Origin of the sequence: Rhodococcus sp. WWJCD1 (assembly GCF_002258735.1) — a bacterium.
GTDB lineage: Bacteria > Actinomycetota > Actinomycetes > Mycobacteriales > Mycobacteriaceae > Rhodococcoides.
In genome coordinates this window covers 1-50,239 of the sequence record NZ_NOXY01000002.1, presented here as the reverse complement: position 1 = coordinate 50,239, position 50,239 = coordinate 1, and the positions used below count along the sequence as shown (strand labels likewise).

Below are 50,239 nucleotides of genomic sequence, written 5' to 3'. Positions count from 1 at the left end.
GGCCTCCCACATCTGTGGCTCTACCGGCCAGGACCCACTCCTGTCGGCAACCCACGCTTACATGCGGAGAGGCCCCAGCCAAGACCTCCATACCGTCTACTCGTGCGGAACGACGACCACCGGAACCGGGGCGGCCCGCAGTATCTTGGCCGCACTCGATCCGAGGAAGACCCGCTTGGGGCTCGCCAACCCACTCGATCCGAGGAACAGCACATCGCCCGGCTTCCAGTCGAGGTTGCCCATGGCCTCGTCCAACGAAGACCCGTCGGCGACGATCGACTGCAAGCCGTCGATATCGGGGAGAGTGCGGGCCGCGTGCTCGAGATTCTCCTGCGCGGCCGCGACCTGTCGTCGACGCGTGTCCAGTGAGGTCTCGTCGCTCGGTGCTCCGGTCGGTTCGAGAGACACCAGCGACACCAACCGGACCGGCACGTGCGCCGCGCTGGCAAGAGTGATCGCGAACGGCAACGGATTCGGTGCCGATGCCCGGGTGGGGACAGCGACGGTGAGGTCGGTGATCGGAGCGTCGGAGAGCCGGTAGCCCCGAGGTGCGAGTGCCAGTGGCACTTCGGAGGCGTGCAGAAGCTGACCGGCAACCGACCCGATCGAATGCCGATTCAACAGACCGTCGCCTGCGCCGCCGACGACGATCATGTCGGCATCGTTCTGTACGGCGAAGTCGATGAGGGCCCGGGCGAAAGACTCGTGCGAGAGCACGTGGGTGGTGACCGCGATGCCCGACGGGACCTGGGCAGCGGCGTCGTCCACCCAACCCTTCGCTTTCGCCTCCAGCAGTTTTCGGTACGGTCCGCTGCCTTCCATGACCGGTTCGTCCACGGCCATGACCAGCACGATGTCGATGGAGGCGTCGAGAGCACGAGCGAGGGCGATGGCCAGGGCTACGCCGTCGTCGCCGCTGGGAGTGGCGAGGTAGCCGACGGTGATCTTCATGAGTTTCGGTCCTTCTCTTCTAGTAAGTGTCCGGAACCTTGACTTCGGTGGACGCGGTGAGTGTCTTGCCCTGGAAGAAGTCCTTGTTGCCCACGAAGCACAGCAGCATCAGCGGGATTCCGAGTACCAGCATGCCGACGCCGAGGACGAACACTCCGCCGATCGGTCCGTAGACGGTGTAACCGTAGTCGGGTTTGATCATGTCGATTGCGCTCTGCACGAACGCCCACGTCATCGACAGTCCGCCGAGAAACGGAAAGATGCCGCGCATGAACAGGTTTCGGACGGACGAGAAGAGCGTCCGGCGGAAGTACCAGGTGCACGCATACGCGGTGATGCCGTAGTAGAACGCGACCGCGAGCCCGAGCGAGGCCACCGAATCCTGCAATGCGTTGGCGCTGACGAAGGTGAGCACCAGGTAGAACAGCAGGGCCGCGGCCCCCATCACGAGTGTGCCGAAGCCAGGGGTCATGTACTTGGGGTGCACGCTGGCGAACCGCTTGGGAATGGCCTCGTACACAGCCATCGACAGAGTTCCTCGGGCAGTGGGCAGAATGGTCGTCTGAGTCGAGGACAGCGCCGAGATCGAGACGGTCAGCAACAACAAGGACGCCACGATCGAGCCGGCGACAGGATCTCCGAGAATGGTGAGTACATCGTCGACGTTGTCCGGGTTGTTCAGGCCGATGCCGGTATCGCCGAAGCCGGCGAACGACTGCACGGCGTATCCGACGAGAACGTACGTGGCGACGAGGATCAGCGTGGTGATCACCGCGGCACGTCCCGGCGTCTTCTCCGAATCCTTCGTTTCCTCGCCGACGGCCAGGCAGGCGTCCCATCCCCAATAGATGAAGATGCACAGGATGATGGCCTGGGCCGCGTCGGACATCGTCACCCCGGTGGGAACCAACCAACTCCACTGGGGCGTGATGGCCTGAGGTCCGGCGGTGCCGGTCCCCACCTTGACCAGTGCCGTCACCGACACTCCGATGAGCACACCGAACTGCACGACCAGCAGCACGTTCTGCATGCGTTCGCTGATCAGGATGCCGCGAAAACTGACGTAGGTCATCGAGACGATGAAGAACGAACCGAGTGCGACCTTGGCCGCAGTCGACTCCGCCAAGTCCGACAGACCGAGGAACTCGAACAGATAGATGGCAGCGATCTCGGCAACGTTGGCGAGCACGATGATCGCCGAGACTGCCAGCCCCCATCCCGCCATCCAGCCGACCCACGGGCCGAATGCCTTGGTGCCCCAGGTGAACGACGTTCCGCAGTCCGGGGTGTCGCGTCCCAATTCTCGGTAGGCGAAGGCCGTGAGCAGCATCGGGACGAAAGCGATGAGAAACATCGACGGTGCTTTGTCGCCGACGGCCAGGACGACGTAGCCGAGGGTGGCGGCCAGACTGTATGCCGGCGCCACCGCCGACAGTCCGATGACGATGTTGCCGACCAACCCGAGAGCGCCGGTGTTGAGTCCCTTACCCGGAATGGTGTTCGGCGGTTCCGCAATCGACATAGGTCTCTCCGAGGTTCGAGTCGACCGAGGACGTCGGAAGGAGACCCGACAGAATCGGTCGCGTGTGTTGGATGAACACTACGATTTCCGTCGCCGATTCGCTGTGTATCGACGGAATTGTTTTCATTGGGGTAACAATGCAACGAAATGGGTCGCAGAAGTAGCAGGGTTCGCCGGAATCCGCGGACTCGCCGAGGGGTTCCGGCGGACGCGCGTACGTACGGGCTGCGCGCTACCGTCGACACATGAGCACCACGGAGAACACACAGTCTTCGATCGGTGGCAGCGCGCCACTCGATCTCGCGTCGATCAGGACAGCTCCGAAGGCGTTGCTGCACGATCACCTCGATGGCGGACTTCGACCGCAGACAGTGCTGGAACTGGCCGACGAGTGTGGTTACGACGGGCTTCCCGCCACCGACGGCGCTGCACTGGGCGAATGGTTCCGCGAGTCCGCCGACAGCGGCTCGCTGGTGCGCTACCTCGAAACGTTCGCGCACACGGTGGCCGTGATGCAGACACCCGAGGGACTGTTTCGAGTAGCGCGCGAATGCGCCGAGGATCTCGCCGACGACGGCGTCGTGTATGCCGAGGTGCGCTTCGCCCCGGAGCAGCATCTCGAACGCGGACTGACCCTCGACGAGGTCGTCACCCATACCCTCGCAGGTTTCGAGGCGGGGATCTCCGCAGCCAAGGTACGAGGCAAGAACATCACGATCGGCACCCTGCTCACCGCGATGCGACATGCGGCTCGCTCGCGGGAGATCGCGGAGTTGACGGTTCGATTCCGCGATCGCGGTGTCGTCGGCTTCGACATCGCCGGTGCCGAAGCGGGCTTTCCTCCCAGCCGCCACCTCGATGCCTTCGAGTACATGCGAGCGAGCAACGCGCACTTCACCATTCACGCGGGCGAAGCGTTCGGTCTGCCGTCGATTCAGGAAGCGGTGGCGTTCTGCGGGACCGACAGGCTCGGTCACGGAGTTCGGATCACCGACGACATCACCCGCGAGGCCGACGGCTCGGCCACGCTCGGTTTGCTGGCTGCATACGTTCGTGACACGCGAATGCCGCTCGAACTCTGCCCGAGCTCCAACGTGCAGACCGGGGCGGTCGAGTCCTTGGCGACACACCCGTTCGATCTGCTTGCACGCCTGCGCTTTCGGGTCACCGTGAACACGGACAACCGGTTGATGAGCGACACCTCGATGAGTCGCGAGATGGTCAAGCTCGTCGAGACGTTCGGCTACGGTTGGAGCGATCTCGAGCGGTTCACCATCAATGCGATGAAGTCCGCGTTTCTACCGTTCGACGAGCGGCTGGCGCTGATCGACGACGTCATCAAGCCCGGTTATGCGGTCCTGATCGGCTGACCCTCCGCTCGAGGGCCGGTCGCTATTTCTTGCGGAGCCGGCCCTCGAACTCGCGCTCGAGCGCGCGCCATGCTTCGGCCTCGACGGCGAACGGCGCGCTCGGAGCGAGTCGATCGGGACTAGGTTCGAGGGTGTACGAGACGTACCAGCCCAACGGCGTCGACGTGGCGAGCGCCTCCTCGACGGATGTGTCTTCGGCGAAATCGGCTGCATCGGTGAACAATTCGACGGCCAGATCCAGCTGATCGGCATCGACCGCAGTCGGGCCCTCGGCGAGATCGTCGGCCAGGCCGGGGAGCACGTACACGTTGTCGTCGGTGATTGTGATGTCGAGCGAGCCGTCGATGGCGGCGGTCTGAATGTCCGAGTACGTGCTGACCTGAGCGAGATCGTGGTCGTGATCGTCGGCCAGGTACCGGGCGAGCGAGCGCTCGGAGCCGAACACGCTGATCGCACCGCCGCGGCCGAGGAACACCGGTTTGTCGCCGAGGTAGCAACGCAGGGTGTACAGCGTGTCGTCCGAGGTGATGATGCGAATCGGATCGATGCCGACAGTGGTCCAGAACGTTTCCTCGGCGGCCGCCGCGGCGATCGGATCACGATCGACATCGTCGTCTTCGGAATCGTCGTCTTCGTCTTCGTCGTCGGAATCGGAGTCGATGTCGTCCGTGGCGTCATCGGCGTCGACGGCATTCTCCGCCGCTGCTGTGATCTCGGCTTCTGCTACGGCAACGGCAGCGGAATCGACGTCGGGCGAGGTGACGATGGAGTCGACTGCGTCCAGTACGTCGTCCCAGTGTTTGGCAACCGCCGCTCCGATGCGATCCCACAGTTCGGCTCCCTCACGACCGAGGAAGTTCTCGACGCCTCCGCCGACTGCCCCCACGAACGGATTGGTTCCGAAAAAGCTTGTGACGGGCCGCAATTCGCATACGTCACCGATGGAGGCGACGATGTCGAAGGTTGCCTGCAGTTCGGCGAGGACGTCGGCTTCGGGGTCCGAGGCCACCAGCTCCGGTACGGCCACCAGATCGAAGCGATGCAGATCGTCGGGCTCGAGCTCGTACGCCGCCAGAGCGGAGACCACCGGCCATGACGGATGGTCGGTGAGATCGTTGTCGTCGTCGGATCGGACGAACGCCGCGAGCTCTGCGACGGTCGAGAATCCGTACAGATCTTCCTCGTGTCCGAGGAATGCCTCCCACTCGTCGTCGCCTTCTCGCCACTCCGGTGCCCACAGTGTCGAGAAGTCACCGGCGGTGAGACCGAGTTCGATCGGGATGATGTCTCCAGCCATGGCGCGAAGCCTATCTCAGGAGTCTGTGAACGACGCTTGCAGACTTTGCAGGATGCCTTCGCGGTGGTCGAGTGCCCCAGCGGCGGCCTCGGCAGCCACGGAGGTGATCGTCGACGCGAGTACGCGAGCGGTCACCGATCCGAGGTTCTCGGCGAGTTCGAGTTCGACCATGGCACCAGATCCATCGGCGACGACGGTCACCAGGTTGTCCGGAGAGGTGACTCGAAACCTGACGCGGTCCAGTCGCTCGTGAGTCTCGCGCAGAGTGTCCAGTCGGTGCTGGGCTCCGCCGACCAGAGCGTCGACTTCGGTGGTGTGCGTGTGGGTCATGCCTGCCTCAACCAACTCGCGGGGGCGACATCCTCGGCCGAGTCCTCGTTCGCATCGGCGGCCACTCGGGCGCTCGTGGGTAATCCGAGGCGATCGAGAACGTCGGCAGGAACGCCGTCTTCGGCCAGCAGGGTACGGCGCTGGGCGCGGGCCGCGGCGCTCGCCCGCTCGCTTTGCTGCAGAATCGTCGCCGCCAATGCGCCTCCGCCGTAACGCAGTTCGCGCTCGTCGATGGCAACTGCGATCGGTAGCCCGTGTTCGGTGGAGCGCACTGTCACCGATCCCGATCTGGTTCCCGATACCGCACTGACAACGGTGGTGTCCGAGTCCGTCACTGGCCGGCCCTTCATTCGGTCGGACGGTAGAAGCCCTTGAAGCCCATACCGCTGTTGGTCGTTCGGATCGGTCCGACCTGCACCGGATCTCCGGCTTCGACCAGCTGGCCGTTGCCGATGACCATGGCCACGTGGCCGTCCCAGACCGCAAGGTCGCCGGGCATCACCTCACCCGGTGCCACGGCCGAGCCGATGCCTTGTTCCTGCGCCAGACGGGGGATCTCGACGCCCTGTTGCGAGTACGCCCACTGAGTCAATCCGCTGCAGTCGAGCCCGCTGCCCGGAGTGGTACCGCCCCACGCGTAGGGCACGCCCTGTTGCGTCAATGCACTACGAACGGCACCCGCGGCCTCGGGGTTCGGTGCGGTGACGATACTGCCGTCGGGCAACCGCACTTCGACGCCGCGACCGGCGCTGTCGGTCGACCGGGAAGAATCGGCGGCCGGATCACCCAGATAGTTCAGTGCGCCACCGCCGCCACCACCCGGCAGGTCGGCTCCGGTAGCAGGGGAGGACAACGACTGCGCGAACGTCTTCGCCAATTTCTCACTGGCCTCGATCACCTGCGACGTGGCAGGTGAGGTCATGAGATTCGAGGAAGATCCGGGTGCAGGTACGGGTCCTCCGCCCACAGGTGCGGGCACCGTCGGCGGAGCGGCGAGTGTCCCGACTTTCGCAGTGTGCGCGGCCAATTCGGCTCGAACACGGGCAACCACCACCAGAGCCCGCTCGAGGTGCTCGATGGCTGCCGAGATCAGCATGGTCTGCCCTACCGGCGTAGCGATGATCGGTCCGGCCGAGAGTGCGATGCCCACGAACGACGCCGCGATGGCCTGCAGTTCGAGGAAACCCTGGTTGGTATCGCGGCAGGCCTGATCGACGACGGCAGCGATGTCGTCGGCGTGGTCCGCGAGGGCGATCGCGGACGAGTGTGCGTTCTCGGCGTATCGAATTGCGGCGTCGGCGGCGGCACCGTTCCAATTCGCGGCGAGCTCGGTGATCGCGACCCTGCCGACTCCCTGCGCCGCCTCGATCGCTGCCGAAGACACACGAAGCACATCGGCCGGACCCCCGGTGGGAACCGCTCCGTTGCCGAAGGCACCGAGCAGGTCGACGATCGGACGGGCCAACAGATCGATCATGGCCGTTACCGCGCGTCCGGCGCGATACCGGCCGCCGAGCCCGCGACGGTTGCTCCGGTGCCGGCATCGGTGAGGGCGTACGACACCGCCGATGCCGTGGCCGCGGAACCGATGCTCGCCACCGATCCGGCCAAGCGCACCACGGCGTCGGTGTGCGCAAGATGGGTACCGGTGACAGCACCGAGAAATTCCTGTCCGATCAGGCCGAACACCGGTGCGAGCACGGCTGGACCGCACGCAGCAGCGGCAGCGCCCGCCGCGGCGATCTGTTGGGCCATGGTCGACGCCACCGCACTGTATGCGAGGACCCCCTCGGTGTCGACGACGAGTTCGGCCATCAGTGCCCCCTGAGAAAGCAATCGATTCAGGGCCGCCGAGTGCGACGCCCAACTGGTTCGACGCGGGTGCCCGCCATTCGGTTCCCCTGACTTGCCGTTCGCGTCCGACCACCGAAGTCCTATCCTGGACGGCATGGAAACACACGTGGTCGACCACCCACTGGCCGCAGCCCTGCTCACCACGATGCGGGACGAGCGCAGCGACAATGCCACGTTCCGGACGGCTCTTCGTCAACTCACCCACATGCTGGTCTACGAGGCCACCCGAGACGCCGCCATCGATACCTTCGAAGTGCGCACCCCCGTCGCCGTGACCGAGGGCACCAGGCTGGCACGCCCGCCGTTGCTCGTACCGGTTCTGCGTGCAGGTCTGGGCATGGTGGAGAAGGCCAGCAGTCTGATTCCGCAGTCCCGCGTCGGATTCGTGGGGATGGCCCGGGACGAACAGACGCATCAGCCCGTCCCGTACATGGAGTCCTTGCCCGACGATCTGTCGCAGACGCCGGTATACGTGCTGGACCCCATGCTGGCCACCGGCGGGTCCATGGTGCACACGATCGAACTGCTCGTCGGTCGCGGTGCGGCGGAGGTTACGGCCATCTGCGTCGTGGCCGCTCCCGAAGGTGTTGCCGCGCTGGAAGCCTCGGGCCTGCCGGTCCGATTGGTGGCAGCGAGCATCGACGACGGCCTGAACGAGAACGCGTTCATCGTCCCCGGCCTCGGTGACGCAGGCGATCGTCAGTTCGGTCCGCGCTGACCTCCGCTACCGCCGCCCGCTTGGTCCTCGGGGTCTCCTGGCCCTCGGAGGCGGCACCTGCACCCCGCCCGAGATTACGGGTGCTCGATGTCGACACCGAGCATATCGAGTTTCACGAACTGGTCGGCCGCACATTCGGTTACCGCGCGCCGGGTGCTTCGACCGATCGGTACTGCACCGGGCGCATGGCATTTCGGGCCGACGGCCCGCCGTGCTACGTGCCGTGCCCCGGCCTGGAGCGCGCCGTCGCGTCGGGCCAGTGCGCGACCTGCGCCGACAAGGACAGTTTTCGATTCGTGCACACCGTGCATCGCAGCGGCTTCGTCTCGCGTGATCTGGAAAAGCATGTCATGCAACCGCATTGGCTCTATCTGGCGGCATTCGCGAACGGCACCTTCAAGATCGGGACGGCAGCGGACACACGTAAGTGGGGCCGGCTCGCCGAGCAAGGAGCCATTTGTGCGCGGTACGTCGCCCACGCCGACGACGGGAAAGCTGTTCGGGTGGCCGAGGATCTCGTGACCGAGTCGATGGGGCTTCGGCAAGCAGTGCGATCCGCGGCGAAAGCGGCCTCGCTGTGTCTACCGATCGACGTCGAGAAGCTCGACGCCGCCACCGCTGCCCGGGCCGAGCAGGTCCGCGAGATGCTGACCGGCGCGGGCATCGCAGGGTGCACCCCGATCGACGAACGATGGACGCCACCCGCCGGACGCGAAGCGTTGAGCGAGAACGTCAGTCGCGTCACCTACCCCGCGGATGTCGCGACCGGAGCTCATGGACTCGAAATCAGGACATGCGTCGGGCAGGCGGTGATCGCCACTGTGGACGACGACACCTACGTCGTGGATCTGGCAGCACTCAAAGGTCGGCAAATAGAACTCGGTGCCTTCACCTCGGATCTGCCCGCGGTGCAATCGGCCCTGTTCTGACTCCGGGGGTCCGTCGCGTCTAGAGCTGCTGGGCGAAGGTGGTCAGCTCGGCCAGCAGTTCGGCCGCCGTCGCCCGCGCTCGCGTCAGGTCCTCGGGGCTGTCGACCTGCTCGATCACTTCGAGGTACGCCTTGAGCTTGGGTTCGGTACCGGACGGCCGCACGATCACCCGCAGTCCCGATCCGCTGATTTCGACTGCGTCGGTGCGCAACTCATCGTCACGGTCACTGTAGTCCAGTACGGCGACAGGGCGGCCGGCCAGTGTCGTCGGCGGTTCGCTACGCAACCTGCGCATCATGTTCCCGATCTCGGCGAGGTCCTGCACCCGCCGCGAGACCTGCGCACCCAGGTGTACGCCGAACTCGACCGCAAGGTCGTCGAGCACGTCGAGCAGGGTGCGCCGGTCCTGTTTCAGGCCGGCGGCCAGATCTGCGAGCACCACCGCTGCCGAGATACCGTCCTTGTCGCGCACCACATTCGGATCGACGCAGTGCCCGATTGCCTCCTCGTAGGCGTACACGAGACCCTCGCCCGCGCGGACGAGCCATTTGAATCCGGTCAGGGTGCGGGCATAGCGGGCACCACGCGCCGGAGCGAGCGCGGAGAGCAGTTGCGACGAGACGATGGTGTTGGCCACCAACGGGTCGGCGGGCGCATCGGCGAGGAGATGGTTCGCGAGCAGTGCTCCGGTCTCGTCGCCGGTCAGCATGCGCCACCCGCCGTCCGTGGGCACCCCGACCGCACAGCGATCGGCATCGGGGTCGAGGGCTATCGCGACATCGGCGTCGATCGCAGCCGCGAGAGCGAGCACCGCATCGGCGGCGCCCGGCTCCTCGGGGTTGGGGAACGTGACGGTGGGGAACGCAGGGTCGGGCTCGAATTGTTCCTCGACCACCTGGACGTCGCGGAACCCTGCTCCACGCAGCGCCGCTGTGGCCAGCTCGCCGCCGACGCCGTGCAGCGCCGTGAGGGCGATGCGGATATCTCGGCGCGTCGAACGAGGCAGTGCAACAACCGAATCGAGGTAACGCGCAGCGATGTCGGTACCGCTGGGTTCGACGATCGAACGGGGAACGTCGACCGCGTCGCCGGTGGCGGCGATCAGCGTCTCGATCTCCGCGTCACTCGGCGGGATCAGTTGCGAGCCGCCGCGGAGGTACACCTTGTAGCCGTTGTCCGCCGCGGGGTTGTGTGAGGCGGTGATCTGCACGCCGAGCTCGGCGTCGAGGGCGCGTACCGCGAAGGCTACGACGGGAGTCGGGAGCGGTCGAGGCAGCAAGACCACCGAAAATCCCTGGGCGGACAGGGTTTCCGCGGCCGCGAAGGCGAACTGTTCGGAGCCGGTTCTGGCGTCGCGGCCGACGACGACGGTCGACCCGCCGAGGCCCTTCTCGATCAACCATGCTGCGATTCCGGCGGTGGTCTTCACCACTACCGCCTCGTTCATCCCGTTGGGTCCCGCGCGTACCGGTCCTCTCAAGCCCGCCGTGCCGAACGTCAGTGGGCCACTGAACCGATCGGTGAGTTCGGCATCGGACAGGCTGCGCAGTTCGTCACGGGTAGTGGGGTCCGGATCGCCTGCGATCCAGCGCTGCACGCGTTCGGAAAGCTCCTCGGTCACAGCCGAGTGACCAATTCGTGAAGCAAGGCACCCATCCGGGCAGCGGAATCCTTACCGGCAGCGAGTACTTCGGTGTGGTTGAGGTGCTCGCCGGTCATTCCGGCCGCAAGGTTGGTGACCAGCGAGATGCCGAGGACTCGAGCGCCCTTCGCCCGTGCGGCGATCGTCTCGTGCACCGTCGACATACCCACGAGGTCTGCTCCGAGAGTGCGCAGCATCCGGATCTCGGCAGGCGTCTCGTAGTGGGGGCCGGGCAGACCGGCGTAGACGCCGTCTTCGAGAGACGGATCGATCTGGGCCGCAAGAGCGCGAAGTTCGGGGGAGTACGCGTCGACCAGATCGACGAACTCGGCACCGACGAGAGGCGAACGTGCGGTGAGGTTGAGGTGGTCGGAAATCAGGACGGGCTGCCCGACGCTCATGCCATCGCGAATTCCGCCTGCGGCATTGGTCAGCACGACGGTCGTCGCGCCTGCGGCGATCGCGGTGCGCACTGGGTGCACGACGCGTCGCAGGTCGTGACCTTCGTAGGCGTGGGTGCGGCCCTGCAGCAGCAGGGTGTGGGTACCGCCGACGTCCACCGAGGTGATGGTGCCCGAGTGACCCGACGCCGACGGCGGCGCGAAGCCGGGCAGGTCGGCCATGCGCACGGTCGCGGTGGGAGAGCCGAAGACATCGGCTGCTGCCTGCCAGCCGGAGCCGAGGACGATGGCCACGGAATGGGTGTCGACTCCGGTCGCCGCGGCGAGAGCGTCGGCGGCGGTGCGCGCGGCCCCCTCGGGGTCGGTCACGGGGTCGGTCTCATGTGCGTCGGTGGTTGCCACGATGAACAACAGTAGGAGATCGACGCGATGGATGTGCGACCGATGGAGGTTGCCACCAGCAAGTTACCCCCGAGTAGTATCCGCTGCATGCCTTATCTCGAACGCGACGGCGACGTCCACATCCTGTTCCTCGGTGCCCAGGACGGCGCGGACAATCCGGAGAATCGGTTCCACCCGGACTGGATCGACGCCACCCACGCGTTGCTCGACGAGGTCGAGGCGTCGACCGGTCCGGCGGCACTGGTCACCACGTCGGCGGGCAAGTTCTACAGCAACGGTCTCGACACCGATTGGCTCTTCGCCAACCTGGACAAGATCACCTGGTACCTCGACCGTGTCCACACGCTCTACACCCGGCTCCTGGCGTTTCCGATGGCCACCGTCGCGGCAGTTCAGGGCCATGCGTTCGGAGCAGGCGCGATGTTCGCCACCTCGCACGACTTCCGTATCCAGCGCGCCGACCGAGGCTTCTACTGCCTGCCCGAGGTGAACCTGAACATGCCGTTCACCGTGGGGATGTCCGCGTTGATCAACTCCCGGCTGCCCAAGCAGACGGCCGTCGAGGCAATGACGACCGGTCGCCGCTACGGCGGTGCCGACGCCGTGACCGCCGGAATCGTCGAGGCGACGGCACCGGAGGAGTCTTTGGTGTCCGATGCGGTCGCGAAGGCTGCGGCGCTGACGAGCACCCGGGGTGCAAATCTTGCCGGTATCAAGGCACGTATGCACGTGGATCTGCTCGCCGCGCTGAACACCGCAACCGACGACAGCAACTTCAGCTTCGGAAAGTAGCAAGCCGGTCTCTGCCTGCAAGTCGGCACAGCCGTTCCGACACTCGGCCACGCTAGTGACACACTGTCTCTCGTGACGGACGAATCGAACAGTGCTGCTGTGGCCAATGCCATGGACCGCGCCCTGGCCGCCGCGACCGGCGAACTGGTCGCACTGTCGCACTCGATTCATGCCGAGCCCGAGCTGGCGTTCGAAGAACATCGCAGCGTCGCCAAGATCCTCGAAACGCTCAGAGCCCACGATTTCGAGATCGAGTCGAACGTGGCAGACATGGATACCGCGTTCACCGCGTCGTTCGGCAGCGGGGACCTGGTGATCGGTATCTGTGCGGAGTACGACGCCCTGCCGGAGATCGGTCATGCGTGCGGGCACAACATCATTGCGGCGTCCGCGGTGGGGGCGGCGCTTGCATTGGCTCCGGTCGCCGACGCTCTGGGCATCACCGTCCGAGTGCTCGGCACCCCGGCCGAGGAGACCGGCGGCGGCAAGGTGCTGATGCTCGAGCGCGGAGTGTTCGACGGCATCGGCGCGGCACTGATGGTCCACCCCGGACCCTTCGACATCGTCGGTGCGACGTCGCTGGCTCTGGCCGACGTCGCCGTGCAGTTCACCGGCCGCGCCGCGCATGCCTCGGCCGCTCCGGAATGGGGAATCAACGCAGGCGATGCGGTCACCATCAGCCAGGTGGCGCTCGGTCTGCTGCGTCAGCACCTGGCACCCGGTCAGCAGTTCCACGGCATCGTCAGCGATGGCGGGGCCGCGCCGAACATCGTTCCCGGCCATGCCGAGTTGCTCTATTACCTGCGCGCGAACACCACGGAGTCGCTCGAGGCGCTGACGACGAAGGCGTTCGCGTGTTTCGAGGCCGGGGCACTTGCCACCGGGTGTACTCACGAGATTCGTACGGTGTCACCGACATACGCTGCGTTGACGCCGGATTCGTGGCTGGTCGCGGCTTTTCGTCAGGAGATCGAAGCGTTGGGCCGATCGCCGTTGGCTCCGGATTTGGAAGGATTTCGCCCGTTGGGCAGCACAGACATGGGAAACGTGACGAATGTTCTACCCGGTATCCATCCCGTCGTCGGGCTCGACGCAGGCGGGGCGGTGACGCATCAGCCGGAGTTCGCCGCTGCGTGCGTCACCGAGTCCGCCGACCGAGCATTGCGCGACGGAGCCCTCGGTCTGGCCAGAACTGCCGCGCGTGCTGCAGCCGATCCCAGCACTCGGGCCCGCCTGCTCGACAGCGTGAGCGTCCGATCGGCTGGGCAACAGTGAACACTCGTGAGGCCGCGATCGATCGGTGGATCGAGTCGCACACGGCAGATCTGTCGCTGTGGCGTCGGCACATTCACGCCAACCCGGAACTCGCTCGACGCGAATTCGGCACCACCGCATTCGTGATCGAACAACTGGAAGCAGCGGGCCTGTCACCCAAGCCCCTCCCCGGCGGAACGGGGTTGATCTGCGACATCGGACCCGACGGTCCTCGTGTCGCGTTGCGGGCAGACATGGATGCCCTACCGCTGCAGGAGAACACCGGCGCGGCGTATTCGTCGACTGTGCCAGGGGTATCGCACGCCTGCGGCCACGACGCGCACACCACGGTGCTGCTCGCGACCGGGCTGGCGCTGGCATCGCTGCCGGATCTGCAGTACGGGGTGCGCCTGATCTTTCAGCCCGCCGAGGAGGTCATGCCCGGGGGTGCGCTGGACGCGGTGGCCGCGGGCGCGCTCGACGGTGTCACCAAGATCTTTGCGCTGCACTGTGATCCGCGGCTCGAGGTGGGGCAGGTCGGCGTTCGTGTCGGTGCCATCACCTCCGCCGCCGACACCGTCGAGCTGCGGCTGGACTCACCCGGCGGTCACACGTCGCGGCCACACCTGACGACGGATCTCGTGTACGCGCTCGGCACGGTGATCACCGGCCTGCCCGGGATGCTGAGCAGGCGCATCGATCCTCGGACCAGCACGGTCATGGTGTGGGGAGCGGTGGTGGCGGGCCAGGCCCCCAACGCCATTCCGCAGACCGGCATGCTGACCGGCACCGTCCGCACCGGCGATCACGAGACCTGGGCGTTGCTCGAACCGTTGGTCCGCGAGATCGTCACCGGATTGCTCGCACCCACCGGGGTGCAATTCGAGTTGCACTACCGCCGCGGCGTACCGCCGGTGGTCAACGACCCCTCGTCCACGCACACCTTCGAGAAGGCGATCACACGCGTCGGGGCAACCGCCCTCGCCGATACCGCGCAGTCCGGTGGCGGCGAGGATTTCTCGTGGTACCTCGAAAGGGTGCCGGGGGCGATGGCTCGGCTGGGCGTATGGCCAGGTACCGGCCCCCAACTCGACATCCATCAGCCCACGTTCGATCTCGACGAGCGAGCACTGGCCGTGGGTGTGAAGGTGATGACCGGAATCGCGCTGGATCCGAACTAGGGGCAGGGAACGAGATGGCTTTCGAAGTGTCGCCGATCGGAATCGTTCGATCCGACCGTGCCGAGGTGGTGGACGACAACTGGGGATCCGTCGAGTCCGTCATCGACCTCGACCGGACCGTGCTCGACGTCGACGCGACTCTCGGTCTTGCCGACTTCTCGCACCTCGAGGTCGTCTACGGCTTCCACCGATGTGATCCGGCGGCGACGACCACCGGCTCGCGCCACCCCCGCGGCGACACGACGCTTCCTCGGGTGGGAGTCCTCGCCCAACGCGTCAAGGACCGCCCCAACCATCTCGGAGTGTCGCGGTGCGAGATCGTCGACGTCGACGGACTGCGCATCCGAGTTCGAGGTCTCGACGCTATCGACGGCTCACCGGTCCTCGACGTCAAACCGTTCCTGCAGTCCATGGTTCCGGAGCGTGCGGACGTGACCGAGCCGGCCTGGGTGGCGTCGGTGATGAAGAACTACTTCTGATCTGCCCTTCGAGCTACGAGGCTGTGCCGGGACCGACGTTGCGGCTGTTGCGGGTTCGTAGGTCTCGGACGTATTCGGCTGGGGCACCGGCAATTTCGGCTGCTTCCGCCATCACTCCGAGATAGCGGGCCGACGGCAGGCCACCCTCGTAGGCGTCGAGCACGTACATCCACGCCAGTACCGGCTCACGGCCGGTCTCGATGCGTAGTCGGATCTTGCGGTGAATGCCGAGTTCGGAGCCCTCCCAGCGATCCAGACTTTCCTCGTCCTCGTCCGATACGTCGTAGAGGACGACGAAGACCTGAGAGTCGGGATCCTCGACGATCGTGGCGAGCGCGCCTTCCCAGCCGATGTCGCCGCCGCCGAAGGTCAACCGCCATCCGTGCAGCCACCCGGTTCCCGACAGGGGGGAGTGTGGGCATCGCTGCAACATCTGCTCCGGATGCATGTTCGATCCGTAGGCGGCATAAATTGGCACGTCGGCCAGCCTAAACCGTATCGGTGCCGGTTGACGCGTCGTGGTCCTGTTTCGGTGAGTCGTCGCAGGTCCGGTCGCCTCCCGGGTCACCGAAGCCAGCCCTACCGACGCGCCGGGGCGGCCTCTGCAATACCGTTGAGGAGACAAAGCGAGAGAATTTCGAGCACGCGAGAAGAGGATCAATGACCCGGATTGTGATCATCGGTGGTGGTCCGGCAGGGTACGAAGCAGCATTGGTAGCCGCCCAGCACGGCGGACGGGTGACGCTCGTCGATTCCGACGGTATCGGCGGTGCCTGCGTTCTGTGGGACTGCGTGCCGTCGAAGACGTTCATCGCCTCGACCGGCATTCGCACCGAAATGCGTCGAGCCAGCGACCTGGGTATTTCGCTCGATCCATCGCAGGCCGCCGTTGCGCTTCCGAAGATTCACGACCGAGTCAAGAGTCTCGCGCAGGCTCAGTCGGCCGACATCGCCCACCGCGTCACCTCGGTCGGCGTCGAACTCCTGGCCGGCCGCGCCGAGATGATCGACACCCATGTCGGTATGGCCTCGCATCAGATCAAGGCGGTGTTGGCCGACGGCGAGGAACGCATCCTCGACGCCGACGTCGTCCTCATTGCGACCGGCGCCCGCCCCCGCGTGGTCAAGGGAGCCGAGCCCGACGGCGAACGCATTCTCAACTGGCGTCAGCTCTACGACCTCGAGGCCCTACCCGAGCACTTGGTTGTCGTCGGATCCGGTGTGACCGGTGCCGAGTTCGTCTCGGCCTACACCGAGATGGGCGTCAAGGTCACCGCGGTCTCGAGCCGCGACCGCGTCCTCCCACACGAGGACGAGGATGCCGCTCTGGTCCTCGAGGACGCGTTCAACGAGCGAGGTGTCACCCTCGTCAAGCACGCCCGTGCGGACTCGGTGGTTCGCACCGACGACGGTGTTCTCGTCACGCTGTCGGACGGCCGCACCGTCGAGGGCAGTCACGCGCTGATGACCGTCGGATCGGTTCCCAACACCTCCGGTCTCGGACTCGAGAAGGTCGGCATCGAACTCGACAAGGGTGGATACCTGCGAGTGGACCGCGTATCTCGTACCGCGGTCGCGGGCATCTACGCAGCCGGTGACTGCACCGGTCTGCTGCCGCTGGCCTCGGTCGCGGCGATGCAGGGCCGCATCGCGATGTACCACGCACTGGGACAGGCCGTGAGCCCGATCAAGCTCAAGACCGTGGCCTCCGCGGTGTTCACGCGGCCCGAGATCGCGTCGGTCGGCGTCGCACAGTCCAAGATCGACGCCGGTGACGTACCAGCGCGCGTGGTGATGCTGCCACTGACCACAAATCCGCGAGCGAAGATGAGCGGGCTCAAGCGCGGTTTCGTCAAGATCTTCTGTCGCCCGGCCACCGGCGTCGTCATCGGCGGCGTTGTGGTCGCCCCGAGTGCGTCGGAGCTGATTCTGCCCATCGCGATGGCGGTGCAGAACAACCTCTCGGTCAACGACCTGGCCAACACGTTCTCGGTGTATCCGTCGTTGTCGGGATCGGTCATCGAGGCTGCGCGTCAGCTGATGGCGCACGACGATCTGGACTGATCTCACAATGTGAGAATTGCGTTTCATATTTCGGTAGCACGTGAGACAGTCGAGAGAGCGGACACACCCGTCCGCTCTCTCCTCGACTCAGCGGATCCGCGGGCCGTTCCTTCGTTCCTGCTGCCCCGGAGTCTCCTTCATGCCTACTACTCACCTCCCCGTCGGCTTGGCCCGACGTACCGCATCGTTGTCCAGCTCGGCCATCCGTGATCTTCTTGCCCTCACCGCACGCGACGACGTCATCAGCCTGGCGGGAGGCCTGCCGGCCACGGATCTGATCCCCGTCGACCGCATCGCGGCTGCTGCCGACGCGGTACTGCGGAGCCCCGATGCCGTCCAATACTGCGAGACTGCCGGTCATCGCACGCTGCGCAGCGTGATCGCGGCCAGAGAGAGCGCCGTGCGCGGGGGAGTGACGGTTCCGACGGACACCGTCGTCGTCACGCACGGATCGCAGCAGGCCCTGACGCTGCTCGCGCAGGCGCTGATCGACCCGGGTGCCGTTGTCGTCGTTGACGAGCCCGCGTATACCGGTGCGCTGCAGGTGTTCTCGATCGCCGAGGCACGGATCGAGGCAATCGAAATCGACGACGACGGGATGGACACCGCGGAACTCGAACGACGGTTGACGGCGGGGCTGCGTCCCGCGGTGGTCCACACGGTCGCCAACTTCCACAACCCTCGCGGGGTCACGATGAGCGAGCACCGGCGTCGGCACCTCGCGGCGCTCGCGGATCACTACGGATTCTGGGTGATCGAGGACGACCCGTACGGCGAGATCTGGTTCGCAGCAACAGGCTCTGTGCACGGTACGGGCGCACCGCCGCCGCCGATAGCCTGTTTCGGCGATCGCGTCATCCGGCTGTCGAGTGCGTCGAAGATCCTCGCTCCGACGCTGCGTGTCGGCTGGTTCGTCGCACCACCCGCCGTGTGTGCGGCTGTGGAGCTCCTCAAGCAGGGTGCCGATCTGTGCGGTTCCTCGATGACGCAGCTGATGGCGGCGAGCATGCTCGGCGACACTGCATGGTTGGACGCGCACTTGACGACACTGCGTCGCGAGTATTCTTGCCGTGCAACGGCATTGACGGATGCGCTCGATGCCGAGTTCTCCGCGCGGCTCACGGTCTCGCGCCCGACGGGTGGAATGTTCGCCTGGGCGACGTTCGAGGACGGGACCGATACGAGCGAGTTGCTCGCGGTCGCCCTGGAGCATGGAGTCGCCTTCGTTCCCGGCTCGGCGTTTGCGTCGGCCGAGCAGTACGGCCGCTCGCTCCGGTTGAGCTTCGCGGGATCGACCCCGGCAGAGCTGGCGGAGGCGGTGCGTCGATTGGGCGCTGCACACACGTCCATCCGCACTCGCTGACCTCGCGGAGCCCGGTCGGCAGGTTCTGCGCGTGGCGGACCTGGGGCGGTAACCTGACATGCACGTAGTGCGCGGGGTTTTTCGACGGATAGGGAGCGTCACAGTGAGCAACCGATCGAACACGAAGTTCCTCGGACCCACCCAGCGGGTGGAGGCGTGGGACCAGCTCGGAACCGAGCAGTTCGACGTCGTGGTCGTCGGCGGTGGCGTCGTCGGCTCCGGTGCGGCCCTCGACGCGGCGACGCGGGGTCTGAAGGTGGCTCTGGTCGAGGCGCGTGATTATGCGTCGGGCACCTCGTCTCGCTCGTCGAAGATGTTCCACGGCGGGCTCCGCTATCTCGAGCAGCTCGAGTTCGGGCTCGTACGCGAGGCGCTGCACGAACGAGAACTCTCGTTGTCCACACTCGCACCTCACCTGGTCAAGCCGCTGAAGTTTCTGTTTCCGCTCACTCATCGCCTGTGGGAGCGCCCGTACATCGCCGCGGGCATCTTTCTCTACGACCGGATGGGTGGGGCCAAATCGGTTCCGCAGCAGAAGCATCTGACGCGTTCCGGTGCGTTGCGGATGTCGCCCGGCATCAAACGGAAGTCGCTGATCGGCGGAATTCGGTACTACGACACCGTCGTCGACGATGCCCGGCACACCATGACCGTCGCCAGAACGGCCGCTCACTACGGCGCGGTGGTTCGTACATCCACCCAGGTCGTCGGGTTCCTGCGGGAGGCAGATCGCGTATCCGGTGTGCGAGTGCGCGATTCGGAGACCGGTGCCACCACGGAAGTACGCGCACACGTGGTGATCAACGCCACCGGCGTGTGGACCGACGAGATCCAATCGCTGTCCAACATGCGCGGACGGTTTCGGGTGCGAGCATCGAAGGGTGTGCACATCGTGGTGCCGCGCGACCGAATCGTCAGCGAAGCCGCGATCATTCTGCGCACCGAGAAATCCGTGCTCTTCATCATCCCGTGGGGTGCGCACTGGATCATCGGCACCACCGACACCGACTGGAATCTCGATCTTGCCCATCCGGCCGCGACCAAGGCCGACATCGACTACATCCTGGGTGAGGTCAACGGTGTGCTCGTCACGCCGCTCACCCATGAGGACATCGACGGTGTTTATGCGGGCCTGCGGCCACTGCTGGCAGGCGAGAGCGACGAGACCTCCAAGCTCTCTCGCGAGCACGCGGTCGCTCGCGTGGCACCGGGACTCATCGCCATCGCCGGCGGCAAGTACACGACCTACCGAGTGATGGCCGAGGACGCCGTCGATCTGGCGGCGGAGGACATTCCGGTGCGGGTGGCGTCATCGATCACCGAGAAGGTGCCCCTCGTCGGTGCCGACGGTTACTTCGCTCTGGTCAATCAGGCACCGCATCTGGGCGAGATGTACAACTTGCATCCACATCGGGTGACGCACCTGCTGGACCGATACGGTTCGCTGATCGACGAGGTGTTGGCGATGGCGGACGGGAAACCCGAACTGCTGCAACCACTCACCGATGCACCGTCCTATCTGCAGGTCGAGGTGGTCTATGCGGCGGCGGCGGAGGGCGCGTTGCACCTGGAGGACGTGCTGTCGCGTCGTACCCGGATTTCCATCGAGTACTCGCACCGTGGGATGAACTGCGCGGGTCAGGTGGCAGCGTTGATCGCGCCTGTTCTGGGGTGGGACGAGGCCATGGTCGATCGTGAAGTCGAGACCTACCGCGCCCGGGTGGAGGCCGAGATCGAATCGCAGCGCCAGCCCGACGACGAATCGGCGGACGCTTTGCGGGTCGTCGCTCCTGAGGCCCGACAGGAAATTCTGGAACCGGTTCGCGGGTTCTGAGTCAGCGAGTTCGCACCAGTGTTCTGGGTGCGCGAGCCGCCGTTGCGCCGGAGACGGCCATGACCAGCAGGGTGAGTATCGCCAATGTCAACATGGGATCCATGGTGATCGGCGAAGCTGTGAGCAGGCTTGGTCTCACCTGACAGTGAGCCGTCAGGTTTGGTCCCGGCGGTGCTGATCAGAGTGAGTATGCGAGTCGAGCTGCGCTCGCAGGAACGCCCTTTCGGCCGGCGACGGGTCGAGAGCCAGAGCGGTTGTTCGTGCACTTCTGGCTTCCTCCGCCCGGCCGAGTCGATCCAGCATCACAGCTCGACAGGCATGCCAGAGATAGTGCCCACTCAGAGAGTCGATGGCGTCGAGTGCATCGAGTCCGGCGGCAGGACCCTGACTTTCCCCGACGGCGACACCTCGGTTGAGTGCCACGATCGGTGTGTTCTCCACGACGGCAAGAGCGTCGTACAGCACGACGATCCGAGACCAGTCGGTGTCGGCGTAGGTTGCCGCACCGGAGTGACATGCTGCGATGGCTGCCTGGATGGTGTATCGGCTGGGGTGGGTGTCGTTTCGCCGTAGCGCACTGTCCACCCACTGCATGCCCTCCTCGATGGCCTCTCTGTTCCAGCGAGATCGGTCCTGATCTTCGAGCCTGACCAGGCCGCCCTCCCCGTCCGTTCTCGTGGCCCGGCGCGAATCCGTGAACAGCATCAATGCCAGCAGCCCTCGAAGAGACGGCTCGTCCGGCATGAGGTCGATCATCAGGCGGGCCAACCGAATTGCTTCGTCGCATAACTGAGGCCGCACCAGAGTCTCGCCGCCGAGATGCCCCGCGGTGAACAGCAGGTACACCGTGGTGGACACCGCGTCCAGTCGTTGCGGTAACTCCGCCGAATCCGGTACTCGGTACGGAATGTTGGCAGCGGCGATCTTCTTCTTCGCGCGCGTGAGGCGTTTGGCCATGGTGGCTTCGGGCACGAGCATCAGGCGTGCGACGTCGACAGTGGCCAGCCCGCAGAGGGTGCGCAGGCTCAGTGCCACCTGCGCCTCGACGGAGAGAGTCGGATGGCAGCAGGTGAAGACCAACCGCAGTAGGTCGTCACTGACCGAATCCTGGTCTCCGTCACTCCAATCCTGTTTCAGCAGTGCAAGATTCGCTGCCTCCCGCTCCTTGGCGCTGCGCCCGGCCTCGCGTCTGACGATGTCGAGCGCCTTGTTGCGAGCCACGGTCGTGAGCCAGGCGCGGGGGTTGTCGGGCACACCCGACCGAGGCCAGTGGGCGAGTGCGGCCACCACGGCCTCGGACACCGCGTCTTCGGCGACGGCAAGACTGCCGGTGATCCGCACGAGGGTCGCCAGAACTCGGCGACCCTCGTCACGAACCACGGCCGCCAGGTGCTCGGCCGGTGTGCTCACTGAGCCATCGGGATGATCGGCCGTACTTCGATTGCTCCGTTCCACGCCGCGGGGATCTGTGCTGCCAATGCAATTGCCGCGTCGAGATCCTGTGCCTCGAGGAGGAAGAACCCTGCGAGTACCTCTTTTGCTTCGGCGAACGGACCGTCCGTCGTCAAAACGTCGCCGCCCTTCCCACCCGACACGCGCACCGTGGTGGCGGTCGACGTGGGGTGAAGGACAGCGCCGCCGGTGATCGCGGGTCCGGCCGCGGCCCTGAATGCACCGTATTCGGCCATTTCGTCCGCCACGTCGGGCGAGGTCCAGTCGGCATCATGGGTGTAGACGATGGCTGCGTATGCGGTCATGGTGAGCTCCTGAAGAATCGTCGTGGTCGGCGCCGATCGTCGACCTACAACCGAAGGACGAACGGGGTTCGTCGAAAAGGACACCATGGACCGGACAATCTCGCCAGACCTCAGTTCTGACAGTGCGGGCAATAGTAGATCTGCCGCTCCTCGAGCGGGTTGTCACCGATGAGCCCGAACTCGATGGTGGTTCCGCACCGTCGGCACGGCTTGTTCTCCCGGCCGTACACCCAGAAGTGTCGGCCGGGTCGCCGATCTCCAGTGGTGACGCGCTGATTTCGATCCTTGTTGGCCATGATCAATCGATAGGACAGGTCGATCGTCTTCTTCAGGTCACCGGCGTCGCCGACCGGCGTGCGTGGGTCGACGCCACGGAGAAAGCAGATCTCGTTGCGGTAGACATTGCCGAGGCCGGCGATGTTGCGCTGGTCGAGCAGAGCGAGTCCGACGGGACGAGCCGGATCCGACTCCAGATTGGTGAGGGCGACGTCGGGGTCCCAGTCGGGTCCGAGAAGGTCCGGTCCGAGGTATCCGACGGCCTCCTCTTCGTCCTCGATGATGTCGAGCACTCCGAGTTCGAACCCGATGGCCTGCGCGTTCGCGGTGTTCAAGATGATGCGCGCCTGGAACGCCGGGCGACGCCACCTCGCACCGGGTGCATAGACGTGCCAGGTGCCCTCCATCTTGAGGTGCGAATGAATGGAGTAACCGCCCACCCGAATCAGCAGATGCTTGCCGCGCGACGCGACAGAGTCGACCGTCTTGCCGGTGAAATCTACTGTGGCATAACGTGGTACGCGAATGTCACAGGTGGTGAGTTGCTGTCCCTCCAGCGCCGCCCGCAGAGTGTTGGCCGCGCGCCAGACCGTATCGCCCTCGGGCATCGGTGTCGGTGTCCTCTCTGATGTTCTTCTCGGTCACGGATGATTCAGCGGCGCAAGCGAAGCCCTCGTGGTGTTGCCGAGAAACCTGCTTCGGTCAGTGTCTTGGAGAAGTCCGTGCCGTGGATGTCGTGACCGTTGATCCGTTCGACGAGCAGTTTGTCGACTCCGCCGCGCTTGACTATGCCTGCCAATGCTGTTGCCGCAGAGGCGATGTCCTCGGTATTGTCGCCGAACGTCAGCACCGACTTTCCGCCACGTTCGACGAACATCGTCAATTCGCCTCGGACGAGGACGACCAATGCACCGGCCTTGCGGCCCGGCCGATGCTTCGTCGTTTCGTCCGGCTTCTCGCCGACACCAGCCTCGCCACCACCGGCTTTCGGCCAGGGCAGTGCTCCGCCGTAGGGGTTGGCCGGATCGCACGACGCGAGTACGACGGCGCTGGCGTTCTTCTTCGGTTCGTCGTAACTGCGCAACCGGTCGACCACGTCGGAGGTGGAGAACTGGGCACCGCCGAGCGAATCGACGAAGTAGCCGCGACGGCATCGACCGGAATCCTCGAACCCGGTGAGCACCTTGTACATCGTGGCGAATCCGCCCGGGACCCCTTCGTTCATCACCGAGCCGCGGGTCACCACGCCGTAGCGCTCGAGAAGTACGTCTGCGGTGGCATGAGCGCGAACGGTGAGGTCGGGTTCGAGTTCGGGCAATCGTGACCATCGACCGCCGGCCGTCGGTGGGCCGGTGCGGGTGGGCAGTGACGGCCGCTCGAACTGACGGTAGGAACGCAGGCGCGGTGTGCGACGTGGGGATCGATGACTCGGGGCCGAGCGGGTGGCTGTGGAGTTCAGCAGTGCGCGCAGCGGCGCGAACGTGTCGTTGCTCAGACGCCCTGCCCACACCAACTCCCACAAGGCAGCCTGCAGCGCCGTGTCGTCGGTACTGCCGACGGTGTCGGAGAGTTGCCGAAAGAAGTACGCACCGCCGCCCGCGACGGCGTCCTGAATTCGAATCTGCAACTCCGACAGATCGGATTCGGCTGCGGGTACGAGGGTGAGGGGTGCGGTGTCGGCCATGTGCAGGCTCACCCAGCCGTCCTTGGACGAGATCGCACCGTGCCCCGACCACAACACCTCACCGGTGGAGGTGAGTTCGTCGAGCATCGCCGGGCTGTAATCGGTCACTCGCGACGAGAGCACGAGAGATTCCCAGGCCGATGCCGGAACGGGAACGCCCGCAAGTTGTTCGATGACGGTTGCGACTCCGTCGATGCCACTCAGACGTCGGCTGTCCACGTGCTGCCACGCGGGCAGGAAGCGGCCGAGGGTGGCGGTGGAGACGGGTTCCACCTCCTGCCGAGCCGCAGCGAGCGACCGACGCCGCAATCGCCGGAGAACCTCGCCGTCGCACCATTCGCTGCCCGCGGCACCGGGTCGGAACTCGCCCTCGACGACGCGTTTGTCGACAGCCAATCTGCGCAGGACGTCGCGTACCACGGCGGTGCCGACGCCGAACCGCGCCGCTGCGTCGTCGAGGGTGAACGGTCCGTGGGTTCGTGCGTACCGGCTGATCAGGTCGACCAGCGGGTCGTCGACGGGTTCTATGAATGCGGCCGGGGTGCCGATGGGTAGTGGAACACCGAGTGCGTCGCGCAAGCGAGCCGCGTCCTCGATGGCCGTCCACCAGGTCTGTCCGGCGAACGTGACCTCCATGGCCCTTTTGGCATCGGCGAGTTCGGTGAGCCATTGCGGGAATTCGTCGCCGTTGGTTCGCAGCCCGATTTCGTCCACGGTCAACGGGCCGAGCAGCCGCAACAGATCTGCTACGCCTTCGATGTCCTTGGCATGTCTGTCCTCGGGCAGTCTCTGCAACTCGAGTTCGGTGGTGGTGATGACGCCGGCGTCCAGCAACTCTCGCAGCTCGACGCGTCCGAGCAACTCGGCCAGCAGCGCGGAGTCCAGTGACAGTGCAGCGGCCCGGCGTTCGGCCAGGGGGCTGTCGCCCTCGTACATGAAAGCGCCGACGTAGTTGAACAGCAGCGAATTGGCGAACGGTGACGGCGATGGTGTCTCGACGTCGACGATTCTGATCTGGCGCCGACCGATGCGGGCCAGGATGTCTTCGAGGGCGGGGAGGTCGTAGACGTCCTGGAGGCATTCGCGGACGGTTTCGAGCAGGATCGGGAACGTCGGATACTTGCGTGCCACGTCGAGCAGCTGCGCCGAACGCTGCCGTTGTTGCCACAGCGGTGCCCGCTTGCCCGGGTTGCGGCGGGGCAGAAGTAGTGCGCGAGCGGCACATTCGCGAAATCTGGACGCGAACAATGCCGATCCGCCGACCTGTTCGGTGACGATGTCGGCAATCTCGTCGCGCTCGAACACGAACAGCTCCGCGCCGGGTGGCTGATCGTCGGTATCGGGGAGTCGGACGATGATGCCGTCGTCGGAGGCCGTGGGGGCGGCATCGATGCCGTAGCGCTCGATCAGTCTCGCGCCCACCGCGAGTGCCCACGGCGCGTGTACCTGCTGGCCGTAGGTCGAATGCAGCACCAGTCGCCAGTCGCCCAGTTCGTCGCGGAACCGTTCGACGATCATCGTCTTGTCGGTGGGCAGTTGACCCGTCGCCTCCAGTTGCTCGTCGAGCAACGCGATCAGGTTGTTGACGGCGTTCGCATCGAGGCCGTCGGTGCTCAGTCGTTCGGCCAAGTTGCTGCGATCGGTGGTGCTCCGCAGGAACTCGCCCAGAGCCCGACCCAGTTCCGCCGGCCGACCGAGACCGTCGCCGTGCCAGAACGGGAGCCTTCCCGGTTGGCCGTACGCCGGACTGACCAACACCCGGTCGTGGGTGATCTCCTCGATGCGCCAGCTGGTGGCACCGAGCGCGAAGACGTCACCCACTCGTGACTCGTAGACCATCTCTTCGTCGAGTTCGCCTACTCTGGACTGCTTTTCGCCGACCATGTAGACGGTGAACAATCCGCGGTCGGGGATGGTTCCGCCAGAGGTGACCGCCAATCGCTGCGACCCGGGCCGGCCGGTGAGGGTGTTGGCGTCGCGGTCCCACACGAGCCTCGGTCGGAGTTCGGCGAACTCGTCCGAGGGGTAGCGCCCCGAGAGCAGATCCAGAGTCGATTCGTAGGCCGAACGGGGCAGCGTGGCGAAACTGCCTGTGCGACGGACGGAATCGAACCAGTCCTCGGCGTCGATGGGTTCGAGGGCGCAGGCCGCGACAGTTTGTTGGGCCAGCACGTCGAGCGGATTGGCGGGTACGAACAGTGCCTCGATCTTGCCCGACGTCATGCGTTCGACCGTGACCGCGCAGTGGATCAGGTCGGTGCGGTGTTTGGGGAACAGCACGCCCTTGGAGATCTCGCCTACCTGGTGTCCCGCGCGTCCGACGCGTTGGAGCCCGCTGGCCACCGACGGCGGTGCCTCGACCTGAACGACCAGATCGACCGCGCCCATGTCGATTCCGAGTTCGAGGCTGCTGGTGGCGACGACGCAGCGCAACCGCCCGGTCTTGAGGTCGTCCTCGATCAGTGCGCGTTGGTCCTTGCTGACGCTGCCGTGGTGGGCCCGGGCCAACAACGGATCGGCACCGTGGTTCACGTCGTTGGGAGTGCCGACCTGCGACGGCGGCTTGTGTTGTGTCTCGACGCCGTCGCCGATTCGCTCGGCATACACCTCGTTCAGCCGCGCCGTGAGTCGCTCGGCGAGCCTTCGCGAGTTCGCGAACACGATGCACGAACTGTGCTCGAGGATGAGATCGACCATCTTCTCTTCGACGTGCGGCCAGATCGAGCCCTGCGCCGGGGGAGCGGCGGAGGTATCGGCGTTCGGATCGGTGACACCCAGTTCGGTCATGTCCTCGACGGGTACCTGGACCGTCAGGTCGAACGTTTTGGGGGCAGGCGGGGCGACGATCTCGATGGGAGCAGCTCCGGCCAGGAACCGTCCGACCTCCTCGTGCGGGCGAACCGTCGCGGACAGGCCGATGCGCTGCGCCGGCTTGTCCAGCATGCCGTCGAGCCGTTCGAGCGACACCGCGAGATGTGCGCCGCGTTTGGTGCCGGCCACGGCGTGCACCTCGTCGACGATCACGGTGTCGACCTCGGCGAGAATGTCTCGCGCTGCCGAGGTGAGCATGAGGAACAGCGACTCCGGGGTGGTGATCAGAATGTCCGGGGGAGTCTTGATCATGTTCCGACGGTCGGCGGCGCTGGTGTCGCCGGAGCGCACGCCCACCGAGATCTCGGGTGGATCGAGGCCGAGTCGCTTGGCCGTCTGAGTGATACCGACCAGGGGAGCGCGCAGGTTACGTTCGACGTCGACCGCCAGCGCTTTGAGCGGGGAGATGTAGAGGACCTTCGTCTTGCGCTTGCTGTCCGCACCCAGTTGCGCCAGCTCGTCCAGAGCCCACAGAAAGGCCGAGAGGGTCTTGCCCGATCCGGTCGGTGCGACGACAAGAGTGTGAGCGCCGCTCGAGATCGACGACCAGGCACCCAGCTGCGCGGAGGTGGGGGCCGGAAAAGCGCCGGTGAACCACTCGCGAGTAGGCCGCGACAGCTTCTCCATCACTGACAGCTCGTCCGCTGCTCCTGCGCCGATACCGTGCCTGGCCATCCCACCATCATGCCCCGGGGCGCCGACAGATAATCCCCGTGCAGCTCGGGTTCACCGAGCCCGTGTTGTTTCCCTCGATTCGGGTACCCGGTCGCCATGACCGACGACCAAGAGACCATGCAGAAGATTTCCGCAAAACTCGATGCTCTGCTCGGCAGCAAGACCAACGGCCTGCAGAACGAGGTTCCCCCGGGAGCGAGCATCCAGTCCGACGAGGACGACGCCGAGCAAGGGCCGCTCGGTCGTGACTACCACCTGGCGAGCAAGTACGCACAGGCGCTCGCGATCAACGAGCCCCAGGTCATCGACCGCGACGAATTCGACCGGTTGGTCGCCGAGTACGGCTGATCCGGCTCTGGCATCGACCCCGGCCCGGTAGGGCCGGGGTCTCGTCGTGTCCGGAGAACCTGGCGAACACCGCGGCATCGGATCTACAGTCGATGGGGTGACCGAACGCAAGAAGCCAGGAGTCACGTTCGAGTCCTGGGTGGACAAGCAAATCCGTCAGGCCCAGGACGAGGGTGCCTTCGAGGGGCTCGAGGGGGCCGGTAAGCCGATTCCGTCGGGCGATCCCCGGGACGAGTTGTGGTGGGTTCGCGGCTACCTGAAGCGGGAGAATCTCCCGGCCGACGCGTTGTTGCCCACCGCGCTGCAGCTGCGCAAGGAGATCGAGCGGCTGCCGTCCACGCTGATCGGTGTTCGGCGCGAGGACTCGGCACGAGATGTCCTCGACGAGTTGAACGCTCGCATCGTCGACTGGATTCGGTTTCCGACGCCGCCGATCGTTCCGTTGGGGCCGGTCGATGTCGACGCATGGCTGGAAAAATGGCGAACCAACCGAGCCGAGGTGGACCGGCTCGAGCGTGAGCATCGCTCGCAGTCGGTCGAGCCCCCTGCGGCAGACTCCGATACCTCTCGACGATCGTGGTGGACGCGTGTGCGTCGAACATTCACCTGGCGGCGCTGAGACCCGTTGTGGTCGTACACAAGGCGAGCGCATCGGCGGCTGTCGACACGAACGGAATGCCGGATGTTCCGTCGACCCGAATTCTCGACGGCAGCAGCCCGTCGGAGTGTGACGGTTCTTCCATCGTCTTCCAGCCGGTGGCCCGCCTGAGAAGTCCGCCGACCAGAGTGTCCGCAGCGTGACGGGTTCCGCTGCGTACGGTGATCGGCGCGGTATCGAGCTCGACTCGAGCGAAACGTAGTGCTGCATCCACGGCCTCGGTGGTCTGCGCCGCCGACGATCGACCGCGTGGACCTGTGCTCAAGCCGTGCCCGGGTAGATCGAGGACCACAACATCGACACCTCCGGCAGTGATGTCCGAGGCCAACGGGGTGAGGTACCGCGCATGCAGACCTGCGTCGGCGACGAGCACCACCGACTGCTCGGATTCGATGGACGCTCGATGGATCTCGGCGTGCACGCTTCCGTGCCCGGTATCGAGCTGTCGATGTTCCACCTGCAGTGCGACAACGTCAGCGCGGCTCAGTGCAACGGCCTCCGATGCCGGGCGTAGCGCTGCTTCGCACGCTATGCCCCGCGCCAGGGCGTCCCCACGACGCAACAGTGACTTGCCCTGCAGCAGAATCATCACCGCGGCACTCTCGTGTGCCGTGAGTGTCGGTGCCCAGCCTGTGGCGCGGCCGAGAGCCGAGGAATCGACGATGGGTTCGCCCGGTGTGACCCACTGGCCGGAAAAGGGGGTGAGCCCCAGGCGGAACGCAACGTTCGCAACATGCGTCGCAGCTTTCTGCGGAACGTCGAACATCAACTGGCCCTGCATCGCAGCGAGTTCGCGCACACCGACCCAGTCCACCGGACCCAGGTTGTACGGGCCGACGAGGTCGGTCTTGGCCGCGCGATGGAAGGCGTCGGCCATGTCGTCCTGGTACAGGAATTGATACGACGCCCGATCCGCCTCCGGGAATGCGCCGATCGGCCCGGTGAACTGGTCGATTCCGTCGTTGGCGAAGTCGGGTCCGATGATGTAGGTGCACCGCAACATGGAGATGGTCATCTCGCCGGGGTGCCTACGGAGCCACCACTCCGCATAATGTTCCACCTCGGCCTTGTCGTAGAAGTAGTAGCGATTGGGATCGCCTGCAGGATAACTGTTCTCGGTGAGCGGCTCCGGCGCGATGTCGGCACCGTACGCGTTGATGCTCGACGCGATCACCACTCGAGCCACGCCCGCTCGATAGGCCGAATCGATGACGTTGCGTGAGCCGCGCAGGTTGATGTCGTGGGTTTCGGCCTTGTCTTTGAGCTCTTCGACCACGAATGCCAGGTGCAGCACGACGTCGCATCCAGCGAACGTTTCCTCGAGGTCGGGAGAGCGAATGTCCGAGCGGAGCGAGGTGAACTTCGGGTGCGTGATCCGGGCTGGGCGACGGGCTATCCCGATGACCGTGTCCACCTCGGGATCCTCGAACAGCCTCGGAAGTATCGCGGCCGCGAAGTCACTGGTGGCTCCGGTGACCGCGATACGCAAGCCGCGGGCGTGATCGCTCATCGGGGCAGCTCTGCTACGGCCTCGATGATCTGCTCGGTGGCGGTCGACAGCTGTTGTTCGGTGTGTGTCGCCATCACGCACAGGCGGAGTATCGCACCGGACTTCGGTACGGCGGGATGCAAGGCGGCGCTGGTGAAGATGCCTCGGTCGTAGAGGTTCTTCCACAAGCTCATGGCCACGAGGTCGTCGCCGATGTGCAGGGAGACGATGGGGGCAGCCGTATCTCCGTGCGGGGTCGCGGAGCGGCCTGCTACGTCGAGCCCGGCCGACTGCAATCCGCCGCGCAAGATCTCGGCGTTCTCGAGTACGCGCCGAGCCCGGTCCTTACCCTCGTCGCTACGGATCAGGCGTACGGAAGCCAACGCTGCACCCACTGCAGCAGGCACGCCCGAGGTCGTGAACAGGAAGGCGCGGGCCTTGACCCGGAGGGTGTCGATCAAGTCACTCGATCCGGTGACGAACCCACCGGTGGAGCTCGGGCTCTTCGACAGCGATGCCATCGTGACGTCGACGTCCTTGGTGATGCCGAACAGCTCGGCTGCTCCGGTGAGTTCGGGCCCGTAGACGCCGAGGCTGTGGGCTTCGTCGACCATCAGCGCTGCGTGGTAGCGGATACACAGATCGGAGACGGCGTCGAGCGGTGCGAGATCGCCCTCCATGGAATACAGGCCGTCGACGATGACCAGCACGGCTCCGTCATCGACGACGGGCTGCTGAAGTTTGGCTTCGAGATCGGCCATGTCGTTGTGCTTGAACTTGACCACCGACGCGCCGGAGAGTGCGCTGCCGTCGCGGATCGATGCGTGTGCCGCCGAATCGACGATCACCGTGTCACCGGGTCCGACGATCGCACTGATCGTTCCCAGATTCGTTTGGTACCCCGTGGTGAAGACGAGTGCGTCGTCGGTTCCGTGCCACTGGGCAATTTCGTGTTCGAGTTCGAGGTGCAGGTCCAAAGTGCCGTTGAGCAAACGACTTCCGGTGACAGCACTTCCGAATGTGTCCAGTGCGTGCTGGGCACCCTCGACAACCTTCGGGTGGTCGGCAATGCCGAGGTAGTTGTTGGACCCGAGCATGATCTTGTCTCGGCCCTCGACGCGGACGACCGGCGCGACGGCCGATTCCATCTTGCGGAAGTAAGGGACCACATCGGCTTCTCGAACCGCACGCAGCAAGTCCACGCGTTCGTCTCCGCCGAGTCGTTTCATCAATCTGTTGACAACCATCATTTACCAGAACTCCTCACAGAGTTGATTGTGGATTGTCGCGAATTCTTGAGTTCATTCGGAGCGGGCAGCATCATCGATTGGTATTCGGCCGAAGAATATTCGATGTTCAAAAAGACGCTCTTGCAGCGGAAAGCAGTTGGTAAATCAGTCCGAAAAAATGATTTGGGTACTTTTTTCTGGGTCAAATTTTACGATATCTTTAGTTTATCTGTGCAGGTAGAGGGGTACGTTGATGGCCAGCGCGAATTCACCCGCTCCACCGCTGTGCTCGAAAATGTTCGACCGCTTTGTCGCGATCAAGTGATGGTACAAATGGTCGTCGCTGCAATCAATTAGTGACACACGATCAACTAGTGACACAAGGAGATGAACTGTGACCGGATTAATGGTGCGCGAAAGAGAAACTCTCGAGAAGTACATGCCTGGCCTTCTGAGCTATCTGGACGCAACCCCGCTGGACCGACTCGAGTCGCGCGAATCGGACGCGATCGACAAGTTTCGGGAGTTCGGTGGTACCGGTTTGGTGGTCCCGGGCGAACTGGGCGGTCTCGGTGCTCCGGCCATCGACGCGGTCCGGGCGCAGAGGGCCATCGGGTCTCGCTCGCCCTCTCTCGGCGCGGGAACCACGATGCACCATCTGTCACTCGCTTCCCTGACGGAGTTCGCGCGCGGTGCCACCGAGGACGACCGAGCGTTGATCAAGGGGTTGGTCGAACAGAAGGCGATCGTCGCGTCCGGATTCTCCGAGGGCGTCACCGGCGGGAGTGTGTTCATCCCGACGATGACGGCCGTGAAGAAGGGGGACAACTACATCGTCAACGGAAGCAAGAAGCCGTGCAGTCTGGCACGTTCGATGGATCTGCTGACCTGCAGTGTCGAGATCGACTCCGGTGACCGCGCGGTCGCTCTGATTCCGGCCAGCCTCCCGGGTATGAGCGTGAAGCCGTTCTGGACCACCGACATTCTGGCCGGCGCACAAAGCGAAGAAGTTCTGCTCGAAGACGTCGAAGTGCCCGCGAGCCTGGTCCTGCCCAACAAGGACGACGACCCCGATGGCGTGCACGAGATGACCGGTTACCTCTGGTTCGGCATGTTGATCTCCGCCAACTACATCGGTGCGGCGACTTCACTGCTCGAGCGGATGATCGAGCAGAACAAGGGCGACTACGAGGGCTACGTTCGGGCGGCGGCCGAACTCGAGGCGTCCATGGCGGCTATCGAGAACGTGGCCCGCGCCTTCGACGAAGGTGAACGCGGACAGGACATCTCGGTGAAACTGTTGTTCAACCGCATTGCGATCCGTGACGCACTGGTCCGTAGTAGTTCGGCTGCCATCGAATCGCTCGGCGGGATCGGCTTCATCAAGTCACCCGAAATCGCTTACGTCGCAGCAGCATTGCACGCGTTCGCATTTCACCCGCCATCACGGCGGTCCATCTCGGAGACCCTGGCCCGTTTCCATGCAGGTGAAGATTTCGCCTTCGTCAAGTAGTGGTCACTCTTCGGTGCGCTCTTCGTCGTTCAACTTGTCTTCGCCTCGGTTTCGGAAGAACTTGAACCCGGGGATGCCGATCACCGCGCGGCGGACGTCTTTGGTGACTCCGAGCAATTCGTGAATCTCGGGGGACACCGTGTCGAGGGTGGCGAGGATGGGGAGCAGAGCTTCCATATGAGCGAGAAGGCCGGGTAACTGATCGACCATGGCAATGGCGGCGTCGACCTCTTCGTCGGACAGGTTGTCGACGAACCTCCGCGCCATGGGCTCGGCCTGCTTGGCGATGGGATCGAACAGTTCGATCAGCTCGAGCGCAGTGTGCGAGGCGACCGATGCCGAGGCGACGACCTCGTCGGCGGCACCGGTCGTTCGCTGCACGCTGGCGACAACGGCGTCGGCCGAGTCGATCACCCGGTCGATGCGTGTCATCAATGTCTCTATGTGGTTCATCAGTGCTTCGATTCGGCCGGGCAGGGTAAGCGCGAATTCGGTTGTGGTGATCATCCAGGTCACCCCGACCCGCGCCACCGCGACTCCGCGCCGGAGCACCGTTTCGGTACCGAGTGGATCGGGGAGCACCACGCCTGCCAACACCAGAGCCATAGGAGCGACAATGCCACACCGACACCACGCCCCGAGTGCCGTTAGCCTCGTAGCATGAGAGCCCTCGTCACCGGTGCCAGCGGATACATCGGGTCGCGGCTGGTGGCAGCTCTGCTGGCAGACGGTGCCGACGTCGTGGTCGGTTCTCGTACGCCGAGCAACCTGCGAACCTTCGACTTCTACGACTCCGTCACTGCGGTATCGCTGGATGTCACCGACCAGCAGTCGTGTGCCGCTGCGTTCGCAGAATCCGGCGACATCGATGTGGCGTACTACCTGGTGCACGCCATCGGTGAGTCCGACTATCGTGCGCAGGATCGACGGTCCGCGGAGCAGTTCGCCGCGGCTGCGGCCCGGGCGGGTGTGCAGCGGATCGTGTATCTGGGTGGCTTCGTACCCGACGACGACCACCTCTCCGAGCATCTCGCGAGTCGCGCGGACGTGGGCGAAGCGTTGACGGTGGACGGGGTCGAGTTGGTCTGGCTCCGAGCCGCCATCGTCATGGGTGCCGGTTCGACGTCGTACGAAATGTTGCGTTATCTTGCCGATCGCTTGCCGGTACTGCCGCTGCCGAGCTGGCTCGCCGAGCCCGTGCAGCCGATCGCTGTCGACGACGTGCTGAACTATCTGGTGGCGTCCGCGGACGGCGAGAAGGTCCCGGCCGGCTCGTACGACATCGGTGGGCCGGACGTGGTGCCGTACCGCGATCTGGTGTTCGCGTATGTCGAAGCTGCCGGTCTTCAACGGGTCGGGGTCCCGGTGCCGTTCGTGCCCACCTCGCTCGCGGGCAAAGTGATCGGCCTGATCATTCCTGTTCCGGCCGGGCTCGCCGAGGATCTGGTGGGGTCGCTGCACAACACGATGACGACGTCGGAGAGCCGGATACGTGAACTCGTTCCCGACCCTCCACGTGGTCTGACCACCATCGCAGACGCCATGGCCCGTAGTGTGCGGGGCATGGTCGGTGAGCCTCCCGGTGTGTGTGCGCTGAAGGATCCGCTTCGGCTGGCGAACACGGATGCGGCGTGGAGCGGCGGCGATGCCCTGGGAGTCCGGCGCCGCGGTGTGGCAGCGTCCTCGGACCGAACCTGGGGCTTGATCGAAGCCCTCGGCGGGCGTCGACTGCTGTCCTCGAAGCCGGTGGCGGCAGCGGTGCGTACCAACCTGGACGTGGTGGCCGGTGTGAACCGACGCGTGTCATCGGCCGTGCGTCGCTTGACCGATACCGAGGAGGCGTGATGGGAACGTGGTCGACGACCGCGCTGAACGTGATGAAGTCCGCGCTGGTCGATCCCGTGGAGCGCGATCACCGAGAATCCGACGCAGCATTCCGCAAGCGCCGGATCATCGTCATGATCACATTGGTGATCGGTGCCACAGTGCTCTACTTTTCGCTCAAGGTCGAGCCCGGCGACCCGTCGTTCTACGCACTGACGCTCGTACTCGCTGCGGTGTGGACGGTGGGCGGACTGCTCTCGGGCCCCCTGCATCTGGGACGCATCGTGGTCGGCGGTTCGATCCGTAGGCCGATCGTCACACCCATCCTGATCGGTCTCGCCGTGGGCGGGGTATTCATGCTCGGCGGCCTGGTCGTACGGCAGATTCCGCCGCTGGCCGATTTCACCGAGAACGTGCTCGCGCACGCCAGGGTGGGCTCGCTGGTTCTGATCGTGTTCATCGCGCTGCTCAACGGGGTCGCGGAGGAGATCTTCTTCCGCGGGGCGCTGTACTCGGCGATCGGCGTGAAGAACCCGGTGATCATCTCGACCGTCGTGTACGCGATCGCCACTCTCGCGTCCGGCAATCCGATGCTCGGCTTCGCCGCTGTGCTGCTGGGGTACGTGATGGGTCTTCAGCGGCGTGCATCGGGAGGAATCCTGGCACCGATACTCACGCACGTCAGTTGGTCGGCGGTCATGGTTCTCGCTCTACCGCCGCTGTTCGTGTGACCGCCGGTGTTCGAGCAGAAAGAGGCGCAAACACCGATTCGGTCGGCGAAAACGGTCCTGCGTGCTGATTCTTTCCTGAACTGGGCTACATTGCGCAGGTGAGTGAAAATCTCGATCGCGTCGATCGCTTGATCATCGACGAGCTTGTCTCCGACGGCCGCGCCACGTTGGCGACGCTGGCGGAGAAGGCCTCCCTGTCCGTCTCGGCCGTCCAATCCAGAGTCCGACGGCTGGAGTCGCGGCGCGTGATCCGTGGCTACACCGCCCAGGTCGATCCGGAAGCCCTGGGGCGGCCGTTGTCGGCGTTCGTCGCCATCACTCCCATCGACCCGGCACAACCCGACGACGCTCCCGCCAGACTGAAGCACCTCTCGGCCATCGAATCGTGCCATTCGGTTGCAGGCGAGGAGAGCTACGTGCTGTTGGTGCGGGTCGAGTCGCCCCGTGCACTCGAGCGCCTACTGCAGGAGATCAGGGCCACCGCCAACGTGCAGACACGCAGCACCATCATTCTGCAGACGTTCTACGACCGCTGACGGCCCGCCACACGCGGTCCGAGGACATCGGTAGGTCGTACAGTCTGGCCCCCACGGCGTCGCGGACAGCGTTTGCCAAAGCAGGAGCGACGGGGTTGTACGGAGACTCGCTCATCGACTTCGCACCGAACGGACCCAACCGGTCGTACGTGTCGGCGAACAGTACTTCGGTCCGAGGAATATCTGCGAACTGCGGAACGTGATAGCTCCGGATGGAATCGGTGGTGACCAGACCGGCACTGTCGGTACGGATCTCCTCGTACAGTGCGCTGCCGATAGCCTGTGCAACGCCACCTTCGACCTGGCCGCGGCACTGCTGCGGGTTCATCACAGTTCCTGCGTCCGCGGCTTGCACCGAGTGCAGAATCTGCACGGTGCCGGTGTTCTCGTCCACCGCCACCCGGAACGCTTGGACATTGAACGCCAAAGATCTCGGTAGCCCGCCGCTGTTGCCCTCGGTGACCAGCGAGCCACCCGCCTTCGCCAAGATGTCGTCGAGGGTGACGAACCGATCGCCGCACCGCACGCCTTCCGGCCCCAGTATGCAGTCCGAGTGCCGTTGTCCGGTAACGGTTCCGGCGATATCGAGAATCCGTGCCGACAGAGCGCGGACCGCCGCGTAGAGAGCCTTGCCTGCCACCACCGTGCCCGCTGAACCGAAGGCACCGGTGTCGTAGGTGGTGGAGTCGGTGTCGGACTGACGAACCTGAATGCGATCGACCGACGTGCCCAACTCGCTCGCCGCGATCTGAGTGTGCACGGTAGTGGTCCCGTTGCCGAATTCCGCTGTTCCGACGCGTATCTCGTACCGACCCTGGGGCAGTAACGCTACCGACGTCTCGGCGCGATGGCCGCGTGGTGGAATGGTCGCGATCATGGCCACCGCCATCCCTTCGCCGACTTTCCATCCCGTCGGCGCATGCTCACCGTTGCCGCGTCGCAGGGCTGCCTCGGCGAGGTCGATGCACTGATCGAGGCCGTAGCTTCCGAACTGCAGGTCGTCCTCCTCGAGATGCGCGGCGACGATGTCGTCGCCGGGGACGATCACGTTGCGTCGCCGAAACTCGAACGGATCGACGTCGATCTCTCTGGCCAGATCGTCCATTGCCGATTCGATCGCGAACATCACCTGTCCCAGTCCATAGCCACGGAATGCTCCGGACGGAATGTTGTTGGTGTAGACGGTCTTCGCATCGACTCGCTTGTTGGCGCACCGGTAGACGGCAACGGACTCGCCGCACCCGTGGAACATCACTCCGGCACTGTGATTGCCGTAGGCCCCGGCATCGGTGAGAACGTCGATCGACAGCGCGGTCAACGTGCCGTCGGCGCTCGCGGCAGCGGTGACGTCGACCCGGAACGGATGACGACACGGTGAGACGGTGAACTCGTCGGTCCGCGTGAACTCGAATTGCACGGGTCGGCCGGTGCGGAGCACTGCCAGCGCCACGACGTCCTCGGTCAGCAACTCCTGCTTGCCGCCGAAGCCGCCGCCGACGCGGGCGGTGAACACCCGCACCCCTTCGCGCGGAAGGCCGAAGATCTCGCAGATCTCGTCGCGTACCAGAAACGGAACCTGAGTGCTGGTGCGCAGATTCAGCCTCCCCGTCTCGTCCAGCCACCCGATGGTGCCGTGGGTCTCCAGGTGCACGTGTTGTACTCGCTGCGTCGTCCACCGCCCGGTGATCACCGCCGCCGCATCACGGACCGCGGCGTCGACGTCCCCGGTGCTACCGTGCAACTCTGCCACCAGATTTCGTGACGGATCCGCAATGCGAGCCGTCGCATCCTTGTCGCCGTGGATCTTCGGCGCACCGGGTTCGAGCGCGGATTCGGGATCGAACACCGCACGCAGCACGTCGTACTCGACGACGAGGGCGCGGCACCCTTCCTCCGCGGCAGCGACCGAATCTGCGACCACGATCGCTACCCGCTGGCCGATGAAGCGCACGACGGTGTCGAGCACGTGGGTGTCGTCGGGATCGTCGACGCGTCGATCGTGGCGTGCCGTCGAAAATGCGGTCGTGGGGCTGTCTTTCGCGGTGAGCACGAGCACAACCCCGGGCACCCGCTCCGCGGCAGTGACGTCGATGGCGACGATGCGCGCATGCGCATGGGGGCTGCCGAGCACCGTGGCGTGCAGGAGCCCCTGGGGTGAGTGATCTAGGGTGTAAGGCTCCGTTCCGGTGACGATCCGGGTGCTGGCCGGCGCAGCGACGGACCGCCCGCAGGCCGGTCCGTCGACGGCTTTCTCGGTGTTCACCACACCACAGACTGCGTCGGCTATCGCCCGGTACCCGGTGCAGCGACACAGATTTCCCTTCAGTCGCTCGGGGAGTTCGTCCATGTCGTTCTCGGTCAGGGTCGATGCGGTGACGACCAATCCTGCCGTGCAGAAACCACACTGGAAGCCGGCGGCTTCGACGAAGCGGCTCTGCATGGGATGTAGGTCGTCCGGGGTGCCGAGCCCGGTAACGGTGGTCACGGATCGGTTCTCGGCGCGGAATGCGGGGAAGATGCACGAATGCACCGGCTCACCGTCGACGAGAACCGAACATGCTCCGCAATCGCCTGCGTCGCAGCCTTTCTTCACCTCGAAATGTTCGTGTTCGCGCAGCATGGTTCGTAGGCACTGGCCCGGCCGCGGACTGACGTCGGTCGGTACACCGTTGATGTCGACGATCATGACAACTCCTCGCGAATCTGCTGGGCTGCAGTACAACTGATGTGTCGACGCCAGTCCGGCGCACCGTGGGGGTCGTCGTACCAGTGCTCGGGGTCGATCGTCTCGGCCAGCGCGTCGTCGAGTTCGTCGGACGTCGGCAGAGCCGAGAAGCGAAGTACGAACGGGCGGACGGTCGATGCGCTGACCGTCAGCACGAACGTGCCGCCGGCGTCGACTCGGCCGATCACCACCGCGGCCGACCGGCCGAGCGGTGACAGTGCGAGCTTGCGCATCGCGGTCCTCGCCTCGAGTGCATGCCGTGGAATCGCGATGCTGCGCAACACATCTCCAGGACGAAGGGCGTTGGTATGCGGCCCGGTGATCAATTCGTCGATCGCGATGTCGTAGTCGTGTTCGGGACCGTCTGCCGACCACACCTGCCCGATGCCGTCCAGAGCTGCGGTGACCGAGATCATCGCACCGGCAGGTAGGGCCAAAGCGATGTTGCCACCGACGGTGGCGGTCTTCCAGATCTTGAACGAGGCCAACAGTGCTGCGGCACAGCGAGGGAACAGTGCGGCGGCAGGCCAGGGCGACTCGAATCGAGCCAGCGTCTCGATCGTGCACGTGGCGGCGATCTCGAGTCCGGCCTCGGTGACCGTCAGCGGCTCCCAGCCCAAGGCGGTGACATCGACGAGGGTGCTCAGATGATCCTGCTTCTCGGAGAAAAGCCAGGTACCACCTGCGAGCACTGCGGTGTCCTTGCGCCCCGGCGGCAGATCCGCGCGGGAGCTGGGAAGCAGAATGTTGTCGACAGTGCCGAGATCCATGGTCTTCGTTCACCTCATCCTCGCCGGGAGTGTCCACCGCGCCGGCAGGTCCACCACCCGATGTGTCACCTCGAACTCTAGTGAGTTTCTGTTACCGATCTGCGGTGGTCCGGCGATCCGTCCGAAACTCGGCGGAAACAACCCGCACCTACTGTTGCCTCGAACGAGCGCAGCAATGCCGAGCGGGGGGAGGGCAACGGTGCTGGTCAAGGACTTGCTCGACGCCACAGGGCTCTGCATTCGATTGCTCACCTCCGACCAGGACGCTCTTGGACGCACGTTGCGGTGGACCTACACCACCGATCTGCCGGATCCGTCGCGCTACATCGCCGGCGGTGAATTGGTCATCACCGGCCTCGTGTGGCGTCGTACGCCGGCCGACAGCGAGGTGTTCGTCCGGGCGGTCGCAGAATCCGGGGCCTCGGCGCTGGCGGCGGGGGAGGGATTGCTCGGCCACATCCCACGGGATCTGATCGACGCATGCGAGCGGCACGGACTGCCCTTGCTCGCCGTACCCGACAATGTCTCGTTCGGTGAGGTCACCGAGTTCCTCGTCGGGCGAGTCACCGGTGATCGAATCGCGTCGCTCAACAGCTCCCTTGTTCGGCACCGCCAACTGCTCACCGCGGTCGCAGACGGTAGGGCCCTCGACGAGCTGGCCCTGCACACCTCCAGGGAAACTGGAATGGCATGTCTGATCTTCACCGCTACCGGGCGTCGATTGGTGGCCGAGGTCGTCGCGTTCTCCGATGCCGACGTCGACACCTTGACACACGCCGCGCTGTCCTCCGAAAGACTACCCACGACAACGACTCTCAGTGACGGCGAGCCGTACAGCATCTTCGGGATCGGCCCGTCGCTCGCGCAGAGAACCACGCGGTGGTTTCTCGCGGTGGCGGGAGACATGGACACGTTCCTTCCCGCGATCTCCGACGCGTTCGGTCAGCTGGCAGCCATCGCCGCCCTCGATCGTGCTCGACGCGAGGAAGGACGGCTGGTCCGGCGCGAAATAGCAGACCAGGCAGTGGCATTGATCGAAGCCGACAGCAGCAGGCCCGAGGCGCTGACTCGGTTGCGGCAGGCAGCCGTCGATCCGGACCGTCCGCTGGTCGTCATCAGGATCGTGCACAGCGGCAAAGTCGATCTGCGCGAGATGTTGCGGACAGTGCTCAGCGACACTCTGACCTCCTTCGGCGGCGGATGCGTCGGTGCCAGCACACACGGCGACATCGTCGCGATCGTGAACACCGAGGATCCATACATCGCGCAGACCCTCCGAACTCGATTGTCCCGCTTGGGTTCCGGCATCGGGCGCGGCCGCCTGCTCGTGGGCGTCAGCTCGGAGGCCACCGGTCTCACCATCGACGGCGCGCTGCGTTCGGCCCGGCACGCTCTCGACATGAGCAGGCAGGGAACGGGCCCCGTCACTGTCACCACCGGTGCGCAGCTGACGTCGGCAGTGTCGATGCTGTCGGCACTGCCCGACGACGTGCGTCGATCTTTCGTCGAGCATGTTCTGGCACCCCTGCTCGAGTACGACCGGCGCGCCGACGCCGGTCTGGTCGACACACTTCGTGAGTTTCTTGCCACCGGCGGATCATGGAACCGAACCGCCGACTCGTTGCATGTGCACCTCAACACCGTCCGGTATCGAATCAAGCGGGTCGAGGAACTACTCGGCCGCGACCTGGGCTCCACCGAGGACAGACTGGACGTTTACCTCGCTCTGCAATCCATCCCTCGGTCGTCGGCCACGGGAGCGGCATAAGATCGAGGAATGACAGGCTTCACCGGAATCCCTTTCGCTGCGCTGGACTTCTACGAGGACCTCGAGGCCGACAACAGCAAGCTCTGGTGGAACGAACACAAAGATGTCTACGACAACGCGGTCAAAGGACCGATGACGGCGCTGCTGGCGACTCTCGAACCGGAGTTCGGCAATGCCAAGGTGTTCCGCCCGTACCGCGATGTTCGATTCTCGAAGGACAAAACCCCCTACAAGACCCATCAGGGTGGATTCGTCGCTCGCGGTGACAGTCTGGGCTACTACGTGCAGATCGACCCCGCCGGGCTGTTCGTCGCGGGCGGCTTCTACAACAGCTCCACCGAGGGCATCGCCCGCTACCGCCGCACCGTGGACGACGATGTGCGCGGGGCCGAACTCGAACGAATCATCGCGGCGCTGACCAAGGCCGGCTACGAAATCGGCGGAGACACGCTCAAGACCAAACCGCGCGGATTCGAGATCGATCACCCACGCATCGACCTTCTTCGGCACAAGTCGCTCACCGCCGGTAAACACTTCGGTTCACCCGAGTGGCTGAAGACACCGAAAGCCGCGACGAAGGTGCGCGACGCCTGGCGTGCCCTGACTCCCTTGGTGGAATGGTCTGCTGCACTGCACACGTGAGCGCAGCGCACTCACCCGACGACAGAGTACGTTCGCCAGGCACTTCCGGCATCGGGGGCATCCTCGCGTTCGACCGTTGCCTGAATCAGACCGTACGGACGATCGTCGGCGTTGAACACCTCGAGGTTGTTCTCGATGTCGAACTTGCCGAGGTCGTACAGGAAGTGGTGCTTGTTCGGTGCCGACATCGAGATCTCGGCGATGAACGGATACTTCTCCAGCACTGCCTCACCCATGGCGTACAACGTCTGCTGCAACGCCAAGGACTGCAGATTGGCGAACCTCTCGATCATCGCGGCCTTCACACCCGCGTACACCGCGTCCCACTCGACATCGGTTGTGGTGTAACGCCATTGCGCCGTCAGTGACGTCGCCATCACGCGGTCGGTGGTGGGCTCGAGAACGGTCAGGTCGTCCTCGAGGAAGCCGTGGAACTCCGAACCCGTCGACTTCAGGATCACCATCTCCTTGAAGCCGCTGATCACCCACGTGCGCTGGGCATCGCCCTTGCCTTCGACGGTCACTGCCGACGTGCGGATCTCCTCGCCCTTGCGCGTCCACGTGTGATCGTGCTCGACGCCGTCGATGACCACTCGAGCCCAGGCATACTCCTCGAGCTCGATGCGGGCACCGTCGACGGGCTCGACGTCGTCCACGTAGTGGCGAGCCAGATCGAGGCCGTAACTCTCGAGGTGCAGTAGGCCCTTGGTCTTGGCATACGCGTACGCGGTCTGCTTCTGGGTGTCGGTGGGCAGCACGTTGGACTGATCACCCACCAGATGCGCAGGGGAGAAGTTGCCGCGCAGCGCGCTCGAGACGTTGATGTCGTGAATTTCGTGCCGCGGCGAGTCTCGATAGATCCGCACCACGCGGTTCTCCGCCTTGCCGTACTGATTGGATCCGAGGACGATCTTGCCGGTCAGGTCGGTCATGTCAGCTCCCGCGATAGGTCGAATAAGCGAAGGGGGACAACAGCAAAGGCACGTGGTAGTGCGCATCGGGATCGGTGACGGTGAACGAGATGGACACCTCGGGGTAGAAGCTCGGTGTCGACGTGGCCCCGAAGTAGTCACCCGTGTCGAACGAGAGGCGGTAGACGCCCGGATCGATCGGCCCGGGTACGACTTCACCGATGCGTCCGTCCCCATCGGTGGTGGCGGTGGAGATCTCACCCTTCTCGGGGTGGAACAACCGCACCCGCATCCCGACCGCCGGTGTTCCCGAGGTGGCATCGAGCACGTGTGTGGACAGCCCGGTCACTGCTCCGGGCCCAGCATGCGGCCGAGGCGAATTCGATTGATCTTGGCCAGTTCCACGCGGAGCACCCGTCTTTCGGTTTCGGCATCGTTGTCGAGCCTCTCCTCGAGGATAGCGAGCAGGTCCTCCGCGGACCGGCCGGTGGCGCACACCAGGTAGACGTGACCGAACTTGTCCTCGTACGTTCTGTTGCCCGCCGCCAACTTCTCGCGCACCTCGGAACCCGCGGTCGTCACCGCGGCCTGCTCGCGCTTCGAGGACGGGTTGTCGGCCTTTCCGCCGATGCGAGGATGACCGTCGAGCGCATGATCGATCTCGGCCTCGGGCAACTCGGCGAGCACTCGATCCGCCCTGTCCAACAGCAGATCTCGACTGCTGAAGGGACGGCCCTGGGCGACTCGACGGGCCCAGATCGACGACGCGCAGCACTCGTAGAGTGCATGCATCGCCTGACGATCACTGAGCCGGTTGAACCCGTCGAGCCCTATCCATTCGTGTAGCAACTCGCGCTCGCTATCTGAAGTCGTTGATGCGACCGAACCGCGCGGCCGCGATCGGGTTGGCATCGGCCACGAGATCGTCGAATCGGTAGTTCGCGATCTTGGCTATCTCGATCATCGCGAACGACCGCTCTGCCGACGGTGCGTTCTCGACGCGAGACCAGCCGTTGGCCAGGACTCGATCGTAGCGTTCGGTCTCCCGCGCGCAGATCACCAGCGGGAAGCCGAAGTGTTCGCGATATTCGGCCGCCAGTTGGACGATGTTGTCGTGCTCGTCCTCCTCGAGGTTGGACAGGCCGACGTGATCTGCGGCATTGAGGGTGCCGGTGGCGTCCTCGCTGCCGAGATCGGGGTAGCTGTTGATCAGCTCGATCTGTTCCTCGGTGGTGCCGGCCAGCAGTGCCTCCTGGAAGGCCTCGCGCAGACCGTGAGCATCGGCGAAAGGCCGTTGCTGGTAGGCGCGCTCGACAACCCACGGAGTGCCCTGCACCAAGCCGCCGAACGTGGCAGCGAAGTCCTCGGCGGACATCTCGTTGACCTTGTCGAGGGTGATGCCCTTACCCGGACCGCCGGCGACGGCCTGACCGCGGTTGCCGATGTGGAAGAACAGCACGTTGAGCACGATCGCGGAGACCGCGCCGAGGACGATGCCGCTGCCGAACAACATCTCCAGCCAATCGGGCACGCCTTCGGAGACCGACGGTTGAATCGTCACGAGCATCGCGAGCCCGAGGCTCGTGGCGACGATGATCAGGTTGCGGTGATCGGTGAAATCCACCTTCGACAGGGTCTGGATTCCGACCACGGCGACGGTCGCGAACAGGGCGAGCGCGGCTCCGCCGAGCACCGGCGGCGGGATGGATGCCACGACGGCTGCCGTTTTGGGCAGCAGGCCCAGCAGAATCATTATGCCGCCTGCCGTGGCCACCACCCAGCGGCTGCGCACACCGGTCAGGCGCACCAGGCCGACGTTCTCCGAGAAGGCCGTGTACGGGAACGAGTTGAACGTACCGCCGATGACGGTGGCCACTCCGTCCGCGCGCAGAGTCGCTGCGATGTCGTCCTTCTTGATGCGCTTGCCGACGATCTCACCCGTCGCATACACACTGCCGGTGGTTTCGACGGCGATGATCAGCATGACGACGATCATCGAAATGATGGCGATGACACTGAATTTGGGCACACCGAACAGGAAGGGCTGCGTGAAACCGACCCACGATGCGTCCGAGGTGCCGTCGAAGTTCATGTCTCCCAACACGAATGCGACCGCGCTGCCGATGACGAGGCCAAGGAGCACGGCGATGGTGGCCATGAATCCCTTGAAGAACCGTTGGATCAACACGATGATCAGCAGTGTGCCGATCGCGTACGCCATCCACCGCCCGTTGGTCGGGTCCTGTTCGTGAGTAGCGGGATTGGTCACCGCGTCGTTGACGGCCACCGGGAGGAGCGCCACACCGATGATCGTGATGACGGTACCGGTCACCACCGGTGGGAAGAAGCGCAGCAGCTTACTGAAGTACGGCGCCATGAAGAACGTGACGAGACCGGCGACGATGACGGCACCGTAGACGTACAGCAACCCCTCGGTGCCGCCGCCGTTCGCCATCGCGATTGCGATCACCGGTGAGACACCGGCGAACGTCACGCCTTGCAGTAGCGGTAGGCGGACACCGATCTTCCAGAATCCGACCGACTGAATGATCGACGCGATGCCGCAGGTGAACAGATCCGCATTGATCAGGTGGATCAGCTGTTCGTTGGTCAGTCCGATCGCGCTGCCGATGATGATCGGCACGAGCACGGCACCGGCATAGAACGCAACGACGTGTTGGAACCCGTACGCGGCAAGTTTCGGAACAGGAAGAACTTCATCGACAGGATGGACACGTTTGCGTGTGGTGGGCTTGACGGACATGGGTGGGCACCTCGCGGAAGCAACAGGGCAGGATTCCTGCGACGCTGCAGGAGAAGTGCACTAAGAATCAGCCATCACGCCTATCCTCGCTAGTCGAGCGCGCACAAACTTCGGGGCGTACTCGACGTGGACGTTGTGCGAACATCCAAGACTCCACCCACCAGTGAAGGGAGCGATCGTGTCGGACCTTGCCGTCGGAGTGCTGCTCGCCGCCGGTGCCGGAACGCGATACGGATCGCCCAAGGTTCTCGCCCACGACGGGCTGTGGCTTCGTACGGCAGTGCAGGCATTGCGTGACGGCGGCTGTGACCGCGTGATCGTGGTGCTGGGCGCGGCCCATGCCCCTGTCCCCGACGGCGCGATCGCCGTGCATGCACCCCGGTGGGAAGAAGGAATGAGCGCGTCGTTCGAGGCGGGGCTGACGGCGGCGTCGGACGCGAACTACGCAGTGGTGCACGTGGTCGATACCCCGGACGTCGGAGCCGAGGTGGTGCGGGCAGTGCTCGATGCTGCGCGGGGAACCGGTCTCGCCAGGGCGGTGTTCGACGGCCGCCCAGGTCATCCGGTCGTCTTGGCGCGGCGTCATTTCGAGGCGGCCGTGGCGTCGGCGTCGGGCGATTTCGGTGCCCGGGGCTTCCTGAAAGGCCGCGACGACGTGAGTGCCGTCGAATGCTCGCAGTGGGCAACGGGAATCGATCACGACTATCGGTAGTTGCCGTGCTTCCGGATCTCGGCGGCAACGGCGTCGATCATGCCGTCGAACTGATGACCACCGGTCCGGAACTCGACCACTGTCGCAGACGGGAGAGCCTTCGAGTTCAGCGCCAGGTGAGAAATGGGAACCACGTCGTCGTCCCGGCAGTGGACGAGTGTCAGGTCGGTCTCGGGCTCAGGCTCGGTGAATGCGTAGTCTGCGACGTCCCACCCACGCGGAGTCCAGTCCGGCATCGCCAGTAGAGCAGCCCGGACGGGCCGATCCCGGCGACGTTCTGCCAGGACCCGGACGAGGATCGACGCGCCGAAGGAATGCGCGATCACCGAATCTGCCGGTCCGAGCCGATCCAGGTGCTGCCGAACCGGTTCGGCCCAGTCCTCGAAACCCATGGCTGTGTCGGACAGCTCCGGCATACGAAGGTCGAGACGCAGAGCCCCGGCCAACCCGTGCGCGAGCTCCGCGTCGTCGACGAATCCGCCGGCACCATGAACGAACAGAAGTCGACGAACCACGATGCTTCCCTTTCCTCGAGATCGGTCATACGAAGAAGACCGACCGGCCACCGCAAAATCACCGGTTGACCCGGACCGCCGCGCCTGGAATTGTCGACGGCAGCGTCGCGTGTCGATGACGGACTGCGTCAGGCATGGAGGCGTCGTACTGCCCAGGAGGCAGCGGTTGTCCATCTCGTTCGATCACACCATCATTCCTGCGAAGAACAGTTCTGCATCGGCGGCGTTCTTTCGTGAACTGTTCGCCTTACCCGAGGCTCCGTCGTGGGGGCCGTTCGTCAACGTGCAACTCACCGACGGCACGCTGATCCAGTTCGCCGAACCACCGGTGGAAGACATTCAGTTCCAGCACTACGCTTTTCGGGTCAGCGAGGACCTGTTCGACGAGGCCTACGCCAGGCTGTCGGACAACGATGTCGAACACTGGGCCGACCCCCGAATGACCGAACCAGGAACGGTCAACACCGAGCACGGTGGCCGCGGAGTGTATTTCCGTGACCCCACCGGCCACTTCTTCGAGATGCTGACGCACTCGTACCTGACCCCGCAGGGTGAGCCGGTACCGTAGCGATCGTGGCCGAGCAACAGCATGTTTCGATGACGAGAACCGCCTACGACACTGTTGCCGAGAGTTACGCGGACCTCGTTCGTCACGAACTCGACGGTCGGCATCTCGAGCTCGGTCTCTTGGCGACGTTTGCCGACCGGGTGCCGGGTGGCGAGGTTCTCGAGGTCGGTTGTGGCTCCGGCCGCATCACCGAGCACCTGCATCAGCTGGGCCTGGACGTGACCGGAATCGACCTGTCGCCGAACATGGTCGAGGTTGCTCGACGCGAATTCCCGCATCTGACATTCCGCGTCGGATCCATGGAGTCGTTGGCTGCGGCGGACAGCTCGGTTGCCGGGATCGTTGCCTGGTATTCGATCATCCACACTCCTCTCGAGCACCTGCCGGCGATATTCGCCGAATTGAACAGAGTGTTGACACCGGGGGGATTGCTGCTGATCGCGTTCCAATCCGGAAACGAGCGAGTACGGCTCGAACAGGTTTACGGACACTCGGTTTCGTACGACGCCTACCGACTCGACCCCGATGCGATCGTGGCCGATCTCGTCGATGCGAATTTCGCGGTGGACGTTCGAGTGCACCGGGCCGCGGTGGGATACGAGCCCACACCGCAGGCGTATCTGATGGCCCGCAAAGCGAACACCGCGAAACGCGACGACCGGTAGCGTCGAGACCGCGAAAGGTGGTGGCCGCTACAGTCGTCTCCGTGATTCTCGGACCGAACGATGCGGTATACCGTCGCCCCTCGAGGATCGTCGTTGCCGGGACGTCCGGTTCCGGCAAAACGACGCTGTCCGCTCGTCTCGGATCGCTTCTGGGAATCGAACACATCGAGATAGACAGCCTCTATCACGGGCCGAATTGGACGCCGCGGGCGACTTTCGAGTCCGACGTGGAGGAGTTCATTGCGCGCCCGTCGTGGGTCACCGAGTGGCAGTACCATGCTGTGCGGGATCGCCTCGCCGATCGTGCTGATCTGATGTTGTGGCTCGATCTGCCACGTCGAACGGTGATGCGGCAGATCGTGATTCGAACGTTGCGTCGACGCTTCTGCAGGCGCGAACTGTGGAACGGTAACGTCGAGCCGCCGTTGCACCGCATTTTCTTCGACCGTGACCACATCATCCGATGGGCATGGCGTACGTACCCTCGGACTGCGGAGAGAGTGCGTCACGTCAGCCTCCGGCGTCCGGAGTTGACGATCGTACGGTTCGAGTCACACAGGGAAGTGAACGCCTGGATTGCGCAGCGCCTCGTTCCGACCGAGTCGAGCTGAGGCAGCCGAACGTCAACAGTGAAGTTGCGTTGCGAGAGACTCGATCGAGTCGACGCTGTAGGTCCAGTCCGACTCCGCAACGAGGTCGGCAGTCTGGCCCGGTCCGTGTTCGAGCGGACGCGCGACGAACGCCGTTGCGAACCCGCAGTCGGCTGCCGCAACGAGATCGCTGTTGTGCGCGGCCACCATCATGCATTCGCTCGGCTCGAGGCCCAGAATATCGGCGGTACGCATGTAGGCGTCGGGGGTGGGCTTGTACGCCCGGACCGGTTCTGCGCCGAGGATTGCATCCCACGGCAGTCCGGCGTTCTTGGCCATGTCGAGCAGCAGTGAGATATTCCCGTTCGAGAGCGGGGCGATGATGAACTCGGTGCGAAGCCGGGTGAGTCCGGGGACCGAATCCGGCCAGGGATCCAATCGGTGCCACGCCTGATTCAACGCGGCAATGCGATCCTCGGCCAGCCGAATGTCGAACTCCGACAGGACGACTCGGAGCGATTCCAGATGCAGTACATCGAGCCGGGTGAAGGGCCTGCGACCGGACCGAACCTCTTCCATCGCGGGCTGGTACATGCTGCGCCAGCGGTCGGCGAAGGAATAGCTGTCGACATCCGGCCCGCACTGAGTTCGGACGTCGCGAGCGATGCTGGTACGCCAGTCGACGACGGTGCCGAACACATCGAACAGGAGAGCCTTCAACGCTCCCTCTTCTTCTTTTTCTTCGGGCTCTTCGAGTGTCCGCCTGCGGACAACAGTGCACCGGCGAGCGGGATGAGGAGGAAGAAGAGCCACTTGCTTTCGAAATCGGTGAGAAAGAACAACGCCAACGAACCGAAGATGACCAGCGGCATGACCACTGCACGCCAATCGAGGCCGCCGCCGGCCTCGGCCGGAGCAGGCGACTGCCCGGGCCGAGCAGGCGTGTGCGACGGTGCCGACGCGGCGGGGAGGTCGACGAATACCGTGTCGAGCTCCCCGCGAGTCGTGGCGGACGCGATAGTGGCGCTGCGCTCGTCGAACTCGGGGACGGTGAGGCGACCCTCGCTGAAGTGCAGGCTCAGCGCGTCGAGCGCCTTTTCCCGATCAGCAGTACCGATACGAATTTCCGGAAGCTCGGACATCGCTACAGGGTAACGCTATCCAAGGCCTGGATATGAGCCGAACTTCGCATCGCTACCGATATGTCGTTATTTGATTTCTGTGAGGACGGTGCCTTGGGTAATAGCGTCGCCTGCGGTGACGCTCAGGCCGGTGATGGTGCCGCCTTTGTGGGCGGTGACGGGGTTTTCCATTTTCATCGCTTCCAGGACTGCGATGAGGTCCCCTGCCTCGACGGTGTGGCCTTCTTCGACGGCGACCTTGACCACGGTGCCCTGCATCGGTGCGGTGACGGAGTCACCGGACGCGGCTCCTGCTCCGGCTCCGCCGCGAGTGCGGGCTTTCGGTTTGCGGCGTACTGCTCCGGCAGGCCCGTTGTTGCCGCCGAGGGACAGTTCCCCGGGCAGCGAGACCTCAACGCGGCGGCCACCGACCTCGACGACGACGGACTGCCGCGGCAGGACCTCGTCCTCGTCGATCGGTTGCCCGGCGGTGAACGGGGGAACCTGGTTGTCC

50 protein-coding genes are annotated in these 50,239 nt (G+C 64.8%); 23 read left to right on the top strand and 27 right to left on the bottom strand.

Features of this window, described 5'->3' with window-relative positions:
- Positions 1 to 96: 96 nt before the first annotated feature.
- Both CH286_RS00310 and CH286_RS00305 read right to left on the bottom strand, forming a co-directional pair.
- Entirely contained in the window at positions 97 to 951 is an 855-nt protein-coding gene (locus CH286_RS00310; RefSeq protein ID WP_094608014.1) for a universal stress protein, read from the bottom strand.
- A gap of 19 nt (positions 952 to 970) precedes the next feature.
- The gene (locus CH286_RS00305) at positions 971 to 2,473 is read right to left on the bottom strand and encodes an APC family permease (protein WP_032376840.1); all 1,503 of its coding nucleotides are present in this window, start codon (positions 2,471 to 2,473) and stop codon (positions 971 to 973) included.
- Positions 2,474 to 2,718: 245 nt separating this feature from the next.
- Between CH286_RS00305 and CH286_RS00300 the strand changes: the two genes are divergently transcribed.
- Entirely contained in the window at positions 2,719 to 3,843 is a 1,125-nt protein-coding gene (locus CH286_RS00300; RefSeq protein WP_094608013.1) for an adenosine deaminase, read from the top strand.
- Between the two features lie 22 nt (positions 3,844 to 3,865).
- Here CH286_RS00300 and CH286_RS00295 read toward each other — a convergent pair whose 3' ends face one another.
- Genes CH286_RS00295 through CH286_RS00280 form a run of 5 tightly spaced genes read right to left on the bottom strand, consistent with a single transcriptional unit; the run spans position 3,866 to position 7,285 of the window.
- Complete coding sequence (locus CH286_RS00295) at positions 3,866 to 5,140, bottom strand: primosomal protein (RefSeq protein ID WP_176458086.1); 1,275 nt, start codon at positions 5,138 to 5,140, stop codon at positions 3,866 to 3,868.
- Positions 5,141 to 5,155: 15 nt separating this feature from the next.
- Positions 5,156 to 5,470, bottom strand: a complete 315-nt coding sequence (locus CH286_RS27705; RefSeq protein WP_176458085.1) for a YbaB/EbfC family nucleoid-associated protein — start codon at positions 5,468 to 5,470, stop codon at positions 5,156 to 5,158.
- Positions 5,467 to 5,820, bottom strand: a complete 354-nt coding sequence (locus CH286_RS00290; RefSeq protein ID WP_094608012.1) for a hypothetical protein — start codon at positions 5,818 to 5,820, stop codon at positions 5,467 to 5,469. The genes CH286_RS27705 and CH286_RS00290 overlap by 4 nt, the downstream gene beginning before the upstream one ends.
- Positions 5,817 to 6,947: a C40 family peptidase gene (locus tag CH286_RS00285; protein ID WP_094608011.1), complete on the bottom strand. Its 1,131-nt coding sequence runs from the start codon at positions 6,945 to 6,947 to the stop codon at positions 5,817 to 5,819. The genes CH286_RS00290 and CH286_RS00285 overlap by 4 nt, the downstream gene beginning before the upstream one ends.
- 5 nt (positions 6,948 to 6,952) lie before the next feature.
- The gene (locus tag CH286_RS00280) at positions 6,953 to 7,285 is read right to left on the bottom strand and encodes a type VII secretion target (protein ID WP_032404789.1); all 333 of its coding nucleotides are present in this window, start codon (positions 7,283 to 7,285) and stop codon (positions 6,953 to 6,955) included.
- A 133-nt stretch (positions 7,286 to 7,418) separates the two neighbouring features.
- Between CH286_RS00280 and upp the strand changes: the two genes are divergently transcribed.
- Both upp and CH286_RS00270 read left to right on the top strand, forming a co-directional pair.
- The gene (gene upp / locus CH286_RS00275; protein WP_032376845.1) at positions 7,419 to 8,042 is read left to right on the top strand and encodes a uracil phosphoribosyltransferase; all 624 of its coding nucleotides are present in this window, start codon (positions 7,419 to 7,421) and stop codon (positions 8,040 to 8,042) included.
- Between the two features lie 80 nt (positions 8,043 to 8,122).
- Positions 8,123 to 8,971 (top strand): DUF2797 domain-containing protein, encoded by an 849-nt coding sequence (locus CH286_RS00270; protein ID WP_255182526.1) that lies wholly within the window; start codon positions 8,123 to 8,125, stop codon positions 8,969 to 8,971.
- A 19-nt stretch (positions 8,972 to 8,990) separates the two neighbouring features.
- Here the strand turns inward: CH286_RS00270 and CH286_RS00265 are convergent, their stop codons facing one another.
- Positions 8,991 to 10,592: a phospho-sugar mutase gene (locus CH286_RS00265; RefSeq protein ID WP_094608010.1), complete on the bottom strand. Its 1,602-nt coding sequence runs from the start codon at positions 10,590 to 10,592 to the stop codon at positions 8,991 to 8,993.
- A complete protein-coding gene (locus CH286_RS00260; protein ID WP_037156237.1) occupies positions 10,589 to 11,383 on the bottom strand; it encodes a purine-nucleoside phosphorylase in 795 nt (264 codons plus the stop codon). The genes CH286_RS00265 and CH286_RS00260 overlap by 4 nt, the downstream gene beginning before the upstream one ends.
- 120 nt (positions 11,384 to 11,503) lie before the next feature.
- On the opposite strand from CH286_RS00260, the gene CH286_RS00255 reads away from it, so the two are divergent.
- From CH286_RS00255 to CH286_RS00240, 4 genes are all read left to right on the top strand, one after another.
- Entirely contained in the window at positions 11,504 to 12,208 is a 705-nt protein-coding gene (locus tag CH286_RS00255; RefSeq protein ID WP_032405061.1) for an enoyl-CoA hydratase/isomerase family protein, read from the top strand.
- A gap of 111 nt (positions 12,209 to 12,319) precedes the next feature.
- A complete protein-coding gene (locus tag CH286_RS00250; RefSeq protein WP_094608021.1) occupies positions 12,320 to 13,483 on the top strand; it encodes a M20 family metallopeptidase in 1,164 nt (387 codons plus the stop codon).
- The gene (locus tag CH286_RS00245) at positions 13,480 to 14,643 is read left to right on the top strand and encodes a M20 family metallopeptidase (RefSeq protein ID WP_032404791.1); all 1,164 of its coding nucleotides are present in this window, start codon (positions 13,480 to 13,482) and stop codon (positions 14,641 to 14,643) included. The genes CH286_RS00250 and CH286_RS00245 overlap by 4 nt, the downstream gene beginning before the upstream one ends.
- 14 nt (positions 14,644 to 14,657) lie before the next feature.
- Entirely contained in the window at positions 14,658 to 15,122 is a 465-nt protein-coding gene (locus CH286_RS00240) for a TrmO family methyltransferase domain-containing protein (RefSeq protein WP_032404792.1), read from the top strand.
- A 13-nt stretch (positions 15,123 to 15,135) separates the two neighbouring features.
- Here the strand turns inward: CH286_RS00240 and CH286_RS00235 are convergent, their stop codons facing one another.
- On the bottom strand, positions 15,136 to 15,600 hold the full coding sequence (locus CH286_RS00235; protein WP_032404793.1) for a gamma-glutamylcyclotransferase: 465 nt from the start codon (positions 15,598 to 15,600) through the stop codon (positions 15,136 to 15,138).
- Positions 15,601 to 15,782: 182 nt separating this feature from the next.
- Here CH286_RS00235 and CH286_RS00230 point away from each other — a divergent pair, with 182 nt between their 5' ends.
- From CH286_RS00230 to glpD, 3 genes are all read left to right on the top strand, one after another.
- A complete protein-coding gene (locus CH286_RS00230; RefSeq protein ID WP_094608009.1) occupies positions 15,783 to 17,186 on the top strand; it encodes an NAD(P)H-quinone dehydrogenase in 1,404 nt (467 codons plus the stop codon).
- Between the two features lie 139 nt (positions 17,187 to 17,325).
- Positions 17,326 to 18,549, top strand: coding sequence for an aminotransferase-like domain-containing protein (locus tag CH286_RS00225; protein WP_094608008.1), 1,224 nt, complete (start codon positions 17,326 to 17,328; stop codon positions 18,547 to 18,549).
- Positions 18,550 to 18,607: 58 nt separating this feature from the next.
- Positions 18,608 to 20,383: a glycerol-3-phosphate dehydrogenase gene (gene glpD, locus CH286_RS00220; protein ID WP_371828282.1), complete on the top strand. Its 1,776-nt coding sequence runs from the start codon at positions 18,608 to 18,610 to the stop codon at positions 20,381 to 20,383.
- Positions 20,384 to 20,536: 153 nt separating this feature from the next.
- Here the strand turns inward: glpD and CH286_RS00215 are convergent, their stop codons facing one another.
- From CH286_RS00215 to CH286_RS00200, 4 genes are all read right to left on the bottom strand, one after another.
- Positions 20,537 to 21,793: an RNA polymerase sigma factor gene (locus tag CH286_RS00215; protein ID WP_212709759.1), complete on the bottom strand. Its 1,257-nt coding sequence runs from the start codon at positions 21,791 to 21,793 to the stop codon at positions 20,537 to 20,539.
- Positions 21,790 to 22,140 (bottom strand): YciI family protein, encoded by a 351-nt coding sequence (locus CH286_RS00210; RefSeq protein WP_094608019.1) that lies wholly within the window; start codon positions 22,138 to 22,140, stop codon positions 21,790 to 21,792. Before CH286_RS00210 ends, CH286_RS00215 begins: the two co-directional genes overlap by 4 nt.
- A 110-nt stretch (positions 22,141 to 22,250) precedes the next feature.
- Positions 22,251 to 23,024 carry a DNA-formamidopyrimidine glycosylase family protein gene (locus tag CH286_RS00205; RefSeq protein ID WP_094608007.1) on the bottom strand — a complete coding sequence of 258 codons (774 nt, stop codon included), beginning with the start codon at positions 23,022 to 23,024 and terminating at the stop codon, positions 22,251 to 22,253.
- 44 nt (positions 23,025 to 23,068) lie between these two features.
- A complete protein-coding gene (locus CH286_RS00200) occupies positions 23,069 to 27,646 on the bottom strand; it encodes an ATP-dependent helicase (RefSeq protein ID WP_441347097.1) in 4,578 nt (1,525 codons plus the stop codon).
- Positions 27,647 to 27,742: 96 nt separating this feature from the next.
- On the opposite strand from CH286_RS00200, the gene CH286_RS00195 reads away from it, so the two are divergent.
- Both CH286_RS00195 and CH286_RS00190 read left to right on the top strand, forming a co-directional pair.
- Entirely contained in the window at positions 27,743 to 27,994 is a 252-nt protein-coding gene (locus tag CH286_RS00195) for a hypothetical protein (protein ID WP_032376853.1), read from the top strand.
- A gap of 97 nt (positions 27,995 to 28,091) precedes the next feature.
- A complete protein-coding gene (locus tag CH286_RS00190; protein WP_094608017.1) occupies positions 28,092 to 28,613 on the top strand; it encodes a J-domain-containing protein in 522 nt (173 codons plus the stop codon).
- Here the strand turns inward: CH286_RS00190 and CH286_RS00185 are convergent.
- Both CH286_RS00185 and CH286_RS00180 read right to left on the bottom strand, forming a co-directional pair.
- On the bottom strand, positions 28,597 to 30,162 hold the full coding sequence (locus CH286_RS00185) for an NAD-dependent epimerase/dehydratase family protein (protein WP_094608006.1): 1,566 nt from the start codon (positions 30,160 to 30,162) through the stop codon (positions 28,597 to 28,599). The genes CH286_RS00190 and CH286_RS00185 overlap by 17 nt on opposite strands.
- Positions 30,159 to 31,391 carry an aminotransferase class I/II-fold pyridoxal phosphate-dependent enzyme gene (locus CH286_RS00180; protein WP_255182525.1) on the bottom strand — a complete coding sequence of 411 codons (1,233 nt, stop codon included), beginning with the start codon at positions 31,389 to 31,391 and terminating at the stop codon, positions 30,159 to 30,161. The genes CH286_RS00185 and CH286_RS00180 overlap by 4 nt, the downstream gene beginning before the upstream one ends.
- A gap of 45 nt (positions 31,392 to 31,436) precedes the next feature.
- Between CH286_RS00180 and CH286_RS00175 the strand changes: the two genes are divergently transcribed.
- Positions 31,437 to 31,727: a hypothetical protein gene (locus CH286_RS00175; protein ID WP_141215759.1), complete on the top strand. Its 291-nt coding sequence runs from the start codon at positions 31,437 to 31,439 to the stop codon at positions 31,725 to 31,727.
- A 37-nt stretch (positions 31,728 to 31,764) separates the two neighbouring features.
- Positions 31,765 to 32,883, top strand: a complete 1,119-nt coding sequence (locus CH286_RS00170) for an acyl-CoA dehydrogenase family protein (protein ID WP_032404801.1) — start codon at positions 31,765 to 31,767, stop codon at positions 32,881 to 32,883.
- Between the two features lie 3 nt (positions 32,884 to 32,886).
- On the opposite strand, the gene CH286_RS00165 is transcribed toward CH286_RS00170, so the two are convergent.
- Positions 32,887 to 33,489 (bottom strand): hypothetical protein, encoded by a 603-nt coding sequence (locus CH286_RS00165; RefSeq protein ID WP_032404802.1) that lies wholly within the window; start codon positions 33,487 to 33,489, stop codon positions 32,887 to 32,889.
- A 54-nt stretch (positions 33,490 to 33,543) separates the two neighbouring features.
- On the opposite strand from CH286_RS00165, the gene CH286_RS00160 reads away from it, so the two are divergent.
- The 3 genes from CH286_RS00160 (at position 33,544) to CH286_RS00150 (ending at position 35,974) form a co-directional block, all read left to right on the top strand.
- Positions 33,544 to 34,728 carry an NAD(P)H-binding protein gene (locus tag CH286_RS00160; protein WP_094608005.1) on the top strand — a complete coding sequence of 395 codons (1,185 nt, stop codon included), beginning with the start codon at positions 33,544 to 33,546 and terminating at the stop codon, positions 34,726 to 34,728.
- The gene (locus CH286_RS00155; protein ID WP_032376859.1) at positions 34,728 to 35,438 is read left to right on the top strand and encodes a CPBP family intramembrane glutamic endopeptidase; all 711 of its coding nucleotides are present in this window, start codon (positions 34,728 to 34,730) and stop codon (positions 35,436 to 35,438) included. Before CH286_RS00160 ends, CH286_RS00155 begins: the two co-directional genes overlap by 1 nt.
- A 98-nt stretch (positions 35,439 to 35,536) precedes the next feature.
- A complete protein-coding gene (locus CH286_RS00150) occupies positions 35,537 to 35,974 on the top strand; it encodes an Lrp/AsnC family transcriptional regulator (protein ID WP_032376860.1) in 438 nt (145 codons plus the stop codon).
- Here CH286_RS00150 and CH286_RS00145 read toward each other — a convergent pair.
- Positions 35,946 to 38,660, bottom strand: coding sequence for a molybdopterin-dependent oxidoreductase (locus CH286_RS00145; protein WP_094608004.1), 2,715 nt, complete (start codon positions 38,658 to 38,660; stop codon positions 35,946 to 35,948). The two genes, CH286_RS00150 and CH286_RS00145, sit on opposite strands and share 29 nt — an antisense overlap.
- A complete protein-coding gene (locus CH286_RS00140) occupies positions 38,657 to 39,469 on the bottom strand; it encodes an FAD binding domain-containing protein (RefSeq protein ID WP_094608003.1) in 813 nt (270 codons plus the stop codon). Before CH286_RS00140 ends, CH286_RS00145 begins: the two co-directional genes overlap by 4 nt.
- Positions 39,470 to 39,644: 175 nt before the next feature.
- Between CH286_RS00140 and CH286_RS00135 the strand changes: the two genes are divergently transcribed.
- Entirely contained in the window at positions 39,645 to 41,237 is a 1,593-nt protein-coding gene (locus CH286_RS00135; protein WP_032404806.1) for a PucR family transcriptional regulator, read from the top strand.
- Between the two features lie 9 nt (positions 41,238 to 41,246).
- Positions 41,247 to 41,879, top strand: coding sequence for a DUF2461 domain-containing protein (locus CH286_RS00130; protein WP_032376863.1), 633 nt, complete (start codon positions 41,247 to 41,249; stop codon positions 41,877 to 41,879).
- 11 nt (positions 41,880 to 41,890) lie between these two features.
- On the opposite strand, the gene pucL is transcribed toward CH286_RS00130, so the two are convergent.
- Genes pucL through uraD (CH286_RS00110) form a run of 4 tightly spaced genes read right to left on the bottom strand, consistent with a single transcriptional unit; the run spans position 41,891 to position 45,554 of the window.
- Complete coding sequence (gene pucL / locus CH286_RS00125) at positions 41,891 to 42,811, bottom strand: factor-independent urate hydroxylase (protein WP_032404807.1); 921 nt, start codon at positions 42,809 to 42,811, stop codon at positions 41,891 to 41,893.
- Position 42,812: 1 nt separating this feature from the next.
- Positions 42,813 to 43,139 carry a hydroxyisourate hydrolase gene (uraH, locus tag CH286_RS00120; protein ID WP_094608002.1) on the bottom strand — a complete coding sequence of 109 codons (327 nt, stop codon included), beginning with the start codon at positions 43,137 to 43,139 and terminating at the stop codon, positions 42,813 to 42,815.
- A complete protein-coding gene (gene uraD, locus CH286_RS00115) occupies positions 43,136 to 43,639 on the bottom strand; it encodes a 2-oxo-4-hydroxy-4-carboxy-5-ureidoimidazoline decarboxylase (protein WP_032404808.1) in 504 nt (167 codons plus the stop codon). The genes uraH and uraD (CH286_RS00115) overlap by 4 nt, the downstream gene beginning before the upstream one ends.
- 10 nt (positions 43,640 to 43,649) lie before the next feature.
- A complete protein-coding gene (uraD, locus tag CH286_RS00110; protein ID WP_094608001.1) occupies positions 43,650 to 45,554 on the bottom strand; it encodes a 2-oxo-4-hydroxy-4-carboxy-5-ureidoimidazoline decarboxylase in 1,905 nt (634 codons plus the stop codon).
- Between the two features lie 175 nt (positions 45,555 to 45,729).
- Here uraD (CH286_RS00110) and CH286_RS00105 point away from each other — a divergent pair, with 175 nt between their 5' ends.
- Positions 45,730 to 46,266 carry a nucleotidyltransferase family protein gene (locus CH286_RS00105; protein ID WP_094608015.1) on the top strand — a complete coding sequence of 179 codons (537 nt, stop codon included), beginning with the start codon at positions 45,730 to 45,732 and terminating at the stop codon, positions 46,264 to 46,266.
- On the opposite strand, the gene CH286_RS00100 is transcribed toward CH286_RS00105, so the two are convergent.
- Positions 46,257 to 46,781, bottom strand: coding sequence for an alpha/beta hydrolase (locus CH286_RS00100; RefSeq protein ID WP_032404810.1), 525 nt, complete (start codon positions 46,779 to 46,781; stop codon positions 46,257 to 46,259). The two genes, CH286_RS00105 and CH286_RS00100, sit on opposite strands and share 10 nt — an antisense overlap.
- Positions 46,782 to 46,947: 166 nt before the next feature.
- Between CH286_RS00100 and CH286_RS00095 the strand changes: the two genes are divergently transcribed.
- Genes CH286_RS00095 through CH286_RS00085 form a run of 3 tightly spaced genes read left to right on the top strand, consistent with a single transcriptional unit; the run spans position 46,948 to position 48,625 of the window.
- Positions 46,948 to 47,349: a VOC family protein gene (locus CH286_RS00095; RefSeq protein ID WP_094608000.1), complete on the top strand. Its 402-nt coding sequence runs from the start codon at positions 46,948 to 46,950 to the stop codon at positions 47,347 to 47,349.
- 29 nt (positions 47,350 to 47,378) lie between these two features.
- Complete coding sequence (locus tag CH286_RS00090) at positions 47,379 to 48,014, top strand: class I SAM-dependent DNA methyltransferase (protein WP_032404812.1); 636 nt, start codon at positions 47,379 to 47,381, stop codon at positions 48,012 to 48,014.
- Positions 48,015 to 48,055: 41 nt separating this feature from the next.
- A complete protein-coding gene (locus tag CH286_RS00085) occupies positions 48,056 to 48,625 on the top strand; it encodes an ATPase AAA (RefSeq protein ID WP_032405067.1) in 570 nt (189 codons plus the stop codon).
- Between the two features lie 12 nt (positions 48,626 to 48,637).
- Here the strand turns inward: CH286_RS00085 and CH286_RS00080 are convergent, their stop codons facing one another.
- The 3 genes from CH286_RS00080 to CH286_RS00070 all read right to left on the bottom strand — a co-directional run.
- Positions 48,638 to 49,324 (bottom strand): haloacid dehalogenase type II, encoded by a 687-nt coding sequence (locus CH286_RS00080; RefSeq protein WP_094607999.1) that lies wholly within the window; start codon positions 49,322 to 49,324, stop codon positions 48,638 to 48,640.
- Positions 49,321 to 49,746, bottom strand: a complete 426-nt coding sequence (locus CH286_RS00075) for a DUF1707 SHOCT-like domain-containing protein (protein WP_032404814.1) — start codon at positions 49,744 to 49,746, stop codon at positions 49,321 to 49,323. The genes CH286_RS00080 and CH286_RS00075 overlap by 4 nt, the downstream gene beginning before the upstream one ends.
- Before the next feature lie 66 nt (positions 49,747 to 49,812).
- A partial coding sequence (locus CH286_RS00070; protein WP_141215758.1) for an acetyl-CoA carboxylase biotin carboxyl carrier protein subunit occupies positions 49,813 to 50,239 on the bottom strand: 427 nt, incomplete at its 5' end.

Excerpts from the sequence above, each read along its gene's own strand:
- CH286_RS00310 (WP_094608014.1), bottom strand. The coding sequence starts at position 951 with ATGAAGATCACCGTCGGCTACCTCGCCACTCCCAGCGGCGACGACGGC.
- CH286_RS00305 (WP_032376840.1), bottom strand. The coding sequence starts at position 2,473 with ATGTCGATTGCGGAACCGCCGAACACCATTCCGGGTAAGGGACTCAAC.
- CH286_RS00300 (WP_094608013.1), top strand. The coding sequence starts at position 2,719 with ATGAGCACCACGGAGAACACACAGTCTTCGATCGGTGGCAGCGCGCCA.
- CH286_RS00295 (WP_176458086.1), bottom strand. The coding sequence starts at position 5,140 with ATGGCTGGAGACATCATCCCGATCGAACTCGGTCTCACCGCCGGTGAC.
- CH286_RS27705 (WP_176458085.1), bottom strand. The coding sequence starts at position 5,470 with ATGACCCACACGCACACCACCGAAGTCGACGCTCTGGTCGGCGGAGCC.
- CH286_RS00290 (WP_094608012.1), bottom strand. The coding sequence starts at position 5,820 with ATGAAGGGCCGGCCAGTGACGGACTCGGACACCACCGTTGTCAGTGCG.
- CH286_RS00285 (WP_094608011.1), bottom strand. The coding sequence starts at position 6,947 with ATGATCGATCTGTTGGCCCGTCCGATCGTCGACCTGCTCGGTGCCTTC.
- CH286_RS00280 (WP_032404789.1), bottom strand. The coding sequence starts at position 7,285 with ATGGCCGAACTCGTCGTCGACACCGAGGGGGTCCTCGCATACAGTGCG.
- upp (WP_032376845.1), top strand. The coding sequence starts at position 7,419 with ATGGAAACACACGTGGTCGACCACCCACTGGCCGCAGCCCTGCTCACC.
- CH286_RS00255 (WP_032405061.1), top strand. The coding sequence starts at position 11,504 with ATGCCTTATCTCGAACGCGACGGCGACGTCCACATCCTGTTCCTCGGT.
- CH286_RS00250 (WP_094608021.1), top strand. The coding sequence starts at position 12,320 with ATGGACCGCGCCCTGGCCGCCGCGACCGGCGAACTGGTCGCACTGTCG.
- CH286_RS00240 (WP_032404792.1), top strand. The coding sequence starts at position 14,658 with ATGGCTTTCGAAGTGTCGCCGATCGGAATCGTTCGATCCGACCGTGCC.
- CH286_RS00230 (WP_094608009.1), top strand. The coding sequence starts at position 15,783 with ATGACCCGGATTGTGATCATCGGTGGTGGTCCGGCAGGGTACGAAGCA.
- CH286_RS00225 (WP_094608008.1), top strand. The coding sequence starts at position 17,326 with ATGCCTACTACTCACCTCCCCGTCGGCTTGGCCCGACGTACCGCATCG.
- glpD (WP_371828282.1), top strand. The coding sequence starts at position 18,608 with ATGCACGTAGTGCGCGGGGTTTTTCGACGGATAGGGAGCGTCACAGTG.
- CH286_RS00210 (WP_094608019.1), bottom strand. The coding sequence starts at position 22,140 with ATGACCGCATACGCAGCCATCGTCTACACCCATGATGCCGACTGGACC.
- CH286_RS00205 (WP_094608007.1), bottom strand. The coding sequence starts at position 23,024 with ATGCCCGAGGGCGATACGGTCTGGCGCGCGGCCAACACTCTGCGGGCG.
- CH286_RS00200 (WP_441347097.1), bottom strand. The coding sequence starts at position 27,646 with ATGGCCAGGCACGGTATCGGCGCAGGAGCAGCGGACGAGCTGTCAGTG.
- CH286_RS00195 (WP_032376853.1), top strand. The coding sequence starts at position 27,743 with ATGACCGACGACCAAGAGACCATGCAGAAGATTTCCGCAAAACTCGAT.
- CH286_RS00185 (WP_094608006.1), bottom strand. The coding sequence starts at position 30,162 with ATGAGCGATCACGCCCGCGGCTTGCGTATCGCGGTCACCGGAGCCACC.
- CH286_RS00180 (WP_255182525.1), bottom strand. The coding sequence starts at position 31,391 with ATGATGGTTGTCAACAGATTGATGAAACGACTCGGCGGAGACGAACGC.
- CH286_RS00165 (WP_032404802.1), bottom strand. The coding sequence starts at position 33,489 with ATGGCTCTGGTGTTGGCAGGCGTGGTGCTCCCCGATCCACTCGGTACC.
- CH286_RS00160 (WP_094608005.1), top strand. The coding sequence starts at position 33,544 with ATGAGAGCCCTCGTCACCGGTGCCAGCGGATACATCGGGTCGCGGCTG.
- CH286_RS00155 (WP_032376859.1), top strand. The coding sequence starts at position 34,728 with ATGGGAACGTGGTCGACGACCGCGCTGAACGTGATGAAGTCCGCGCTG.
- CH286_RS00145 (WP_094608004.1), bottom strand. The coding sequence starts at position 38,660 with ATGATCGTCGACATCAACGGTGTACCGACCGACGTCAGTCCGCGGCCG.
- CH286_RS00140 (WP_094608003.1), bottom strand. The coding sequence starts at position 39,469 with ATGGATCTCGGCACTGTCGACAACATTCTGCTTCCCAGCTCCCGCGCG.
- CH286_RS00135 (WP_032404806.1), top strand. The coding sequence starts at position 39,645 with ATGCCGAGCGGGGGGAGGGCAACGGTGCTGGTCAAGGACTTGCTCGAC.
- CH286_RS00130 (WP_032376863.1), top strand. The coding sequence starts at position 41,247 with ATGACAGGCTTCACCGGAATCCCTTTCGCTGCGCTGGACTTCTACGAG.
- pucL (WP_032404807.1), bottom strand. The coding sequence starts at position 42,811 with ATGACCGACCTGACCGGCAAGATCGTCCTCGGATCCAATCAGTACGGC.
- uraD (WP_094608001.1), bottom strand. The coding sequence starts at position 45,554 with ATGTCCGTCAAGCCCACCACACGCAAACGTGTCCATCCTGTCGATGAA.
- CH286_RS00090 (WP_032404812.1), top strand. The coding sequence starts at position 47,379 with ATGACGAGAACCGCCTACGACACTGTTGCCGAGAGTTACGCGGACCTC.
- CH286_RS00075 (WP_032404814.1), bottom strand. The coding sequence starts at position 49,746 with ATGTCCGAGCTTCCGGAAATTCGTATCGGTACTGCTGATCGGGAAAAG.